Raw genomic sequence first — 44561 nt, forward strand, 5'->3', positions numbered from 1 at the left:
TCCTCGCGCGCGGGGTTGTCGGAGAAGGCGACCGAGGCGTCCCGCTCGGCCCGGCCGAGGGCCTTGACCAGCGCGTGCGCCCGCTCGTCGACGTCCTCCTGGCTGTCACCGGAGAACTGCACGAGCAGCCAGCTGTCGCCCTCGGGCAGGGCGCTCAGCGAGTCGAGATAGGCGTGCTCCTCGCGCATCAGCTGCGCCATCCGCCCGTCCAGCGCCTCCAGCTGGCTGGGGGAGCAGTGCTCCAGCACACGGGGCACGTCGTCGGCGGCACGGCAGATGTCGTCGTAGCCGAGGACCAGCAGCGACTGGTTGCGTGGCACGGGGACGAGTTCGAGTTCGGCCCGCAGCACGGTGACGAGGGTGCCCTCGCTGCCGACCAGGGCTCTGGCGACGTCGAAGCCGTTCTCCGGGAGCAGCGAGTCGAGGTTGTAGCCGGACACCCGGCGCGGGATCTTGGGATAGCCCCGCCGGATGTCCGCCAGGTAGGTGGAGGCTATGCGGTCCAGACCGTCGTAGATCTCGGCCCGCCGGCCGCCCTCGGCCGCGATGCGGGCCCGCTCCGCCGGGGAGGTGGGGCCCACCCACATGCGCAGACCGTCGTAGGTGAGCACCTCCAGGCGCCGTACGTTGTCCACGGTCTTGCCGTACGCCTGCGCGGACGCCCCGCACGAGTTGTTGCCGATCATGCCGCCCAGCGCGCAGTGGCTGTGGGTGGAGGGCTTCGGACCGAACTGCAGACGGTGGTCCGACAACCGCCGGTTGAGTTCGTCCAGGACGATGCCCGGCTCCACCACACAGGTACGAGCGTCGGGATCGACCGCGACCAGGGCATGACAGTACTTGGTCCAGTCGATCACCACGGCCGCGTTCGTCGTCTGACCGGCGAGGCTCGTGCCTCCTCCGCGCGACAGCACGGGCGCGTCGAAACGGGCACACACCGCCACCGCGCGGGCACCGGCCTCGACGGTGCGGGGTACGACCACGCCGAGGGGGACCTGGCGGTAGTTCGACCCGTCGGTGGAGTAGGCACCCCTGCTGCCGGAGTCGAAGCGGACCTCGGCATCGGCTTCCGTGCGCAGCGCCCTGACCAGGGCGTCGAGGGGCTCTCCGAGGACGGGTTTGCTCATGGTCGGCCTCCGGGCTGGTGCGGGCCTTCGTCCGGTACGGGCCACCGGGTACCCCTTCATCGCCGAGGCATTGGTCCTGAACGGACCTCGTCATTCGGCCGGACGGGTGAAATCGACCGGCTTCTCCGTGACGATGGGGGCGCCCATGGCGCGCTCCACCACTTCCAGCGCGGCGGCCTCCAGCCGGGGATGAAGGGAGGCGACGGCGTCCCTCGGCACCGTGACCTCCGGATGCCGGATGTGCATCGTGATCAGCCCGTCGCCGGTGCGCGCGGCGACCGCGGCCGCCTGCGGGCCGAAGGTGGAGACGCCGACGGGCACCGGAGCGTCGGGAGGCGTGTACGCGGGCGTTCTCCACCGTGCGGTGCCTGCCGTGGCGGTCGTTCCAGGGGTGGTGATGGTTCCAGATCCACAGGGAGCTGAAACCGGCCTGCTCGGCCATCCGGGCCTGCTCGACGAGCTCTGCCGGACTGTGCTCCTCGCATGACAGAAAGTATCCGGATCCGGCCGTTGCCCCTTCTGGCGTGCCACGTCTCCGGCGTGGGACCGCGTCCCGGGTATCCACGGGGAACCAGGACGTGCATGGCGCTGTAGGCGGGTGGTGGGGTTTGTGCGCGGCGCGGGCAGGGGGTGACCACGTGGAGGGGCGCCGCCGCCTCGGTCGGCTCTTCCCCGTTGTCACGCACGCGGGGCGACCGATCCCGGCCCGACTCGCCGCCGCCCGCACGGAGTTGCTCGCCACCCTGGAAGACCCGGTGAGCCGCGCCCAGCGGGTGCGAGCAATCCCGGGGTCACTCTCTTGACCCCTGATGTGGCCTCCGCGATGCTGAGTTGCGATACACGAGATGCGTACCGTATTAGGCAACATCTCGTCCCTCTGTCAGCCGAGGAGTGACCATGTCTCAGCAGGTCCGTGCCGTCGTCGCGAGGAGCAAGGGCGCCCCTGTCGGTCTGGAGACGATCGTCGTGCCCGACCCCGGCCCGGGTGAGGCGCTGGTCAAGGTCGAGGCCTGCGGCGTCTGCCACACCGATCTGCACTATCGCGAGGGCGGCATCAGCGAGGACTTCCCTTTCCTGCTGGGGCACGAGGCGGCGGGGGTGGTCGAGGCGGTCGGTGACGGCGTCACCGACGTGGCACCGGGCGACTTTGTCATCCTGAACTGGCGCGCCGTGTGCGGCCAGTGCCGGGCCTGTCTGCGAGGGCGGCCCTGGTACTGCTTCAACACCCACAACGCCCGGCAGAGGATGACGTCGACCGACGGCACGGAGCTCTCGCCCGCTCTGGGGATCGGCGCCTTCGCGGAGAAGACGCTCGTGGCGGCCGGTCAGTGCACCAAGGTGGACCGGGCCGCGTCGGCGGCGGCCGCCGGACTGCTGGGCTGCGGTGTGATGGCGGGCATCGGCGCGGCCATCAACACCGGCAACGTCGGACGCGGTGACACCGTCGCCGTGATCGGCTGCGGCGGAGTGGGGGACGCGGCCGTCGTCGGGGCGAAGCTCGCGGGCGCGGCGAAGATCATCGCCTTGGACATCGACGACCGGAAACTCGCCACGGCCAAGAGACTGGGCGCGACGCACACGGTCAACTCCCGGCGGACCGACGCGGTCGACGCGGTGCGCGAGCTGACCGGAGGGTTCGGCGCCGATGTGGTCATCGAGGCGGTGGGGCGCCCGGAGACGTACCGGCAGGCCTTCTACGCGCGCGATCTGGCCGGCACCGTGGTGCTGGTCGGCGTACCGACCCCGGAAATGCAGCTGGAGCTGCCGCTGCTCGACGTCTTCGGCCGGGGCGGGGCGTTGAAGTCGTCCTGGTACGGCGACTGTCTGCCCTCCCGTGACTTCCCGATGCTCATCGATCTCCATCTGCAGGGCCGCCTCGACCTGGACGCCTTCGTCACCGAGACCATCGCCCTGGACGAGGTGGAGAAGGCCTTCGAGCGCATGCACCACGGTGATGTCCTGCGGTCGGTGGTGGTCTTCTGACGGCCGCCGCCCGCATCGGCCGGCTCGTCACATCGGGCACGTTCTCGCCGGACGGCCGCACCGCCGGGGCGCCGCATCTCCAGGAGTGGATCGACCGCGGTTTCTGACCGCCCCGGCGACGCGGCGGCCCTGCCCGGCGAATGGCCCCGCAAGGGGTACCGGGCAGGGCCGCCGTCGCTTCTGTGAGGCTCCAGTTTCCCTTGTTCACCTGCGCTTTCGAGGTCGCTTCGACGTGTCCGGAAAACCGCCGTCGGACCTCGCGCACCCCGGCTTGTGGATGCCTTGACAAGGGTTCAGAACGGCCTCCAGACTGACGTTGCGCTAACCGCAATCCGTTTCGTTATACGCACCGAGGTGTCATGATGATTCCCGCGTGCCGTCTTGCGGATCTGCCGCGAGGCGAGGCCCATCGGCTCGACATCGACCCGCCCGTGTCGGTGTTCCACACCGACGACGGCGAGCTCTTCGCCATCGACGACACGTGCACCCACCAGGACGCCTCGCTCGCCGACGGCTGGCTGGAGGGCCGCGAGGTCGAATGCCCCTTGCACGCCTCCAAGTTCGACCTCAGGACCGGAGCCGTGGACGCGCCCCCGGCCAGGCTTCCGGTACGTACCCACGAGGTCGTCGTCGAGGACGGCATGGTCTACGTCCGGCTGTCCACCGAGGCGCCCAACCTGCCGCCGTGCGTCGCCGCCCGCCTGGCCGGAGGCGCGGCGTGAGGACCGTGGCCGTGGTGGGCGCCTCGCTGGCCGGTCTGTCGGCCGCGCGCTCGCTGCGGCGGCGGGGGTACGACGGCCGGCTGGTCGTCATCGGCGACGAGCCCCATCGCCCGTACGACAGGCCGCCGTTGTCCAAGGAGTTCCTGGCCGGCGCCATCGGTGAGGCGGAACTGGCACTGGAGCGGGACGACGAGGACCTCCAGGCGGAGTGGGTGCTCGGTGCCCGTGCCACCGGACTCGACCGCACCGAGCGAGCGGTCCGGCTCGCCGACGGCCGGGAGATACGTGCCGACGGTGTGGTCGTCGCGACCGGAGCCGCCGCCCGCACCCTGCCCGGCGCCGAGGGCCTCGCCGGGGTCCATGTGCTGCGCACCCTCGACGACGCCCGCGCTCTGCGGGACGACCTCGCCCGGGGTGGACGGCTGGTGGTGATCGGCGGCGGGTTCGTCGGCGCCGAGGTCGCCTCCACGGCGTACGCCCTCGGCCTCGACGTGACCGTGATCGAGGCGGCGCCGGCCCCGCTGGCCGGACCGCTCGGCGAGGCCATGGGCCGGATTGTCGCCGCCCTTCACACCGACCACGGTGTACCGCTGTTGTGCGGGGTGGGGGTCAAGGGGCTGGGCGGGAAACGCCGGGTCGATTCCGTACTGCTGGAGGACGGGCGTGGCGTTCCCGCCGACACGGTCGTCGTGGGTGTGGGTGCGCGTCCCTGCGTCGAGTGGCTCCAGGGGTCCGGCATCGCGCTCGACAACGGTGTGAAGTGCGGCGCCGACGGGCGCACCGGCGTGGCCGGGGTGGTCGCCGTGGGCGACTGCGCCAACTGGTACGACCCGCGCACCGGGACCCATCGCCGGGTCGAGCACTGGACCGGCGCGCTGGAACGGCCGGACGCCGCAGTCGCCGCGCTGCTCGCGGACGGTGCGACGGAACCGGGCGTGCCCCGGCCTCCGTACTTCTGGTCCGATCAGTACGGTGTGAAGATCCAGTTCGTGGGCCATGCCGCCGGGGCCGACAGTGTGACCGTCGAGGAGGGCGCGATCGACGACCGCAGCTTCCTCGCCGTCTACCGGCGGGGCGGCCGGCCGGTCGCCGTGCTCGGGATGAACCAGCCGCGGCTGTTCACCCGCCGGCGCAAGCAGTTCACCGCCACGGCGTCTTGACACCGTGCCGGCGGGCTCTCATGCTGCGTTGCACATGAGACGCAGGGTTGCTTCATATGCAACTGATGTGTGAAGTCGCCCCTCCCGGCACGTGATTGAACCTTCCACGGCGTTCCCCGAGGAGTGAAGCGTTGACCTCGACAAGCCTGCCGGACAGCCTGATCGCCACCCTTCCCGGCTCCGCCTACACGGACCCCGGAGTCTTCGCCCAGGAGCAGGAACGCATCTTCGAGACGATGTGGTTCTGTGTCGCCCGCGCCGCGGACCTGCCGAAGCCCGGCGCCTTCCGCACCGTCGACGTGGGACGCGAGAGCATCCTCGTCACCCGGGCCCGGGACCATTCGATCCGCGCCTACTTCAATGTCTGCCGGCACCGCGGGGCCAAGCTCTGCACCGATGAGACGGGCGAGGTCAAACGCGCCTTCCAGTGCCCGTACCACGCCTGGACCTACGGCCTCGACGGCACGCTGCTCGCGGCACCCAACCTCACCAAGATGCCCGATGTGGGCCGCACGGAGTACGGCCTGGTGAGTGTGGCCGTCCGTGAGTGGCTCGGCTATGTCTGGGTGTGCCTGGCGGAGAGCCCGCCCTCCTTCGAGCAGGACGTCATCGGTGAGGTGGTCACCCGCCTCGGCGACGTCGAGTCGATCGAGCGCTACGACGTCGCCCGCCTCGCGGTGGGCAGACGGATCGTCTACGACGTCAAGGCGAACTGGAAGCTCATCATCGAGAACTTCATGGAGTGCTACCACTGCGCCACGATTCATCCCGAACTCACCGAGGTGCTCCCCGAGTTCGCGGACGGCTACGCCGCCCAGTACTACGTGGGCCACGGCGCCGAGTTCGGTGAGGACGTCCAGGGCTTCACCGTCGACGGCTCCGAGGGCCTGGACCGCATCCCGGGGGTCTCCGCGGAACAGGACCGCCGGTACTACGCGATCACCGTCAAGCCGCAGGTGTTCATCAACCTCGTGCCCGACCATGTGATCTTCCATCGGATGTACCCGGTCGCCGTCGACCGCACGGTCGTAGAGTGCGACTGGCTCTACCTCCCGCACGTCGTGGAGAGCCAGAAGGACGTCAGCCGGTCCGTGGAGCTCTTCGACCGGGTCAACCGCCAGGACTTCGACGCCTGCGAGCGCACCCAGCCGGGGATGAGCTCACGGCTGTACGCCAAGGGCGGTGTGCTCGTGCCCAGTGAGCACCACATCGGCGCCTTCCACGACTGGGTTCAGGAGCGTCTCGGGGTGCGTCGGTCAGAGTGACCGGGAAGCGCGGCGCCCGTGGCCCGCGGGGAGGGCGCGGGCGGGCCGTGCGGCCGGTGTACGGTGTGCGGTCAGCCCAGGTGACCCATGCGACGGCTGATCTCCTCCGCGCCCTCGACCAGCACCGGAGCCAGCTCGTGCAGACGCTCCTCGGTGAACCGGTACGAGGGTCCGGAGGCGCTGATCGACGCGATGACCTCGCCCTCCCGGCCGCGGATCGGTGCCGCCATGGCGTGCAGCCCGATCTCCAGCTCCTCCAGGGTCCAGGCGTAACCGCGCTCCCGGGCCTCGGCGAGGTTCTTCTCCAGCTTCGCCTTCGAGGAGATCGTGCGCGGAGTCAGCTTTTTCAGGCCGGCGTCCGTCAGCAGCGCGGCGCGCTCCTCGGCGGACAGATGGGCCAGCATGATCTTGCCGCTGGAGGTGGCGTGCAGGGGGGTCAGCTGGCCGACCCAGTTGTGCGCGGTGACCGCGGCCTGGCCGCGCACCTGGTAGAGGTTGATCGCGTAGTGCTCCTGCATCACGGCGATGTTGACCGTCTCGCCGATGCTCTCGGCCAGGCGCTCGCACACCGGCCGGCCCTGCTGGGTGATGTCGATGCGTCCCGTCACGGCGCCCGCCAGACGGACGATGCCGAAGCCGAGGCTGTACTTGCCCCGCTCGCCCGACTGCTCGACGAGACCCCGCGCCTCCAGGGCGCCGAGCAGCCGGAACGCGGTCGACTTGTGCACCTCGATCTCGGCGGCCACTTCGCTCACGCCCGCCTCGCCACGCTGGGCGAGTATCTCCAGAACGCTGATGGCCCGGTCGACGGACTGCACCCCGCCGGACGACGACCCGCTTGTTTCGGTATCCGGACTGTAGTTGCTCATAACGGAACTATACGCGCAGTAAACAACGCCCTAGAAGTAACGCGGTGTGAACAAACACCGGATAAGTTGCGTGGTTCGCAACCTAGAGCGTATTGCGATACCCGTACTAGCATGCCCCGCATATCGACGGCGCGAGCGAGACGAGGCACCATGGCTCTCCTGCACTACGACTTCGTCATCGTCGGCGGTGGATCAGCCGGCAGCGCACTGGCCAACCGGCTCTCGGCCGACCCTGCGAACCGGGTGCTCGTACTGGAGGCGGGCCGCCCCGACTACCCGTGGGACGTGTTCATCCACATGCCCGCGGCGCTGACCTACCCCATCGGCAGCCGCTTCTACGACTGGAAGTACGAGTCCGAGCCCGAGCCCCATATGGGCGGCCGGCGCATCTACCACGCCCGCGGCAAGGTGCTCGGCGGCTCCAGCAGCATCAACGGCATGATCTTCCAGCGCGGCAACCCGATGGACTACGAGCGCTGGGCGTCCCGACCAGGGATGGAGACCTGGGACTACGCCCATTGTCTGCCGTACTTCCGCCGCATGGAGAACTGTCTGGCGGCCGACCCGGACGACGAGTTCCGGGGCCATGACGGTCCCCTTGTCCTGGAGCGCGGCCCGGCCACCAACCCGCTTTTCACCGCCTTCCTGGAAGCCACCCGGCAGGCGGGCTACGCACCCACGGACGACGTCAACGGCTACCGCCAGGAGGGCTTCGCCAAGTTCGACCGCAACGTCCACCGCGGTCGCCGTCTGTCGGCCTCGAAGGCGTACCTCAGGCCCGCGATGAAGCGGCCGAACCTCACCGTGAAGACGCGCGCCCTCGTCAGCCGGGTCCTCTTCGAGGACAGGCGCGCCGTCGGCGTCGAGTACCAGCAGGGTCGCCGTGCGCCGCAGCAGGTCCGGGCCCGCGAGGTCATCCTGTGCGGCGGCGCCGTCAACACCCCGCAGCTGCTTCAGCTCTCCGGCGTCGGCAACGCGCCCGAACTGTCCGCCCTCGGCATCGACGTCGTCCACGATCTGCCGGGCGTCGGCGAGAACCTCCAGGACCACCTGGAGGTGTACGTCCAGTACGCCTGCAGACAACCCGTCTCCGTGCAGCCGTACCTGGCGAAGTGGCGCGCCCCCTTCATCGGGCTGCAGTGGCTGTTCCGCAGGGGCCCCGCGGCCACCAACCACTTCGAGGCGGGCGGCTTCGCCCGCAGCAACGAGGACGTGGACTATCCCAACCTGATGTTCCACTTCCTGCCGGTCGCCGTCCGCTACGACGGCTCCTCGCCGGCCGGCGGCCATGGCTACCAGGTGCACGTGGGGCCCATGTACTCGAACGCCATCGGATCGGTGAAGATCAAGAGCAGGGACCCGCGGGAGCGCCCCGCGCTGCGCTTCAACTACCTCTCCACGGAGCAGGACCGCCGCGAGTGGGTCGAGGCTATCCGCGTCGCGCGCCGGATCCTCAACCAGCCCGCCCTCGCCCCCTACAACGGTGGCGAGACCTCGCCCGGACCCTCGGTCGAGTCCGACGAGGAGATCCTCGCCTGGGTCGCCGAGGAGGGCGAGACGGCCCTGCACCCCTCGTGCACCTGCAAGATGGGCACCGACGAGATGTCCGTCGTCGACCCGCTGAGCATGAGAGTGCACGGGCTGGACGGGCTACGGGTGGTGGACGCGTCGGTGATGCCGTACGTCACGAACGGCAACATCTACGCACCGGTGATGATGATCGCCGAGAAGGCGGCCGACCTCATCCTCGGCAAGGAGCCGCTCACGCCCTCCAAGGCCACCTACTACCGTCATCGCGACGCCCAGAAGCAGGGCGGGTGAGCGGTGGGCACGGAAGCCCTGCGGGCGCTGCTCACCCGCGTCCGCTACGAGGTGCTGCCGGCGAAGGCGACGGAGGACAAGCTCCTCGCCCATGTGCCGCGTGACGTCGTGGTCGCGGTCACGGCGTCGCCGGTCAGGGGCCTGGAGCCGACCCTCGGCCTCACCGAGCGGCTCGCGGCGCACGGTTACCGCGTGGTCCCTCATGTCCCCGCGCGGCTGCTGCGGGACGACGCGCACCTGAAGGACGTCGTGGAGCGGCTGTGCGCGGTCCGGGTCGACGACGTCTTCGTCCCGGCGGGTGACGCCGACCCGCCGGTCGGCCCGTACGACGGAGCACTGCCGGTGCTGCGTGCGCTCAGCGACATGGGCAGGCCCTTCGCGGACACGGGGATCACCGGCTATCCGGAGAGCCATCCGCTCATCCACGACGACATCACCGTCCGGTCGATGGGGGACAAACAGGCACACGCCACGTACATCGTCAGCAATCTGTGCTTCGACGCGCGCGTGCTCACCGACTGGATCGCCCGGATCCGGCGCCGCGGCGTGACACTGCCCCTGTACATGGGCGTCGCCGGGCCCGTCGAGCGGGCGAAGCTGCTGTCCATGGCGACGAAGATCGGAGTGGGGGAGTCGGGACGTTTTCTCACCCGGCACACGTCCTGGTTCCTGCGGCTCGCGGCACCCGGTGGATACGCCCCGGAGAGGCTGCTCGTCCGCGGCGCGGAGGGGTTCACCGAGCCGTCGGCGGGACTGGCCGGCCTGCACCTGTTCACCTTCAACCAGATCGCAGAGACGGAGCGTTGGCGCCGGGCCCTGCTGGACCGGCTGGGCGGCTGACACGCGCGCGAGAGCGCCGCTCCGGTGACCGAACCGGGACCCCCACCCTCTTGACGGGTGTCAGTCCCGTCGGACAGGGTGTTCCACCACAAACAATGCAGTGCACAATGCGCAACGACTTCGTTCGAAGGGCGCGGCCGTGGCAGATCTGTATGTGGACGGAGAGTGGCGCGCCCCGGTGGCGGGCGGCCACCGGGAGATCCGCTGTCCGGCGGACGGCGCGCTGGTCGCGACGGTCTCGGAGGCGACCCGACCCGACACCGAGGCGGCGATCGCCGCCGCCCGGCGCGCCTTCGACGACGGCCCCTGGCCCCGCACCCCCGAGCGTGAGCGCGGCGCACTGCTGCTGCGCACCGCCGACATCCTGGAACGCGACGCCAAGGACTTCGCCCGTGCGGAGTCGCTCGACACCGGCAAGCGCCTGGTGGAGAGCGAGTACGACATCGCCGACGTCGTGTCCTGCTTCCGCTACTACGGCGGTGTCGCCGGCACCAGCGCCGGCCGGGTGGTCGACACCGGCCGCGACGACGCGCTCAGCCGGATCACCTACGAGCCCGTCGGCGTCTGCGGACTGATCACCCCCTGGAACTACCCGCTGCTGCAGGCCTCGTGGAAGGTCGCCCCGGCCCTGCTCGCGGGCAACACCGTGGTCCTCAAGCCCAGCGAGCTGACGCCCTCCACCTCGATCCTGCTGATGAAGGCCCTCGAGGAGGCGGGCCTGCCGGCCGGCGCCGCCCAACTCGTGCTGGGCGCCGGAGCCGAGGCGGGCGCGCCGCTGGCCGAGCACCCGGACGTCGACATGGTCTCGTTCACCGGAGGCCTCGACACCGGGCGGCGCATCATGGCCGCCGCCGCGGTGACGGTGAAGAAGGTCGCGCTGGAACTCGGCGGCAAGAACCCGAACGTCGTCTTCGCCGACGCCGACTTCGAGACCGCAGTGGACTTCGCCCTCACCGCCGTCTTCCTGCACTCCGGGCAGGTCTGCTCGGCCGGCGCCCGCCTGATCGTCGAGGACTCGCTGCACGACGTCTTCGTCGACGAACTCGTGCGCCGCGCCCGGCTCATCCGCCTGGGCGGACCCTTCGACCCGGAGGCCGACACCGGGGCGCTGATCTCCGCACAGCACCGGGAGAAGGTCGAGGCGTACGTCGCCGCCGGCCTCGCCGAGGGCGCCGTACTGCGCTGCGGCGGCGCGCGCCCCGACGATCCCGCGCTGAGCGGCGGCTTCTACTACCCGCCCACCGTCCTCGACGCGTGCCGGCAGGACATGAGCGTGGTGCACGAGGAGTCCTTCGGACCCGTACTCACCGTCGAGCGCTTCCATGACGAGGACGACGCGGTCCGCATCGCCAACGACACGCAGTACGGCCTCGCCGGAGCCGTCTGGACACAGGACGCGGGCAAGGCCCAGCGGGTGGCGCGCAGGCTGCGCCACGGCACCGTGTGGATCAACGACTACCACCCCTATGTGCCGCAGGCGGAATGGGGTGGCTTCGGACACTCCGGCGTGGGCCGTGAGCTGGGGCCGACCGGCCTTGACGAGTACCGAGAGCCCAAACACGTCTGGCAGAACATCCAACCCCGGCCGCAGCACTGGTTCCGCGGCTGAACGCCGAAAAGAGACTGATCATGACCCCAGCCCAGACCGAGGTGTCGCAGCGGCGCGACACGTCCCAGGACCCCCCGGAGCGCACCCCGGTCATCTCGGTGCGCCGGCTGTGGAAGGTGTTCGGACCGAAGGCCGACGAGGTGCCGGGATCCGAGGAGTTGTGCAGCCTCACCCGCCGCGAGCTCCTGGACCGCACCGGATGCACCGCTGCCGTACGGGACGTGAGCTTCGAGGTGTCGCCCGGCGAGGTCTTCGTCGTCATGGGCCTGTCCGGCTCCGGCAAGTCCACCCTGGTGCGATGTCTGACCCGGCTGATCGAACCGACCGCCGGGGAGGTCGTCTTCGAGGGCGAGGACATCCGGGGCGCTGACGCCGGGCGGCTGCGCGAACTGCGGCGCAGCAAGTTCTCCATGGTCTTCCAGCACTTCGGACTGCTGCCGCACCGCAGGGTCGTCGACAACGTGGCGTTCGGCCTGGAGATCCGGGGCATGGGCAGGGCCGAGCGCACCAGGCGTGCGCTGGAGACCGTCGAACTGGTGGGCCTCGCCGGCTACGAGAACTCCTACCCCGACCAGCTCTCCGGCGGTATGCAGCAGCGCGTCGGTCTCGCCCGCGCGCTCGCCGGCGACCCCGACGTCCTCTTCTTCGACGAGCCGTTCTCGGCGCTCGACCCGCTGATCCGCCGCGACATGCAGAGCGAGGTCATCCGCCTGCACCACGAGGTCGGCAAGACCATGGTGTTCATCACCCACGACCTCTCCGAGGCGCTGAAGCTGGGCGACCGCATCCTGATCATGCGCGACGGCAGGACGGTCCAGTGCGGCACCGGTGACGAACTGGTCGGTGCCCCCGCCGACGACTACGTACGGGACTTCGTCCGGGACGTGCCGCGCGGCGACGTCCTCACCCTGCGCTGGATCATGCGCCCCGCCGATCCCGACGACTCCCTCGACGGGCCGGAGTTGGGACCGGACGTCGTGGTGCGCGAGGCCACCCGGGTGGTGCTCGCCGCCGAGAAGCCGGTCAAGGTCGTCGAGGACGGCAAGCTGCTCGGCATCGTCGGCGACGAGGAGATCCTCTCCGTCGTCGCCGGACAGGAAGGCGGTGCGTGATGGCCGTCGCCGCCGACGCGACCGCGCCGGTCGCGACCCTGCGCCGGAAGATGAGCCGCCGTACGGCGGTGGCGGCGACCCTGATCGTCTGGCTGGTGCTCTTCGCGGTGCTGCGCGGCCGGCAGACGCTGACCCTCGCGGCGGCCGATCTCACCGGTCTGCACCGCTGGCTGAACGACGTCAACGACAGCATCGGGGCCAACCGCAACTCCAACCCGCTCTTCCTGTACTTCTTCAACGAGATCCGCCTGGCCATCGACAACCTGGTGACCTTCGTCCAGTCCCTGATCTCCCAGCCCACCGGCAGCCGCCCGGTCCCGCAGATCGGCTGGCTCGGCGTCGTCGGACTCGCCGGCTATGTCTCCTGGGCCGTGGGCAACTGGCGGGTCGCCCTGCTGGCCGCGGCCGGCTTCACCTTCTTCGGGCTGCAGGGCCTGTGGCAGGAGAGCATGGACACGCTGGCGCTGACCCTGTCGGCGGTCCTCGTGGCCCTGCTCATCGGCATTCCGCTCGGTCTGTGGGCGGGTCTCTCCGACCGGTTCAACCGGATCATGACGCCCTTCCTGGACTTCATGCAGACGATGCCGACCTTCGTCTATCTCGCCCCGCTGACCCTGATCTTCCTCATCGGCGGTGCCTCCGCCGTGATCACCACGGTGATCTACGCGGCACCGCCCGCCATCCGTATCACCGCGCACGCCATCCGCTCCGTGCCCAAGACCACCGTCGAGGCGGCGGACTCGCTCGGCACGACACGGTCGCAGCAACTGCTGAAGGTGCTGCTGCCGATGTCGAGGCGCACGGTGGTCATGGGCGTCAACCAGACCATCATGGCCGCTCTGGCCATGGTGACCATCGCCGCCCTGATCGACGCGCCCGGCCTCGGCAAGACGGTCGTCCAGGCCCTGCAGTCGCTCGACGTCGGCACCGCCTTCAACGCGGGCCTCGCCATCGTCGTCATGGCCATCGTGCTCGACCGGGTCACCACGGCGGCGGCCGTTCGCACCGAGACGGCCCGCCGCACGGGCGGCACCCTCCGCGGCTGGCGCCGGCCGCTGCTGGTGGTGGGCGCGATCGCCGTGCTGGTCCTGGTGTATCTGTCCCACACCTATGTCTGGGCGGCCGAGTTCCCCGGCAACGGCAGCACCGGCACTCATATCGCGAGCGCGGCCGACACGGCGACCACCTGGTTGCAGGACCATCTCTCGGGCCTGACCAACGCCCTTCGTGACGCCCTCACCAACGGTCTGCTCGACCCGTTCCAGACGCTGCTCACCGACTCCCCGTGGTGGCTGGTCGGCGTCACCCTGGTCGCACTCGGCGCGGTGCTCGGCGGATGGCGCGCCGGGGTGACGGCCGCCGTGTGCGTCGGGCTGCTGGTCGGCACGGGCCTTTGGTCGGACAGCATGACCACCCTCGCCTCGACCGCCGTGGCCACGGTGCTGGTGATGCTGCTCGGCGCCGTGTTCGGAGTCTGGATGGGGCGCGGTCAGCTCGTGGACCGGCTGGTGCGCCCCACCCTGGACGCCGCGCAGGTGATGCCGCCGTTCGTCTATCTCGTGCCGTTCCTGGCCCTCTTCGGCGCCACCCGGTTCACCGCGATCGTCGCGGCCGTCGTCTACGCGGCGCCCGTCGCGATCAAGATCATCGCGGACGGCGTGCGGAACGTGCCGGAGGCCACGGTGGAGGCGGCCACCTCGGCCGGGTGCAGCACCTGGCAGATCATCACCAAGGTCCAACTGCCGATGGCGCGAGGAGCCCTGACGCTTGCGACCAACCAGGGTCTGATCTACGTGCTGTCGATGGTCGTGGTGGGCGGCCTGGTAGGGGCCGGCGCCCTCGGCTACGACGTCGTGGCCGGGTTCTCGCAGGGAGAGCTGTACGGCAAGGGGCTGGCGGCGGGAGTTGCCATCGTACTTCTCGGAGTCATGTTCGACCGGATCACTCAGGCTGCGGCACGACGCACCAGGGCATAAGGAGCACGACACCATGGCAAGACACTGGCGAACCGGCGCGGCCGGCCTGGCCGTCCTCGGCCTCACCCTCACGGCCTGCTCGGGCGCGAAGGTCGGCGACAGCACCTCCGCGGGCTCGAAGGCCTCGGGCGGCAAGTGCGGCACCTTCAACCTGGCCGTCAACCCGTGGATCGGCTACGAGGCGGACGCGGCGGTCGTCGCGTATGTGGCGCAGCACGATCTCGGCTGTACGGTCCAGAAGAAGGACCTGAAGGAGGAGATCGCCTGGCAGGGCTTCGGGACCGGTGAGGTCGACGCCGTCCTGGAGAACTGGGGTCACGACGATCTGAAGAAGAAGTACATCACCGAGCAGAAGACGGCCGTCGAGGCGGGCTCGACCGGCAACAAGGGCGTCATCGGCTGGTTCGTGCCGCCGTGGCTGGCCAAGGCGCATCCGGACATCACCGACTGGCGGAACCTCAACAAGTACGCCGACCGGTTCAAGACCTCCGAGTCCGGCGGCAAGGGCCAGTTGCTCGACGGGGACCCGTCCTATGTCACCAACGACGCGGCGCTGGTGAAGAACCTGAAGCTGAACTTCAAGGTGGTGTACGCGGGCAGCGAGACCGCGCTCATCCAGGCCTTCAGGACGGCCGAGAAGAACAAGCAGTGGATGGTCGGCTACTTCTACGAGCCCCAGTGGTTCATGTCGGAGGTCCCCCTGGTCAAGGTCAACCTGCCGAAGTACACGACGGGTTGCGACGCCGACGCGGCGAAGGTGGCCTGCGACTACCCCGTCTACGACCTGGACAAGATCGTCGGCGCCACGTTCGCCAAGTCGGGCAGTCCGGCGTACGACCTGGTGAAGAAGTTCCACTGGACGAACGACGACCAGAACACCGTCGCCAAGTACATCGCGGTGGACAAGATGTCGGACGACGCGGCGGCAAAGAAGTGGGTCGAGGCGAACCGCGACAAGGCCGACGCCTGGCTGAAGTAGCCGAGGCGGCCGACGTGACAGGAATCGGGTAGAAGCCGGTTGAGGACGCCCGGCGGGCGGTGTGCACAGCTGCGCACCGCCCGCCGGGCGTTGCCGTGTTCCGGGCTGTTCTCCGAGGTCACCGACCCCTTGACACCCTCCATGGCGACGGGCACATTGAGTTGCACAACCTGAATCATGTTGCGTAAAGAGCAACTGAACCGTTCTCGAGTTCGGAGGTTGGGCGATGGCGGGACCCCGAGTGGTCATCATCGGAGCGGGCGTCGTGGGAGCGGCCCTCGCGGACGAGATCTCCGCACGTGGCTGGACCGAAGTGACCGTGGTCGACCAAGGACCCCTGCCGGCCACCGGGGGATCCTCCTCGCACGCCCCGGGCCTGGTCTTCCAGACGAACCCCTCGAAGACCATGACGGAACTGGCGCGCTACACCGTCGAGAAGTTCTGCTCCCTCGACGTCGACGGCAAGCCCTGCTTCCTCCAGGTCGGCGGCCTCGAAGTGGCGACGAGCCCCGAGCGCCTAGCCGAGCTCCGGCGCCGCCACGGCTGGATCACCGCCTGGGGCATCGAGGCGCAACTGCTGACCCCCGACGAGTGCGTGGAGCGGCACCCGCTGGTCGACCGCGACAAGGTCCTCGGCGGACTCCTGGTCCCCACCGACGGCCTCGCCAAGGCCGTCCTGGCCGTCGAGGCCCAGATCCGCCGGGCCACCGAGCGCGGTGTGCGCTTCCTCGCCCGCCATGAGGTCCTCGACGTGCGGCAGAGCGAGGGCCGTGTCACCGGCGTGCTGACCGGCCGGGGCGAGATCCCCGCCGACATCGTCGTATGCTGCGCCGGCGTCTGGGGGCCGAAGATCGCCCGCATGGTCGGGATGAACCTGCCGCTCACCCCGCTCGCCCACCAACTCGCCTGGACCGGGCCGATCCCCGTCCTCGCCGGCCAGACGGAGGAGGCGGTCCGCCCGATCCTGCGCCACCAGGACGCCGACCTCTACTACCGCGACCGCTTCGACGGACTCGGCATCGGCTCCTACGGCCACCGCCCCATGCCGGTCTCCGCCGACGACATCCTCTCCGTGGACGAGGCCGAGGAGATGCCCTCGGTCCTGAAGTTCACCGAGGATGACTTCGAGGACGCCTGGACCGAGACCCGGTCACTGCTCCCCGCCACCCGCGAGGCCAAGATCGAGGAGGGCATCAACGGCCTGTTCTCCTTCACCACCGACGGCTATCCGCTGCTCGGCGAGTCCCCGGACGTCAAGGGCTTCTGGGTCGCCGAGGCCGTGTGGGTCACCCACTCCGCGGGCGTCGGCCGGGCCGTCGCCGAATGGCTGGTCGACGGCCACTGCTCCTCCTTCGACCTGCACGAGTGCGACGTCAACCGCTTCGAGCCGCACCAGCTCTCCCCGGAGTACGTCCTGGCCCGCGACTGCCAGAACTTCGTGGAGGTCTACGACATCCTGCACCCCCTCCAGCCGTCCGGAGAACCGCGCCCGATCCGCACCAGCCCCTTCTACGCCCGCCAGCAGCAACACGGCGGGTTCTTCCTTGAGGCGAACGGCTGGGAGCGGCCCCAGTGGTACGAGGCCAACGCGTCCCTTGCCGAGGGCCGTACGATCCCCACCCCCAACGACTGGGCCGCCCGCTACTGGTCGCCCGTCGTCGGCGCCGAGGCCCAGGTCACCCGCGAGACCGTCGCCCTGTACGACATGACGGCCCTCAAGCGCCTGGAGGTCAGCGGCCCCGGCGCCGCCGACTTCCTGGAGCGGCTGGTCACCGGCAAGGTCGCCAGGTCCGTGGGCTCGGTGACGTACACCCTGCTTCTCAACCACGACGGCGGCATCCGCAGCGACATCACCGTCGCCCGTCTGGCCCCCGACCTCTTCCAGATCGGCGCCAACGGCAATCTCGACCTCGACTGGCTCACCCGCCATCTACCCGCCTGGGAGCACCGCCCAGCGGTAGCTGGGGGAGGAACCGTCCAGGTCCGCGACATCACCGCCGGCACCTGCTGCATCGGCCTGTGGGGCCCGCTCGCCCGCGAGGTCCTCCAGCCCCTGACCGACCGCGACTTCTCCAACGACGGCCTCAAGTACTTCCGCGCCCAGCGCGCCCACATCGGCAGCGTCCCGGTGACCGCCATGCGCCTGAGCTACGTCGGCGAACTCGGCTGGGAGCTGTACACCACCGCCGACCTGGGCCGGAAGCTGTGGGACACCCTCTGGGCCGCGGCCGAGCCGCTGGGCGGCATCATCGCCGGTCGCGGCGCCTTCAACAGCCTCCGCCTGGAGAAGGGCTACCGCTCCTTCGGCACCGACATGACCTATGAGCACGACCCCTACGAGGCGGGCCTCGGCTTCGCCGTCAGGCTCGACAAGGGCGACTTCATCGGCAAGGCCGCGCTGGAGCGCCGCAAGGCCGACGTGCGCCGCAGGCTCAGCTGTCTGACCATCGACGACCCGCGCGCGACGGTCATGGGCAAGGAGCCGGTGTACGACGGCGACCGCGCCGTCGGCCATGTCACCAGCGGCGCCTACGGCTACACCATCGGCAAGGGCATCGCCTACGCCTGGCTCCCGGCGGAACTGGCCACCCCCGGAACCACCGTGCACATCGGCTACTTCGACCAGCGCATCGAGGCCGTCGTGGCCGAGGAGCCCCTGTTCGACCCGGCCATGTCCCGCCTCCGTGGTTAGCCTCGGAGAGGGAGAACCACCGCGTGACCAGGCTGTCCCGCCCGCCGCCGGTCAGGAGAGGGCTCAGCCCGGGTAGCCCATCCTGTGGCTGATCTCCTGAGCGCCCTTGACCAGCGCGGGCGCGAGTTCGTGGATACGTTCCTCGGTGAAGCGGTATGCCGGCCCCGATGCGCTGATGGCGGCGATGACCTCGCCGTCCCGGGAGCGGATCGGGGCCGCCATCGCGTGCAGCCCGATCTCCAGTTCCTCCAGCGTCACCGCGTACCCGCGCTCGCGCGCTTCGGCGAGGTTCTTCTCCAGCTTCGTCCTGGCGGTCAGGGTGTGCGGCGTCAGCTTCCGCAGCCCGGAGGCCGCGAGCACTCGGGCGCGCTCCTTCGCCGGCAGATGCGCCAGCAGGATCTTGCCGCTGGACGTGGCGTGTACGGGGGTGAGCTGCCCGACCCAGTTGTGTGAGCCGACCGCGCCGGGGCCGCGTACCTGGTAGAGGTTGACCGCGTAGTGTTCCTGCAGAACCGCGATGTTGACGGTCTCGCCGACCTCCTCTATCAGCCGCTCGCACACCGGCCGGCCCTGCTGGGTGAGGTCGAGGCGACCCGTGACCGCGCCCGCGAGACGCACGATCCCGAAGCCCAGCCGGTACTTGCCCCGATCGGCCGCCTGCTCGACCAGACCGCGTGCCTCGAGCGCCCCGAGCAGCCGGAACGCGGTCGACTTGTGGACGTCGATCTCGGCGGCGACCTCGCTGGCCCCCGCTTCGCCGCGCCGGGCGAGAATCTCCAGGACGCTGACGGCGCGATCGACGGACTGCACCCCGCCGACTCCGGGACCCGCTGCCTCGCCGTCTGCCCCATAGTTGCTCATGGCGCAACTATACGTATGGGCGTCCCGCATCTCGCCTATGCGACGGAGGTGCGGACAAGCCGGTGTACCACGGAAAATGGTTCGAGGGCTCCGCGGAGCCCTGGCACAGTGGCGCAGCATGGATGACTCCGAGCTCGTGACCGCTGCGGACGTTCAACTCATGCAAGGTCTGGCGCAACGGGTCACTGCCGTCCGTCCCGATCTGGTGAACAGTGACGCGACGTACGGCGAGCTGGCCTGGAACTGGGGTAAAGGGCACGCCGGCTACGGCGAGAGCTGGCGGCGTCGGCTGTGGTTCTCCGGTGCCGATCTGGTCGCGTGGGGCTGGGCCTGTCTGCCGCACCAGGTGCGGCGGAACGACGGGTCGGTGAAGGACGTCACCAGCGCCTATCTGGGATATCAAGTCCATCCCGAGCACAGCGAGCTGGTGGACGACGTGATCGACTGGTACGACGGTGCGACGGTCGGCATCGAGCGCACCGTGATGCCGAGCGCCGCCGACGCGTTCGCCCTGAGGCGATGGGCGGCGCACGGTTATGAGACCGATCCGGCTTCGCTCGGCGACACCGGCTCCTGGACCCAACTCAATGAGCGGGACCTCGATGATCTGGAACGGCCGGTGCTGCCGGACGGATTCCGTTTCCACACCGCCGACGAGGCCGGGCCGCAGGCCGCGGTCCAGGCCCATGTGGATGCCTGGGCCCCGTCAACATATACAGCCGAGGCCTACGAGGGCGTCCGGCGGACACCCCCGTACCGCGGGGACCTGCACGTCCTGGTGGAGGCGCCGGACGGAACGATGGCCGCATCGACGATCATGTGGCTCGACGAGGCGAACAAGACCGCCGAATTCGAGCCCGTCGGAACGCATCCGGACCACCGCCGGCTCGGGTTGGGCAGGGCGATGCTGCTGCACGGGATGCACTTGGCGCGGGATGCCGGGGCCAACCACATGACGGTCGCCTGTCTGGGTGCGCCAGGGCATCCTGAGGCGCGCGGTCTGTACTACAGCGTCGGGTTCAGAAAGTTCACCCGAGACGCGCCGCTCGTCAAGACCAGGGGCTAGGGAGACCGAGTCCACTCCCGGTTCGTCGTCTGGTGCGGCGAGCGAGCGCATCGGGGCGACGCGGGATGCGACCGCCGTGGTCAGCAGACTGTTCGTCGTCCCGCAGGCGAGGGGGCAGCGGATCGGTGCATGCTGATCGGGCAAGCAGTGCGGGAAGCGCGGCAGCGAAGCCTGCATCCGGTGCTCGACGTCGCCGCAGGCGAGGGGGCAGCGGATCGGTGCAAGCTGATCGGGCAAGCAGTGCGGGAAGCGCGGCAGCGGAACCTGCATCCGGTGCTCGACGTCGTCGCATCCAACACTGCCGCGGTAGCCCTGTAAGCGCGGCTGGGCCGGGAGCTGATGGCCACAGTCGAACAGCGGTGGGGCCCGCAGCAGACGATGGACATCCGCTGCTGTGCGGCGCCATCGTGAGGTAGCTCGCCCGCCGCGGTGCAAGCCCCGGCAGCTTCTCGCCGACCGGGGTTACTCCTGGGCATGATTGCGGGCCAGTCACCCGGCACGGCCGGAACGACGTCAAGATCAGGATGTCCACCAAGCCTAGCGGGGTGGCATCATGCAGCGATGATCGCTTCGACACCTGCCGTGGTCCCCGCAGGGCGGATGAGCCAGAGCGAACAACCGGTGTTCCGGCTCGCCGGGAACGTAGAACTGCGTCCGTGGCGGCAAGACGATGCCCAGGTCGTCGTGGACGCGTGCCTGGACCCGGATATTCAGCAGTGGAACCGTCCAGGGCGTGACGTGTCACTGGAGGATGCGCAGGAGAGGATCGCCCGCTGGCATGAGCGCTGGAAGTCGGAGCAATCGGCCATCTGGGCTGTCGCGCAGGTCGGTGAGCGACCCATGGGCCTGATCGGTTGGGGCGATATCGATCTCAAGGGCGGGAGCGCCGAGATCCTTTACTGGCTGCTGCCAACCGGTCGCGGTGGTGGCGTCATGGTCGATGCCACCCTTCGGGTGAGCCGGTGGGCGATGGACGACCTCGGTCTGCACCGGCTGCGCCTCACCCATTCCGTGGCCAACCCGGCCTCCTGCCGAGTTGCGACGAAGGCCGGGTTCGCTCTGGAAGGCACTATGCGAAGCGCCCTGCTGCATACGGACGGGTGGCACGATGAACATCTCCACGCCCGGATACGAGGCGACGAACGGCCCTCCTCGCAGGGAAGCCCTTCGTGTCCACCGCGACGTGTCTCTCCTGTTCCTCCTGCCCGTTGATCATCTCGGCAGGAGCGCGCTCGAGGACTACGGCAATCCTGCCGCGTTTCGCGCATCAAGGTCCGAGAAGTAGCGGTCCACGATGTCGCTTTCGTGGGCGACACCGTCGATCGGCTCGCCGACCACCCGGCCCGCCAGCTCCGTGGCCAGCGAAATGACGGCACCTCGAAGCTCTGTTGCCGCGATCACCCGGTCGGTCGCGAGCTGTGCCTGAGCTTCCGCGAGCATCTCCTCGCGTTCCCGCAGACCCTCGGCGCGAATCTCAGCGATCAGTTGTGCGCCCTGCTCCGAAGCCTCCTGGCGCAGGCGAGCCGCCTCATGCCGGGCCTCGGCCAGCTCCTCGCGGTACCTGGCGAGGACTTCAGCGGCCTCGAGGGCCGTCTGCTCGGCGTGTTCCCGCTGACCGTCGATAGCGTCCTGCCGTTCGGCAAGGGCCTTGTTGATCCGAGGCAGAAGGATCTTGGTGAAGGAAACGAAGATCACGGCGAAGGCCAGCAAGCACACGAGTGTCGGGGCGAGCCGGGGTATGAGTATGCCCATGCCAAGATCTTACGAAGTTATTGCAGTGTTGGGGAGCTTCAGATGTGAGTTCTTACCCAACTCGGTTGTCTGACAACGCTCCTGAAGGTTCTCACCGTGGGTGTCGGGACGGACGGAGTGCCCAGGCGTAGGGGTCGGGGGCCCGATCGGACTGGGTGTCACGCTGGGACAGGCACGGGAGAAGCGTCGGGTGGCAGGTTGAACGGGGTGACCACCGGGATCGCCGAGGGGAGCGGCGGACCGTCGTCCGGCAGCGCCTTGTTCGCCCGCATGATGGCCTGGCAGCCGCGGCGCATGTCCTGGCGCAGGTCGTGGTGAAGGACTGCGGAGAGTCGGCGCTCGCGGAGGAGGCCTGTGTTGTCGTGGTCGAGGTCATGGGCGATGAACACGGCACACGACCTGCCCAGGGCGTCGAACGCGTCCAGGGTGGCGAGGTTGCCACCGCCCATGGAGTAGACCGCGACGATGCCCTCGTCCCGCTCGAGCGCCTCGAGAACCAGTTCGCGCTGGGTGGCGTCCAGGCCGTCGCTGTCGGTGACCTCCACCAGGGAACGCTTGCGCTCCGCGAGGCGCATCGCACTGCGGAAGCCCATGTCGCGCTCTTCCTCGCCGCGGAAGGAGCCCCGACTGATGGTGGTGAGCACGTTGCCGGGCCGGTCGCCGAGCCACTGTTGGAGGAGGTACGCAGCGGTGGCGCCGGCCGCGCGGTTGTCGATGCCGACGTACGCGAGGCGCGCGCTGTGGGGCAGGTCGGCGCCGCCTACCGCGCCGAGCTCCTCGCGTTCACCGAGGTCGTCGCCGGTACCCGGGCGCCCCGCGGCTCGTCGCCGCACGTGGTGGGGAACGGGCCGGGGCTCCGGGCATCGACGAGTGGCTGCATGCCGACCTGGAGTTCCCGGGCGGGGCCACCGGTACCGCCCGCTGCCATATGGCGTACCGCACAGGGCAGATGAGCTGCCGCATCGTGGGCACTCGTGGGCAGGCCACGGCGGTGAACTTCGTGCAACCGCACCTGGACGACCGGGTGGTGGTGCGCACAGCCGCCGGTGAGCGCACCGAGGAACTCGGCCGGCGGACCTCGTACACCTACCAGCTCGATGCTCTCACCGCGCGTCTGCGCCACGGTGTACCGTCGGCGCTCGACACCGAGGACGCGCTGAGGACCATGAGGCTCATGGACGAGTGCTATCAGTTCGCCGGATTCTCCGTCCGGCCGCGAACGGTCCTTCCGACCAGGGCCTGAACCACGGCAGTGGGTCAGTTGGTGCCGGGGCGGTACCCCCCACTGCGCCCGTGGGTCAGTCGGTGCCGGCCATGAACTCGCTGTGGAGCCGGTTCGCCGCTACGACGACCTCAGCCGTGGCATCGGCGCCCTGAACGGCGTGCACTCGGTCGAAAGCGCTCTCGTGCTCCGCCACGTCAAGCAGCTGACCGGACCTCACGTTCCCCGCGGAACGCCGAGCGGCTCCATGAACGTCCACGCCGACGAGCCGCGCGGGTTCCGAACCGTTTCGACGCGGTGCCCGACGCGCCGGCAAACGGGCACGGATCGGGCACCGCGTTCATGGGAAACGGGCGCGGGTGGGGTACTTCGCGAGGTTCGGAGTCACCGGCCCGTTTGGGTGGGACAGTTGTCTGCGGGTCGGTCGGCGTTTCGTGATGCGAGATAGGTGAGGCCGGCGACGAACATCTCGACGGCGAGGTCGAATCGTTCAGGAGCGGTCTCGGCGCTGAACAGCTCGGACGTCTGGAGCATGTTGGGGAACTCGCCGGGGAATGCGTTCATATACTCCCGTATCTGCCGCTCGCGCTGGGACGGGACCTGGTCGCCGCGGTCGACGGTGCCGAAGGTCCACATGCTCATCGCGTAGGCGAAGGCACGGGTGTAGAGGCAGAGCATGTCGGTCGCCTGGGCCGCCTGCCGCACGGACAGTCCGCCCGCCCGCAGGATGGCGATCATCCGCTCGGCCTGCAGCAGATCGTTCGGCCCGACCGGGGTGATGGTCTGGCACCTCACCCGGGCGATGCCCGGATAAGCGGTCATGACTCGGACTTGGTTTCGCAGGACTTCGGAGATCTGCTCGGTCCACCGCTTCGGGTCGGGATCGGGTACCGGCGCCATCTCCAGGACTCGGTCCAGCATGAGCTCGCTCAGCTCGGTCTTGTTGGATACATGCGCGTAAAGCGAGGCGGCGCCCGTCTCGAGAGCCTGGGCAACGCGGCGCATGTTAACCGCTTCCATGCCTTCCGTTGCCAGAATTTCCAACGCGGTGTTGACAATGCGTTCCCGGGAGAGTCGCTTGACTGCACGCGGTTCGCGGTTCCAGGCAGACCTAGGTGTCTCCACTTGATCACCTCCGATCTGACTGAGTGTAACGAATTACATACTGGACACGAACGCCGTTCGTCGCTTAGAACTGTGTTCGTAAGACGGAATGGCGTTCGGGATGGGGTGTGGATCATGAACGACCGATGGAGAGCTCGTCCTGGACGTGCCGGAGAAGGCCAATGCCGTCTGGAGCCGGGGAGATTCAGCGGGCTGTACTGAGCGCCGCGCTCAGGGCGCCGAGCGGGCCACGCTCTTCGGGATGAGCTTGACCGGATGCCGTGCGTTCGAGCCCGCGCATCGCGAGCTGCCCGAAGATGTGCGCCGGCCTGGAGTGGGGGTCCCGGCCGCAAGGTGACCCTGTTGTGCAGGGGGTGTGCCGCCCGAAGGGCGGCACTGGTGCTGACAGCCCGCCGCCGGCCTCGGTGCGGTGGATGAGGCGGAGCCATCGAGCCCGAACGGGCACGCAGGCGCCGGCAAGTGACGTTTGTGGCAGACAGAGCCGTTTGCCCCACCGTCACGTCACCGACCGTTTCTCAACCAGACTTCGCTTGAATTCGCGGCGGACCGACCGGTCGCCGCACATCAGAAGTTCCGGACTTTCCCATCTTGCTCAGCAAGTCGATCTCACCTGCATATTGGTGCGCCTTACCCGAAGATCTCCCTTCCCCGGCGGCCGAAGCGTACCGGGTCGACCTCGGGCGGCTTGCCGGGGCAGAGCAGCGGAATTCAAGACGGGAAGTAATGCCGTGAAGTTCAATCTGCTTGGCCCATTAGAAGTAGTGCGCAACGGCGTCCCCTTACGGTTGGGTGGAGTGAATCAACGTGCGGCGTTGGGCTTTCTGCTGTTACACGCCAACACGCCGGTCTCCACGGGCAGACTCATCAGCGCGCTGTGGGCCTGGGACGAGCCCCCCACCGCGCGAAAGATCCTCCAGAACGCCGTGTCCGGTCTGCGCAGAATGCTGTCGACCGGGGAGCGCCCGTACGGCCCGTCGTGTTCGCTGACGACCAGTCGTGGCAGCTACATGCTGCAGGTGCCGTCGGAGCACGTGGACCTGTCCCGCCACGCCCGCCTCGTCAAGCACGGCCGGCAGGAACTGGCGGACGGACTGTATGAGCAAGCCGCTCGTACCCTGCGCGACGCCCTGGGGCTGTGGCGGGGAGAGGCGCTGGCCGATCTGATCGAGGTCGGCGTGACATGGCCCGAGTTGACTCCGCTGCGCGAGGCGAGGTGGGCTGCCCTCGAAGGCAGGTTCACCGCCGATCTGATGCTCGGGCGCCACCGGGAGGTGATCACCGAGCTGAACGTCGTCCTCTCCGACGTCGAACCCGCACGCGAGCGGCTTTTCGCGCTGCTCATGCTCGCGCTGTACCAAAGCGGCCGACAGGCCGAGGCGCTGGACGTGTACCGGCACGCGCAGGCCGCCATCGTCGATGGTTCAGGAGTCCTTCCCAGCCGGGTGCTGCGAAGGCTGGAGCAGGACATTCTCACGCATTCACCGGCGTTGAACTCGCCTGCCGCAGTGACCGGTTACCCGATGGGCTTCCTGGAGGTGCGATGAACGGGCGGATTCAGTTCAGGGTATTGGGGCCGCTCGAGGTCGTCCGGCGTGGCAGCCTGATCAACCTCGGCGGAACAAAGCAGCGGGCCGCTCTGGGATATCTGCTCCTCCATGCGAACGAGGCCGTGGCCACGAGCAAGCTGATCGCCGCGTTATGGGACGGACCCGCACCGGCCTCGGCCCGCAAGGTGGTCCAGAACGCGGTGTGGCGATTACGCCGGCTCCTGGAGGCGGACGAGGAGGAGCAGACGGCCGACGGTTCGGTGGCACTGCTCACGCGTACACCCGGCTACATGCTGCGGATCGAGCCGCAGACGGTGGATCTGTACCGGTTCCGGGCGCTGGTGGCGGAGGGGCGGGCGGAGATGGAAAGGGGCGCGCCGGATGCCGCATCGGCGCTGCGCCGCGACGCACTCGCCCTGTGGCGCGGCCCCGTGCTGGCCGACCTGGCGGAAACGGGTGTGTCCTGGCCGGAACTGAAGGTGATTCAGAACACGCGCCTCGACGTGCTGGAAGAATATTTCGAAGCCGAACTCGCGCTGGGTCACCACGATGTGGTGCTGCCCGAACTCCAGTCGACGGTCTGCGCCGAGCCACGGCGTGAACGACTGCTCGGGCAGCTCATGCTCGCGCTGTACCGGAGCGGACGACAGGCCGACGCGCTGAGCACCTACGCCAGGGCCAGGACGTCGCTGATCTCGGACCTCGGTCTGGAGCCGGGCCGCGACCTGAGGGATCTCCAGCAGGCGATCCTCACACATGACCCGGCGCTGCTGTATGTGCCGGCATCGGCACGTGCCCGGACGGCGGCGCCGACGGAGCCGCTGCCCGTAGGCCTCGAGGACGAGCCGATGTCCGCACCGATCACCGCGGCCGACCTCGCAGCCCCCGTGCGGGAACGCAGGGAGGTCAGTGTGGTGCTGCTCCGCGCCACGATCGACGCGGAGGGCGGGCGTCCCGACCCCGAGCATGTCGACACGGCGATGGAGACGGTGAACGAGGTGGTCACGGCCGAGGCGCACCGCTTCGGCGGGACCGTGGCGGCCAAGGTCGGATCGCTGTGGCTGCTGATCTTCGGGGCGCCGCGCAGCCGCGACAACGATGCCATGCGGGCCGTGCTGACCGCACTGGCGATCCGGCACCGCTTCAGCCGACCGCACCCCGCACTGCCCGGCGTCGGCGTGCGAACGGCGGTGGACACAGGGGAGGCACTCGTCCGGTACACCTCCGACGAGGGCAGCCCGCCGTCGGCGACCGGCACCGCACTGGACAGGTGTCACTCCATGCTGCCGCTGGTACCGGCCGACGAGGTGTGGGTCGGCGACGACGTCCGGAGGCACACCACATCGAGGATCGACTACCGGCGGGCGCGTGTCTCGTCCGCGCTGTGGACCGTGGCGGGGGTCCGTCCCGCGAGCTCGCAGAACCACGGCGTGCCGCTGCTCGACCGCGGGCAGGACCTCGACGTGCTGCTCAGCCTGCTGGACCGGGCGGGCCCGGAGGAGCGCCCCCGTATCGCGTTGGTGGTCGGTGAGCCCGGCCTGGGCAAGAGCCATCTGATCAGTGAGTTCGAGAAGGTGGTCCGCCGTCGCGACGGCGAGGCCGGACCCTTCGTCGCGCACCTCTTCCCCTGCCAGGTCGATGACAGCCCGTTGGCCGTCGTGGCGGAGGAGCTGTCACGCTGCTGCGGCATCGCCCCGCACGACCAGCCGGAGCAGGCGAGGGAGAAGCTGTGGGCGGCCGTCCGGCGGACGGCGGCCAGCGCGGAGGAGGCCGACTGGATGTTCTCCCAACTGCTGGTGCTCATCGCGGGCGTCCACGGTTTCGACTCCACGGCGCCGCCCGGTGAGGTTCTGGCGGCGTGGTTGCGGTTCCTGGAGCGGTTCGCCGCGCAGCGGCCCGTACTGATGGTCATCGACGATCTGCACGCCGCCGACGAGACGCTGCTGGACTTCGTCGACCGGCAGACCGATCCCTCCGTCCGATCCCGGCTGTTCGTGCTCGGCGGGGCGAGGCCGGAACTGTTCGAGCGCCGGCCTCGGTGGAACTCGTCGGGAGGCGCCGTGGTGACCGTCCCGCTGTCGCGCCTGCCCGACACCGTGGTTGCGCAACAGGTGCGGATGCTGCTCGACACTCACGGGATACGCATCGGGCCCGAGTCAGCGGTGGGGACCGTGGGGACGGAACTCATCCACGACCTCTCCAAGACCATGGTGTCGCTGGCGGACGGAAGCCCCTTGTTCGCAGCGGAGTTCGTACGGTCGCTCGCGGACCGGATCCGACCCGATTCCGCGGCGCCCGGCCAGGGCTCGGCCGACGCCACGGCAAGTCTCGTCCCGGCGGTGGTCCGGCGGGTGATCGCCGCCCGGCTGGACGAACTGCCCAGCGATGTCCGAGCGGTTCTGGAGGACATGGCCGTGGCGGGTGGCACCGTGAACGCGGACGCGGTGGCGGCGATGCGGCGGTGCGCCAGGGACACGGCCGCCGCAGTACTGGAGGACCTCGCGCAGCGCGGCGTGCTGGTCAGGGTGGAGCAGAGCGGGCATGAAGGCCCCGTCCAGTACGCCTTCTGGCACGAGCTGGTGGGACGCGTGGTGTACGCGCGCATTCCGCATGCCCGACGGGCCGCCCGACGGGTCGCGTTCGCGGCCTGGGCGGACCGCCAGAAGAAGCAGCACGGTAGAAGAGACCCCTGGGCCTTGGCGCCGGACGGGCCGGTGGCGCGGGGGCTCGCGCGGTTGGAACGGCTCGCGCGGAGGCTGGAGGTCCGGCTGAAGGGGGCCGCGGCTGCGGCCTGACACGGGCACGCGGTACCGCCCGGCAGAGCGATGCGATGCCGGGCGGACGCCCTACACCAGTGCGGGCCGAGGAAGTGGGCCAGGGCCGTCTGAGACCTGATATACCGTCAAGACAGCGCCGCACAAGGGATGTCGGTCCGAATCGGCCGGACAGGATGTGCCGGGAACCAGGTCACCGTGCGGTATCCGGCCGGACCAGACCGCCGAGGACAGCGGGTTCGGCGACACCGGGTGCCTCGTCGCCACCGGCGTACATCCGGGCGAACTCCACCACCTGCCGTGCCATCGTCTCCATTTGCTCCTGCAGCCGGGGATCGGCGCAGCGGCCGTCCGGCGTGAAGCCCGTCGCGGAGGTGTTCACGACCACCCCCATCGGTGTCGGCCAGCCCCGTAGCGCGTGCACGATCGTCCGCAGGGCACCCAGGGTGGACACACCGCTCTGCCAGCCCTGTGCCACGGTCACACAGCCGACGGCGCGCCCGCTGAGGTACGGGCGTTCGTCGGTGCGCAGTTCCTCGATGTGGTCCAAGGCGTTCTTCAGCAGTCCGGACGTGCTGCCGTGATAGGCGGGACTCGCGATCACCACGCCGTCCGCCCGGGCCAGCGCGGCCAGGAGCCGCCGGGCGGGCGGTGACACCGTCTCTGCCTGGTCGTAGAGCGGCATCATCAGCTCGGTGCCGGCGATGATCGTGACGGTCGCGCCATGGCGCTCCGCGGCGGCCAGGGTCGCGCGCAGGGCCCGCTCGGCGGTCGAGCCCGGCCGGGTGGAACCACCGATACCGAGTACGTTGACAGGTCGCTGCATGGTTCTCCCTCGGTCCACGCGCACACCCTACTGACGCGTCTCCATTACCCGTTCTTTTGCAGGTAACGGCGAATTCCAGCGGAGCGGGACGCGTGATTACAGCGTCGTGGGCGGATTCCCGAAACCGCTCGCTAACGTTTGCCGCCGTGGGCATGTCGCGCAAGGTCAGGCAGGCCATCGCCGATCGCCTGGTGGCCATTTCGCGGAACTGCCCACAGGCGTGGGACGAAGCCATCCCGCGAAGGGCCCCCGAGGAGGAATCGCGATGTCCTTGATCACCGTCGAACGGGTACCCACCCGCGAGGAGCTGATCGACCGGGCGCGGGAGCTCATCCCGCTGCTGCGGCGCAACGCCGAGCAGACCGAGAAGGAATCGAAGGTCCCGGACGAGAACATGTCCGCCCTGCGCGACGCGGGCCTGCTGCGCCTGAGCACGCCGCGCCAGTGGGGCGGCTGGGAGCTGTCGATGCGTCACCAGGTGGAAGTCCTGTGTGAGTTGGGACGAGGCTGCCCGTCCACGGGCTGGATCGCCGCCAACCACGCGGCCTCCGTTGACCTCGTGATGCTGATGCCCGAAGCCGGTCTGCAGGAGATCTACGGCGACAACCCGGACACGGTCATGCTCTCGGCCGCCAGCCTCGACCCGGCGCTGCGCGCCGACCGGGTGGACGGCGGACTGAGGGTCAACGGCCGCTTCCCGTACGCCTCGGGCTGCGAGCTGTCCGACTGGGCGTTCCTCGCCTGGGTGCCGGTGTACGACAACGGCGAACAGACCGGCGTGGCAAACATGATGGCGCCGCCCACCGACCTGCGCATCGAGCACACCTGGAAGGTGGCCGGGCTGCTCGGCACGGGCACCCACGCGATGGTGGCCGAGGGCCTGTTCGTCCCGGACCGCTTCGTGCAGTTCGCGCCGCTCAAGGCGGACGGAGAGGCCGAGTCGCCGGTGCCGGCGACCGTTCTCATCAAGGGCAATCTGCACTCGCTGTCCTCGCTGGTGGGCGGCGCCCGTGGGGCGCTGGACGTGGTCCGCGAGAAACTGGAGGAGCACAAGCCGCTGGCCTTCTCCACCTACTCCCGGGCGATCGACTCGCTGTCGGTGCAGCAGGAGTTCGCCGAGGCGACGCATCTGATCGACACCGGCATGCTGCACATGCTCGCGGTGGCCGACGGATTCGACGCGGTGCCGGAGGGCGAGGAGGCGACGCCGGCGGAGCGGGCCCGGCTGCGGATGCACATGGTCACCTCGCTGGAGCGCTGCCGCGAGGCGATGCAGCGCCTGCTCGACCTGGCGGGCACGAGCGGCTTCGCGCAGACCAACCCGGTCCAGCGGTACTGGCGGGACCTGGAGATCGGCAGTCGGCACACCGCGCTGAACCGGCCGATGATCTTCGAGGACTACGCGCGGTCGCTGCTCGGCATCGGCGCCCCCGTGTCGCTGCTGTTCTGACCCGGGCCGGCAGCAGAAGGGCCCCGCCCGATGCGCCGGGCGGGGCCGTTCGTCGTTCGCTTCTCAGGACCGCAGGGCCTCGGCCAGTTCCGTCGGCAGCAGGGCGGGCTCCGCGTCGACACCGAAGCCCGGGGGCAGCTCGAAGCCGTTCGGAGCGCGCACCCCTGTCGTCGGCGCGTCCGTGCCCGTCAGCCGCCGTAGCGCCGGGCTGACCACCACCGTCGTGTGCCCCGCGGCGTGTGCCGCACCGATCTGCCCCGCGACATCGGCCGCGAGGGTGCCCGCGCCGTCGCCGACCGTCTCGTCGACCAGGAGCGGGAAGACGGTGACCTCCACGGTGGTGCCCTCCGTGGTCCGGCACCGTACGGGCGGCAACGGGGCCATGGCGCGCACCGGGGCCGAGCGGGCCACGAAGGCGCGTAGCGTGGTGTCGTCCAGGCCGGTCAGGGAGGAATCGAATCGCCGTAGCGCATGCGGAGTGCCCAACTCGGCGACGAACGCGACCCGGGCAGCGGCCGGCTCGGCCTCGGGGCCGGGCGGCGCCGGGGATCGGAAGTCCCACACATCGTCGCGCGGCGCCGGGGCCTCCACAGCGGTCAGCGGGTGCACGAGCTGCAGCGCGTCCTGGTGCCGCAGCACCGCGCAGATGTCACGGAGACCCGCCGCCAACCGGTCGATCGCCGCGTCGTCGATCCCGTACGACGGCTGGATCCGCAGCGTGTTCGGCGCGCTGCCGGTCGGCATCAGCCGCAGACCGTACTTGCGCAGCAGGAAGCCCGAGACGGCGAAGCCGAAGAATCCGCTGCGCGCGTAGTTGCGGATCACCGGAGAGCCGGACGCCGACTGGTCGGCGAACTCGAACCCGAGCAGCAGCCCCCGCCCCCGCACCCTGCGCACCACATCGCCGAACTCGGCACGGACCTCCTCCAGGGCGCTCCGCAGCCGCGTCCCACGCTCGGCCGCCTGCCGGTAGGCCGCCCCGTCGTCGCGCTCCAGCATCTCCAGCACCTTCTCGGTGACCGCACACGAGAAGCTGTCCTTGGCATACGTCGAACTGTGCAGCAGCTCGAACTCCTTGACGTACGACGACTGCCGCACCAGGAGCACCGACGTCTTGGCCAGGCCACCGCCGATGCTCTTCGCCAGCGTGTAGTAGTCGCCGGTCAGGCCGATCCGCGCGCTCGCGAAGAAGGACCCGGTGCGCCCCGCGCCGGTCTGGATCTCGTCGACGATGAGCGGGCAGCCCACCGCGCGGCACACATCGCTGATCCGTTCCGCCTGCTGCGCGGTGAGCTCGTTGATACCACCCTCGCCCTGGATCGGCTCCACGACGAAACCCGCGACGAACGGCACGGCCAGCCGCCGCACCTCCACGACGCCGTTCTCAGCGACGATGTCGAGCACGTACGGCTGCTCGGCCTCGACATGCTTCAGCACGTCCTCCGGCTGGTCCGCGGGGACGAAGCGGGCGCGCGCCCCCAGCGCCTGGAAGGGCAGACGGAACGTCGGATTGTGCGTGAGCTGCAGGCTGCCGACCAACTTGCCGTGGAAGCCGCCCTCGAGCGCGAAGAACTCCGGCGCCCGGCTCAACGCCTCCGCGTTGCGCCGCCCCGCCTCCTCCAGCACCGCGTCGATGTCCGCGTCCGGACCGGCCAGTTCGGCGGCCGCAGGCGACAACTCGGCGTCACCGGCCCACACCTGGGCGCGCGCGACCCGAGCGTGTTCGGCCAACTCGCCGGTGAGCGCGCCGAGCCGGAACACCCGGGCCAGCTCGGCGTGCTTCATGGCCGCCTCCACCGCCTCGGCGCCGCTGTTGGCGAAGACCACCTCGTACGGTTCACCGGCGTCCAACTCCCGCCGGGTGATGGTGTTGAGCGCCGACGCCACCCGCTGCGCCTCGGTGCGTTCGGACAGCTGAGCATGGCTGGGTGTGCCCGCGTCCAGCAGGGACCTGGCGTGAGCCACCAGCTCCGGGTGGTTGTGGCCGAAGAACAGCGAGCCGAAGCCGCCGACGAAGTCGGTGACCGCCGTCTGCCCGTCGTCGTCGGCCAGGTACATCAGGTCGCCCTCGGCACGGACGTACTCCACGTCCAGCCCCCACGCGGAGAGGGCCCTGCCCAGATAGCGTTCCGCCAGCTCGTCCATCACGATGCTCCTCTCACAGGGAGGACGCGGGCGCGAACGCCCGCAGAGGATTGATGCGGTCGGAGCCGATCCGCTCGCGCAGCTCCGGCGCGGTGACACCCAGGCCCGGTTCCGGCGCCAGGCACAGCACGCCGACCTTGCCGACGTGCTCGTTCTTCTGCACCAGTCGCGTCGCCTCGGCCGCCTCCGAGAGCGGGTACAGAGCGGACAGCGTGGGCGCGATCGCGCCCGTCGCGACCAGGCGGGTGGTCTCCACCTGCTCCTGCAGGTTGGCGCCGTGGCTGCCGATCACCCGCTTGAGCCGCATCCACAGATAGCGGTTGTCGAACTCATGGTGGTATCCGGTGCTGGAACCGCAGGTGACCACCGCCCCGCCACGGCCCACGACGAACATCGAGATGCCGAAGGTGGCGCGCCCGACGTGCTCGAACACGATGTGCGGGTCGCTGCCGGTCTCCCGGCGGATGATGTTGCCCAGCCGCTTCCCGGCGGCCACGGTGTCCTCGGGAGACGGGTCGGGGTCGTCACTCAGCCCGATCTCCGACCGGTTGATCACCACGTCGCAGCCCAGCGCTCGGACCGCTTCGGCCTTGCGCTCCGAGCCGACCACGGCGACGGGGATCCCGCCGCCGTTCTTCACGAACTGCACCGCGTACGCGCCCAGGCCGCCGGCGGCGCCCCAGACCAGCACCACGTCGCCCTGCTTCATCCGGGCGCCGTTGGACCCGACGAGCATGCGATACGCGGTGCTGCCGCACATCGGGGTGACGGCCGCTTCCTCCCAGGTCAGGTGGGCCGGTTTGGGCACCAGCATGCTGGCACGCGCGATCGCGAACTCACCGAGGCCGCCGTAGTTCGTCTCGTAGCCCCAAGCGCGCATCTCTGCGCCCAGCATGGCGTCGGCGTGGGTCACCGGCTCCTGCTCGTCGACATGCACCGGGTGCACGACGACATGGTCGCCCACCTTCCAGCGACGCACCCCGGAGCCGATCCGCACGACCACTCCCGCGGCATCCGAACCGACCACTTGGAACGGGCGGTCGTGCCGGGCCGCCCAGCCGCCCTGCGCCGCGTACCTGCGCAGGAAGGTGAAGGTCGGGATCGGCTCGAACGTCGCCGACCACACCGTGTTGTAGTTGATCGAGCTGGCCATCACCGCGACTACCACTTCGTCCGGGGCCAGTTCCGGCATGCTCACCGGACCGACCCGCAGCGACTTGCGCACGTCCTTGTGTGCGACATCGCGGAACATGCCGGTGTCCTCGGCGCGCAAATGAGCCGCGACGAATTCGTCGGGCAATTCCATGCGCTCGATCGCATCCGGTGGTCGGTTCTCGAGAATCGCTTCCAGAAATGGATTCACGGCAGCTCCCGGCATCGTCTGGTCTCCTGCGGAACCTAGTACCGGCCGGGTAATCATCCGTTCTTCGCGGCAAAATCCGGGCTGGATTCCCGCGAGTTCCCGGTCAGTGGCTCGCCGCACCTAACGTCGGTGTCGTGGCCGTAGACATGCATGAGGAACACCGTCCCCCGGAGCCCGTGGCCGTTGTCGGAATGGCGTGCCGGTTGCCCGGTGCGGCCGGCCCCGACGCTTTCTGGCAGCTGCTGCGCGCCGGCCGGAGCTCGATCACCGAGGCGCCCGCCGACCGGTGGCGCGACGCCTCCGTGCGTCTGCGCCGGGGCGGCTTCCTCGACCAGGTCGAGGAGTTCGACGCCGACTTCTTCGGCGTCACGCCGCGCGAGGCAGCCGCCATGGACCCCCAGCAGCGCCTTGCGCTCGAACTGGGCTGGGAGTCACTGGAGAACGCGGGCATCGTGCCGGACCGCGTACGCGGCACCCGGCTGGGCGTCTTCCTCGGTGCGATCGCCGACGACTACGCCCGGCTCACGGCGAACGCCGGGCCGGACGCCGTCTCGCCACATACCCTGGCCGGTCTCAACCGTGGCCTGATCGCCAACCGGCTGTCCTATCTGCTCGGTGCGCGCGGCGCCAGCATGACCGTCGACACCGGCCAGTCGTCGTCCCTGGTCGCCGTTCATCTGGCCTGCGAGAGCCTGCGGTCGGGGGAGTCCGACGTCGCGCTCGCGGGCGGTGTGCAGCTCAACCTCACCGGCGCGGCGACCGTCGGTGTCGAACGGTTCGGCGGCCTGTCCCCGGACGGCGAGTGCTGGACCTTCGACGCCCGCGCCAACGGCTACGTCCGCGGTGAGGGCGGTGCGGTGGTGGTGCTCAAGCCACTGCGCCGGGCCCTGCTCGACGGCGACGAGATCCGCTGCGTGATCCGCGGTGGCGCGGTCAACAACGACGGCGGGGGCCCGGATCTGACCACCCCGGACCCGGACGCGCAGCGCGAGGTGATCGAGGCGGCGTACCACCGGGCGGGCGTCGACCCGGCCGCCGTCCAGTACGTCGAGTTGCACGGCACCGGCACCCGGGTGGGCGACCCGGTCGAGGCGGAGGCGCTCGGGGCGGCCCTCGGCCGGTCACGGCCCGTCGACCGGCCCCTGCTCGTCGGCTCGGTGAAGACCAATGTGGGCCATCTGGAGGCCGCCGCCGGTATCACCGGCCTGCTCAAGGTGGTGCTCGCGCTGCGGGCCGGCGAACTCCCCGCGAGCCTCAACTACCGTAGCCCGAACCCGCGTATCCGGATGGACGAGTGGCGACTGCGGGTGCAGGACCGGCTGGGCCCGTGGCCCCGGACGGACGCGCCTCTCGTCGCCGGGGTCAGCTCGTTCGGCATGGGGGGCACCAACTGCCACCTGGTCCTGGAGAGCGCCCCCGCACCGGTCGTCGAGGATGCCGTCCAGGTTTCTACGCCGGCCGGTCATACGCTGCCGCTGCTCTACACGGTGTCCGGCCACGACAAGGCAGCTCTGCATGCCCAGGCCCGCCGCCTCGCCCGGTGGCTGCGCGACCGGCCGCAGGAGCGACCGGCCGACCTCGCGGCATCCCTCCTGGCCTCCCGCACCGCGTTTCCCGCGCGTGCCGTGGTGGTGGCCGACGACCAAGACACCCTGCTCACCCGCCTCGAGGCGCTGGGCGAGGGGGCCCCGGGAGCCGGGACCGTCGAGGGCGAGCCCGGTACCGGCGACGTCGCGGTCCTGTTCACCGGCCAGGGCGCGCAACGGCTCGGCATGGGGCGCGAGTTGTATGCCGCTCACCCTGCCTTCGCGGCCGCTTTCGACGACGTGTGCGCGCACTTCGACGCCGTACTGGACCGGCCCCTGCGTGATGTGCTGTGGGCCGAACCCGGCTCGCCCGGGGCCGACTTGGTGCATCGCACCGAGTACGCCCAGCCCGGTCTGTTCGCCGTCGAGGTCGCGCTCCACCGGTTCGTCACCGGCCTCGGTGTGCGCCCGGCTCTGCTGCTCGGTCACTCGATCGGCGAGCTGTCGGCCGCCCATGTCGCCGGGGTGCTGACGCTGCCGGACGCCTGCGCCCTGGTCACCGCGCGAGGCAGGCTGATGCAGGCACTGCCCGAGGGCGGTGCGATGGCGGCCGTCGAGGCGAGCGAGGACGAGGTCCGGGAGTTGCTCGCCGGTCTGGAGGACCGGGTGGGCGTCGCCGCGGTCAACGGACCGCGCGCCGTGGTGATCTCCGGCGACGCCGAAGTCGTCGACGAGCTTGCCGACCGGTGGCGAGCCGCGGGCCGCCGAACCCGCCGACTGCGGGTCAGCCATGCGTTCCACTCGCACCGGATGGCCGGGATGCTGGACGAGTTCAGGGCGGTCGCCCGGTCCTTGTCCTACGCGCCTCCCCGACTGGCGGTCGTCTCCGACCTCACCGGTGACATCGCCACCGCGGCCGAGCTGTGCGATCCGGAGTACTGGGTGCGGCACGTGCGTGACTGCGTCCGGTTCCTCGACGGCGTACGGCGCCTGGACGCGGCGGGGGTCACCACATACCTGGAGCTCGGTCCGGACGCGGTACTCGCCGCCGCGGCCAGGTCCGGTGTTCCCGACGGCCGCCGCTTCCTCAGCACCATGCGCTCCGACCGTCCGGAGCCCACGACGGTGGTGGAGGCCCTGGCGGCCCTGTACGTGGCCGGCGCCGACGTGGACATGGCGGCGGTGATCGGCGGCGGAGGCCGTGTCGCCCTGCCCACCTACGCGTTCCGACGCCGTAGGCACTGGCTGCCCGACGGGTCCGCCGCCACGCCGCCGCCCACACCGGTCGCGACGGGCCCCGCGGCGGCCACCCCCGCCGTAGACCCCCGGGCCGGGGCCCCGGCGGACGTGGACCCGCTGGATCTGGTGCGGCGGCACACCGCCGCCGTCCTCGGTTCCGACACGCCCGGCGAGATCCCGGTCGATCGGGCATTCCGTGATCTCGGCCTCACCTCGGCCACCGCCGTGGAGCTGTGCGCCCGACTGGCCACCGAGACCGGCCGCAGTCTGCCGGACACCCTGGTCTTCGACCACCCCACCCCCGGTCGGCTCGCCGAGTATCTGCGGTCCGGCTCGGACGCGGGCGACGAGGTGCCCGAGGCCGCGCCCGATGCCGCCGACGACCCCATCGCGATCGTCGGCATGGCCTGCCGCTACCCCGGCGGAGTGCGCTCCCCGGAGGACCTGTGGCGGATCGTGGCCGACGGCGTCGACGCGATCGGTGAGTTCCCCTCCGACCGAGGCTGGGACGTCGACCGGCTCTACGATCCCGATCCGGAGCGCCGCGGCTCCTCGTACGTCCGCGAGGGCGGCTTCCTGACCGATGTGGCCGGTTTCGACGCCGGGTTCTTCGGCATCAGCCCACGCGAGGCCGCCGCGCTGGACCCGCAGCAGCGGCTGCTGCTGGAGACGTCGTGGGAGTGCCTGGAACGCTCGGGCATCGACCCGGGCTCGGTCCGCGACAGCGACACCGGTGTGTTCGTCGGCGCCACGTTCCAGGAGTACGGGCCGCGGATGGGCGAACCGAGCGACGGCTCGGACGGCTACCTCTACACCGGCACCACTCCGAGCGTCGCCTCCGGGCGTATCGCCTACGTCCTGGGTCTGCGCGGCCCGGCCGTCACCGTGGACACCGCCTGCTCGGCATCGCTCGTGGCCATGCACTCGGCGGCGCGAGCACTGCGCGGCGGCGAATGCTCGCTCGCGCTCGCGGGCGGAGTGACCGTCATGCCGACCCCTGGTGTGTTCGCCGAACTGAGCCGGCTCGGCGGGCTGTCCCCCAACGGCCGGTCGAAGGCGTTCGCCGCGGCCGCCGACGGCACCGGCTGGGCCGAGGGCGCCGGCATGCTGCTGCTGGAACGGCTCTCCGACGCGCGCCGCCACGGCCACCCGGTGCTCGCCGTGATCCGCGGTTCGGCGATGAACTCCGACGGCGCCTCCAACGGGCTCACCGCACCCAGCGGTTCGGCACAGCGCCGGGTCATCCGCCGGGCCCTGCACGCGGCCGGGCTGACCGGCGCCGATGTCGACGCGGTCGAGGCGCACGGCACCGGCACCCGGCTGGGCGACCCGATCGAGGCACGGGCGCTGCTCGCGACGTACGGCGAGGACCGCCCCGGCGACCGGCCGCTGTGGCTCGGCTCGGTCAAGTCGAACATCGGGCACACCCAGTCCGCCGCCGGTGTGGCCGGCGTGATCAAGATGGTCATGGCGATGCGGTACGACGTGCTGCCGCGCACCCTGCACATCGACGAGCCGACCCCCAGCGTCGACTGGAGCTCGGGCAAGGTCCGCCTGCTCAGCGAGGCGGTCGACTGGCCGCGCACCGACGGCAGGCCGCGACGAGCGGGTGTGTCCTCGTTCGGCATCAGCGGTACCAACGCCCATCTGATCCTGGAGGAGGCGCCGCCGGAGACGGACGCGGAGCCGCCCCGGGCGGCCCCGGCCGGTCCGGTGGCCTGGCCACTGTCGGCGAAGACCCCGGACGCGCTGGGCGAACAGGCCGCACGACTGCGGGAGCACCTGGACGCGCATCCGGAACTCGCCCCCGCCGACGTGGCGTTCTCCCTGGTCCACGGGCGTGCCGCGCTGCGACAGCGCGCCGTCGTCGTGGCCGCCGACCGCGCGGGCTCGGCCGACGCCCTCGGCGCGCTGGCCGCCGGCACCCCGGCGGCGGCCGCGGTGCAGGGCACCGCCGAGGACCCCGGCCGCATCGCCTTCGTCTTCCCCGGACACGGCGCACAGTGGCCCGGCATGGTCACCGCCCTGTACGAGCAGGCCCCGGCCTTCGCCGCCCGGCTGCACGAGTGCGCGGAGGCGATCGACCCGCTGGTCGACTGGTCCCTGCTCGACACCGTGCTCGGCCGTCCGGGCGCCGCCGACTGGGAACGCACCGATGTGGCCCAGCCGGTGAACTTCTCCGTCATGGTGTCCCTCGCCGCACTGTGGCAGGCGCACGGGGTGCGGCCCGCGGCGGTCATCGGACACTCGCAGGGTGAACTGGCCGCCGCCTGCGTCGCCGAGGCGGTGACACTGCGGGACGCGGCGACGATCGTGGTGCGTCGCAGCCGTCTGTTCGCCGACGCGTTGCCCGGCCGCGGGATGATGGCCGCGGTCGAACTCTCCGCCGACGACGTGCGTCGCCGTATCGCCGAGCGGAATGCCCCCATCGACCTCGCCGTCGTCAACGGGCCCGTCGCGGTCACCGTCGCCGGGGAACCGGACGAGATCGAACGTTTCGTCGCCGACTGCAAGACCGACGGCATACGCGCCCGCGTCGTGGTGCGCGCCGGCGCCTCGCACTGCGCCCTCGTCGATCCGCTGCGCGAACCCCTGCACGATCTGCTCTCCGGGATCGTCCACCACCAGCCGCGGATCCCCCTCTACTCCACGGTGACCCGGCGAGTGCTCGACGCAAGCGACCTCGACGACGGCTACTGGTTCCGCAACGCCCGTGAGCCGGTGGACTTCCAGGGCGCCGTGCTCGCGCTGCTCGGCGACGGCCACGGCGCGTTCGTCGAGTGCAGCTCGCATCCGCTGCTCCTGTCAGCGCTGCTGGACACCGCGGACGAGGCCGGCCACCACCCGGCGGCGGTGGGCACGTTGCGCCGCGACGAGGGCGGCCGGGAACGCTTCCTCCGCTCGCTCGCCGAAGCCCATGTCCGAGGCGTCCCCGTGGACTGGGACGCGACGCTCGACGGCACCGGCGCCCGCCGCGTCGACCTGCCCACGTACCCGTTCCAGCGGCGCCGGCACTGGCTGGCGTCCCGGACCGGTCCGGCCGACGTCGCGGCGGCGGGGCTCGCCCCGGCCGACCACCCGCTGCTCGGTGCGGTGCTCACCGCGGTCGACGACGACCAGGTCGTGCTGACGGGCCGGCTGTCGCCGCGCGCACCCGCCTGGCTCGTGGACCACGCGGTCGGCGGCACCGCGCTGCTGCCCGGCACCGGCTTCGTCGAGCTGGCGCTCCGGGCCGGCGACGAGGTCGGCTGCGCCCGCATCGAGGAGCTGACCGTCGAACGGCCGCTCCTGCTGCCCGAGGGCACCGCGGCACAACTGCGGGTCACCGTCGACGCGCCCGACGCCGACGGCACCCGGCAGGTCGCCGTGTTCGCCCGTCCCGCGACCGACGGAGACGCGCCCTGGACACGGCACGCTTCCGGATCGCTGTCGAGGGACACCACCACCGTCACGGCGGCCCCCGCCGCCTGGCCGCCGCCCGGCGCCGAACCGGTCGACGTGAGCGCGTTCTACGCGGACCGGGAGGCCGACGGGTACGGGTACGGTCCCGCGTTCCGGGGTCTGCGCGCCGCCTGGCGCCGAGGCGACGAGATGTACGCCGAGGTGGCCCTCGACGAGGTCCACCACGCCGACGCCCGCCACTACGCCGTGCACCCCGCACTGCTGGACGCGGCGCTCCACGCCGAGCTGCTGCGCACCCCCGGTGCCGGGGCGGGACGGCTGCGGTTGCCGTTCGCCTGGTCCGGCGTGTCCGTGTGGGCGGCCGGGGCCACCACCTTGCGGGTGCACGTCGCCCCGGCGGGAGGCGACGCGGTGAGCGTTACCGCGACCGACCCAGCCGGCGCCCCCGTGGCGAGCGTGGCGTCCCTGCTGCTGCGGCCGGTCTCCGCGGCGGACCTGGCGGCCGGACCGACGGGCGGTGGCGAGCTGTTCCGACTGGACTGGCAGCGGCTGCCGGCCGGGACGGCCGCCGACACCGAACTCACGCTGCTGACCGTGGCATCGGCCGACGGAGACACGGCGGCGCTCGCCCGCGCCACGGCGGCCCGGGTCCTGGCATCCCTGCACACCTGGCTCGCCGAGGAGCACTCCCCGTCGGCCCGGCTGGTCGTGCTCACCCGCGGCGCCGTCGCGGTCCGCGACGACAGCGACGTCATGGACGTGGCCCAGGGCGCCGTCTGGGGCCTGGTGCGGTCCGCGCAGGCGGAACACCCGGACCGGTTCCTGCTGCTGGACGCCGACGCCACCGCCGACGAGGCCGCCGTCCGCCGCACAGCCGCGCGCGCCGCGGCGGCCGGCGAGGGGCAGGCCGCGATCCGCGACGGCGACCTCCTCGTACCGCGGTTGGTCCGGGCGGCCGGCTCCGCCCCGACCGTCATCGACCCGGACGGCACGGTCCTGGTCACCGGCGGCCTCGGCGCCCTCGGCGGCGATCTGGCCCGCCACCTCGTCGCCACCGGGACCCGGCATCTGATCCTCACCGGGCGGCGGGGCGCGGACACCCCCGGCGCCGCCGAGCTGACCGCCGAACTCGCCGCGGCGGGCGCCGACGTCCGCGTCCGTGCCTGCGACGTGGCCGACCGCACCGAAGTCGCCACGCTGCTCACCGACATCGCGCCCGAGCACCCGCTGACGGCCGTCTTCCACTTGGCGGGCGCGATCGACGACGGCCCGCTGGAGGAGATGACCCCCGAGCGCCTGGACGCGGTACTGCGCCCCAAGGTCGACGGCGCGGTCCACCTGGACGAGCTGACCCGCGATCTGCCGCTGTCGGCGTTCGTGCTCTTCTCCTCCGCCGTGGGCGTGCTCGGCACCCCGGCCCAGTCGGCGTACGCCGCCGCGAACACCTTCCTGGACGCCCTCGCGTACCGCCGCCGTGCCCAGGGACTGCCGGGTCTGTCACTGGCGTGGGGGCTGTGGGAGCGCACCAGCGGACTGGGCAGCCTTGCCGAGGCCGACATCGCGCGGCTGCGCCGCACCGGCCTGGCCCCGATGTCCACCACGGACGGCCTCGCACTGTTGACCGCGGCACTCGGCGGCGAGCGGTCCCTGCTGCTGCCCGCCCACCTCGACCTCACGGCGCTGCGCCGCCGGGCACGGGAGAACGACCTTCCCCCGCTGCTGCGCGGACTCGTCCGCACACCGGTCCGTGCCGTCGCAGGCGCGGCCGTCGCGGAGAACGGGCTGGCCGCACGACTGGCCGGGCTGTCCCGGCCGGACCAGGACCGTCATCTGCTGGACCTGATCCTCGCGCACGCGGCAACCGCCCTCGGCCACGACGCGGCCGAGCGGGACTCGATCCCCACCGACCGCGCGTTCCGCGAGTCGGGCTTCGACTCGCTCACCGTTGTGGAACTGCGCAACCGGCTGCGGGCCGCGACCGGCCTGGCCCTGCCCGCCACCGTACTGTTCGACTACCCGACCCCCGCGGCCCTCGCCGCCCATCTGCGCGACCGTGTCCTCGGTGGCGCTTCCGCCGCGGTGGCCGAGACACCGATGGCCGGGGAACCCCAAGCCGTCGGCGACGACCCGATCGCCATCGTCGCGATGGCCGGCCGCTTCCCCGGTGAGGTGGCCGACCCCGAGGGCCTCTGGCGTCTCGTCGCCGACGAGGCCGACGCGATCGGTGACTTCCCCGACGACCGCGGCTGGGACACCGCCCGACTCTTCGACCCGGACCCGTCCGCGACCGGCCGCTCGGCCACTCGCCGCGGCGGATTCCTGTACGACGCGGGGAAGTTCGACGCCGCCCTGTTCGGCATCAGCCCCCGCGAGGCTCTCGCCATGGATCCCCAGCAGCGGCTGCTTCTCGAAGTGGCGTGGGAGACATGGGAACGCGCCGGCATCCCGATCTCCGACGTCCGGGAGAGCCGCACCGGTGTGTTCATGGGCGTCGCCTACCACGACTACGCCGCCCGCGCCCAGTCCCTTCCGGAAGGGGTGGAGGGCTATCTGATGACCGGCGCCGCGGGCAGTGTGGCCTCAGGCCGCATCGCGTACACATTCGGTCTTCACGGTCCGGCGATCACCGTGGACACCGCGTGCTCCTCGTCGCTGGTCGCCCTGCATCTGGCGGTCCGTGCGCTGCGGAACGGTGAATGCGCGATGGCACTCGCCGGTGGGGTCAGCGTGATGGCCACCCCGACCACGTTCGTCGAGTTCTCCCGACAGCAGGGCCTGGCGGCGGACGGGCGGTGCAAGTCGTTCGGCGCGGGCGCGGACGGCACCGGCTGGTCGGAGGGCGTCGGGATGCTGCTGGTGGAGCGGTTGTCGGACGCCCGCCGACTGGGGCACACGGTGCTGGGTCTCGTGCGGGGCTCGGCCGTGAACTCGGACGGTGCTTCCAACGGGCTGACGGCGCCCTCGGGGTTGGCGCAGGAGCGGGTGATCCGCGCGGCGTGGGCCGACGCAGGCCTGTCGGGCTCGGATGTGGACGTGGTGGAGGGACACGGGACCGGCACCCGGCTCGGTGACCCCATCGAGGCACAGGCACTGCTGGCGACCTACGGCCAGGAGCGGGCAGAGAACGGCCCGGTGTGGCTCGGCTCCCTGAAGTCCAACATCGGCCACACCCAGGCCGCCGCCGGCGTCGCGGGCATCATCAAGACCGTACAGGCCATGCGCTATGAGCGGATGCCCCGCTCACTGCACGCCGACGAGCCGACACCCGAGGTCGACTGGGACTCCGGTGGCGTACGGCTGCTCGACCGCTCCCGGCCGTGGCCGCGTACTCCCGGTCGGGTGCGTCGGGCGGGTGTGTCGTCGTTCGGCATCAGCGGAACGAACGCCCATGTGATTCTCGAGGAGGCGCCCGCGTCCACGCCCGAGCCTCAGCCCGCGCCTGCGCCGGAGCGGGCCGTCCCGCCCGTCCTGCCGTTCGTCGTGTCCGCCGACTCGGCCACCGCCCTGCACGGCCAGGTCGAACGCCTGTCGGCCCTACTGCGCGACGGCACCGCGGACCCGCTGGACGTCGCGTACTCCCTCACCACGTCCCGGTCACCGTTGCCGTACCGGACGGCGATCGCCGCTCGCACATCCGCCGACGCCGTCGAGCAACTCGCGCGCCTCACCCCTGAACTCGCCTCCGCCGACCGTCGGTTGGGGATGGTGTTTTCGGGTCAGGGGGCGCAGTGGGCGGGGATGGGTGGTGGTTTGGCGGCGGTGTTTCCGGTGTTCGGGGAGGTGTTCCGGGATGTGTGTGGGCGGTTTTCGTCGGGGTTGGCGGGGGTGATTGCTTCGGGGCGGGGGTTGGAGCGTACGGAGTTTGCGCAGCCGGCTTTGTTTGCGTTCGAGTTGGCGTTGTTCCGGTTGTTGGAGTCGTGGGGTGTGCGGCCGTCGGTGGTGGCGGGGCATTCGGTGGGGGAGATCACGGCGGCGCATGTGGCTGGGGTGATGGGTTTGTCGGATGCGGTGGCGTTGGTGTCGGCGCGGGCGGGGTTGATGCAGGGGTTGCCGTCGGGTGGGGCGATGGTGGCGGTGCAGGCGTCGGCGGAGCGTGTGGGGGCGTTGT

The 44561-nt window shown here is 70.6% G+C and carries 25 protein-coding genes and 4 pseudogenes (1 of these 29 running past the window's edge); 19 read left to right on the top strand and 10 right to left on the bottom strand.

Annotated elements, in window-relative coordinates:
* Together ACFY2Z_RS33520 and ACFY2Z_RS33525 are read right to left on the bottom strand one after the other, a co-directional pair.
* Positions 1–1127, bottom strand: the 5' end (the start) of a protein-coding gene (locus ACFY2Z_RS33520) for an FAD-binding and (Fe-S)-binding domain-containing protein (RefSeq protein ID WP_390747818.1). The gene continues 1927 nt to the left of window position 1, outside the view; 1127 of the gene's 3054 nt are visible here — the first part of the coding sequence; the start codon lies at positions 1125–1127; its stop codon lies beyond the left edge, outside the window.
* A 243-nt stretch (positions 1128–1370) separates the two neighbouring features.
* Positions 1371–1617: pseudogene (locus tag ACFY2Z_RS33525) on the bottom strand (LLM class F420-dependent oxidoreductase); the annotation flags it as partial.
* A gap of 407 nt (positions 1618–2024) precedes the next feature.
* Between ACFY2Z_RS33525 and ACFY2Z_RS33530 the strand changes: the two are divergent.
* The 4 genes from ACFY2Z_RS33530 to ACFY2Z_RS33545 all read left to right on the top strand — a co-directional run bounded on the left by ACFY2Z_RS33530 (position 2025) and on the right by ACFY2Z_RS33545 (position 6257).
* Entirely contained in the window at positions 2025–3110 is a 1086-nt protein-coding gene (locus tag ACFY2Z_RS33530) for an S-(hydroxymethyl)mycothiol dehydrogenase (RefSeq protein WP_390747819.1), read from the top strand.
* A gap of 359 nt (positions 3111–3469) precedes the next feature.
* Positions 3470–3832 (top strand): bifunctional 3-phenylpropionate/cinnamic acid dioxygenase ferredoxin subunit, encoded by a 363-nt coding sequence (locus tag ACFY2Z_RS33535; protein WP_390747820.1) that lies wholly within the window; start codon positions 3470–3472, stop codon positions 3830–3832.
* The gene (locus ACFY2Z_RS33540; RefSeq protein ID WP_390747821.1) at positions 3829–4992 is read left to right on the top strand and encodes an NAD(P)/FAD-dependent oxidoreductase; all 1164 of its coding nucleotides are present in this window, start codon (positions 3829–3831) and stop codon (positions 4990–4992) included. The genes ACFY2Z_RS33535 and ACFY2Z_RS33540 overlap by 4 nt, the downstream gene beginning before the upstream one ends.
* 131 nt (positions 4993–5123) lie before the next feature.
* Positions 5124–6257, top strand: coding sequence for an aromatic ring-hydroxylating dioxygenase subunit alpha (locus tag ACFY2Z_RS33545; RefSeq protein WP_390747822.1), 1134 nt, complete (start codon positions 5124–5126; stop codon positions 6255–6257).
* 71 nt (positions 6258–6328) lie between these two features.
* Here ACFY2Z_RS33545 and ACFY2Z_RS33550 read toward each other — a convergent pair whose 3' ends face one another.
* The gene (locus tag ACFY2Z_RS33550) at positions 6329–7126 is read right to left on the bottom strand and encodes an IclR family transcriptional regulator (RefSeq protein ID WP_390747823.1); all 798 of its coding nucleotides are present in this window, start codon (positions 7124–7126) and stop codon (positions 6329–6331) included.
* 150 nt (positions 7127–7276) lie between these two features.
* Here ACFY2Z_RS33550 and betA point away from each other — a divergent pair, with 150 nt between their 5' ends.
* The 7 genes from betA to ACFY2Z_RS33585 all read left to right on the top strand — a co-directional run bounded on the left by betA (position 7277) and on the right by ACFY2Z_RS33585 (position 18155).
* A complete protein-coding gene (betA, locus tag ACFY2Z_RS33555; RefSeq protein ID WP_390747824.1) occupies positions 7277–8947 on the top strand; it encodes a choline dehydrogenase in 1671 nt (556 codons plus the stop codon).
* A 3-nt stretch (positions 8948–8950) separates the two neighbouring features.
* Positions 8951–9787, top strand: coding sequence for a 5,10-methylenetetrahydrofolate reductase (locus ACFY2Z_RS33560; protein ID WP_390747825.1), 837 nt, complete (start codon positions 8951–8953; stop codon positions 9785–9787).
* 139 nt (positions 9788–9926) lie between these two features.
* Positions 9927–11396, top strand: a complete 1470-nt coding sequence (locus tag ACFY2Z_RS33565; protein ID WP_390747826.1) for an aldehyde dehydrogenase family protein — start codon at positions 9927–9929, stop codon at positions 11394–11396.
* A gap of 20 nt (positions 11397–11416) precedes the next feature.
* Positions 11417–12508, top strand: a complete 1092-nt coding sequence (locus ACFY2Z_RS33570; RefSeq protein ID WP_390747827.1) for a glycine betaine/L-proline ABC transporter ATP-binding protein — start codon at positions 11417–11419, stop codon at positions 12506–12508.
* Positions 12509–12558: 50 nt separating this feature from the next.
* Positions 12559–14484: an ABC transporter permease subunit gene (locus ACFY2Z_RS33575; protein ID WP_390747843.1), complete on the top strand. Its 1926-nt coding sequence runs from the start codon at positions 12559–12561 to the stop codon at positions 14482–14484.
* A 13-nt stretch (positions 14485–14497) separates the two neighbouring features.
* Complete coding sequence (locus ACFY2Z_RS33580) at positions 14498–15463, top strand: ABC transporter substrate-binding protein (RefSeq protein WP_390747828.1); 966 nt, start codon at positions 14498–14500, stop codon at positions 15461–15463.
* 226 nt (positions 15464–15689) lie between these two features.
* On the top strand, positions 15690–18155 hold the full coding sequence (locus tag ACFY2Z_RS33585) for an FAD-dependent oxidoreductase (protein ID WP_390747829.1): 2466 nt from the start codon (positions 15690–15692) through the stop codon (positions 18153–18155).
* Positions 18156–18218: 63 nt separating this feature from the next.
* On the opposite strand, the gene ACFY2Z_RS33590 is transcribed toward ACFY2Z_RS33585, so the two are convergent.
* Complete coding sequence (locus ACFY2Z_RS33590) at positions 18219–19016, bottom strand: IclR family transcriptional regulator (protein ID WP_390747830.1); 798 nt, start codon at positions 19014–19016, stop codon at positions 18219–18221.
* Between the two features lie 118 nt (positions 19017–19134).
* Here ACFY2Z_RS33590 and ACFY2Z_RS33595 point away from each other — a divergent pair, with 118 nt between their 5' ends.
* From ACFY2Z_RS33595 to ACFY2Z_RS33605, 3 genes and pseudogenes are all read left to right on the top strand, one after another.
* A complete protein-coding gene (locus ACFY2Z_RS33595) occupies positions 19135–20082 on the top strand; it encodes a GNAT family N-acetyltransferase (RefSeq protein WP_390747831.1) in 948 nt (315 codons plus the stop codon).
* Between the two features lie 31 nt (positions 20083–20113).
* Positions 20114–20493: pseudogene (locus ACFY2Z_RS33600) on the top strand (hypothetical protein); the annotation flags it as partial.
* A 150-nt stretch (positions 20494–20643) separates the two neighbouring features.
* On the top strand, positions 20644–21294 hold the full coding sequence (locus ACFY2Z_RS33605; protein WP_390747832.1) for a GNAT family N-acetyltransferase: 651 nt from the start codon (positions 20644–20646) through the stop codon (positions 21292–21294).
* 27 nt (positions 21295–21321) lie between these two features.
* On the opposite strand, the gene atpF is transcribed toward ACFY2Z_RS33605, so the two are convergent.
* Positions 21322–21834 carry a F0F1 ATP synthase subunit B gene (atpF, locus tag ACFY2Z_RS33610; protein WP_390747833.1) on the bottom strand — a complete coding sequence of 171 codons (513 nt, stop codon included), beginning with the start codon at positions 21832–21834 and terminating at the stop codon, positions 21322–21324.
* 158 nt (positions 21835–21992) lie between these two features.
* Positions 21993–22586 (bottom strand): annotated as a pseudogene (locus ACFY2Z_RS33615) (substrate-binding domain-containing protein); the annotation flags it as partial.
* 56 nt (positions 22587–22642) lie between these two features.
* Between ACFY2Z_RS33615 and ACFY2Z_RS33620 the strand changes: the two are divergent.
* Positions 22643–23077, top strand: a pseudogene (locus ACFY2Z_RS33620) (Gfo/Idh/MocA family oxidoreductase); the annotation flags it as partial.
* 363 nt (positions 23078–23440) lie between these two features.
* Here ACFY2Z_RS33620 and ACFY2Z_RS33625 read toward each other — a convergent pair.
* A complete protein-coding gene (locus ACFY2Z_RS33625) occupies positions 23441–24181 on the bottom strand; it encodes a TetR/AcrR family transcriptional regulator (RefSeq protein ID WP_390747834.1) in 741 nt (246 codons plus the stop codon).
* Between the two features lie 728 nt (positions 24182–24909).
* Between ACFY2Z_RS33625 and ACFY2Z_RS33630 the strand changes: the two genes are divergently transcribed.
* Positions 24910–25725, top strand: coding sequence for a BTAD domain-containing putative transcriptional regulator (locus ACFY2Z_RS33630; protein ID WP_390747835.1), 816 nt, complete (start codon positions 24910–24912; stop codon positions 25723–25725).
* Complete coding sequence (locus ACFY2Z_RS33635; protein ID WP_390747836.1) at positions 25722–28523, top strand: BTAD domain-containing putative transcriptional regulator; 2802 nt, start codon at positions 25722–25724, stop codon at positions 28521–28523. The genes ACFY2Z_RS33630 and ACFY2Z_RS33635 overlap by 4 nt, the downstream gene beginning before the upstream one ends.
* A gap of 172 nt (positions 28524–28695) precedes the next feature.
* Here the strand turns inward: ACFY2Z_RS33635 and ACFY2Z_RS33640 are convergent, their stop codons facing one another.
* Positions 28696–29328: an NADPH-dependent FMN reductase gene (locus ACFY2Z_RS33640; protein ID WP_390747837.1), complete on the bottom strand. Its 633-nt coding sequence runs from the start codon at positions 29326–29328 to the stop codon at positions 28696–28698.
* Positions 29329–29593: 265 nt separating this feature from the next.
* Here ACFY2Z_RS33640 and ACFY2Z_RS33645 point away from each other — a divergent pair, with 265 nt between their 5' ends.
* Positions 29594–30778: an acyl-CoA dehydrogenase family protein gene (locus tag ACFY2Z_RS33645; RefSeq protein ID WP_390747838.1), complete on the top strand. Its 1185-nt coding sequence runs from the start codon at positions 29594–29596 to the stop codon at positions 30776–30778.
* 63 nt (positions 30779–30841) lie between these two features.
* Here ACFY2Z_RS33645 and ACFY2Z_RS33650 read toward each other — a convergent pair whose 3' ends face one another.
* On the bottom strand, positions 30842–32923 hold the full coding sequence (locus ACFY2Z_RS33650) for an aspartate aminotransferase family protein (RefSeq protein WP_390747839.1): 2082 nt from the start codon (positions 32921–32923) through the stop codon (positions 30842–30844).
* Positions 32924–32936: 13 nt separating this feature from the next.
* On the bottom strand, positions 32937–34229 hold the full coding sequence (gene ccrA, locus ACFY2Z_RS33655; protein WP_390747840.1) for a crotonyl-CoA carboxylase/reductase: 1293 nt from the start codon (positions 34227–34229) through the stop codon (positions 32937–32939).
* A 203-nt stretch (positions 34230–34432) separates the two neighbouring features.
* On the opposite strand from ccrA, the gene ACFY2Z_RS33660 reads away from it, so the two are divergent.
* On the top strand, positions 34433–44561 hold a 10129-nt coding region (locus ACFY2Z_RS33660; protein WP_390747844.1), incomplete at its 3' end, for an SDR family NAD(P)-dependent oxidoreductase.

Origin of the sequence: Streptomyces sp. NPDC001222 (assembly GCF_042896945.1) — a bacterium.
In the GTDB taxonomy this organism is placed as follows: domain Bacteria; phylum Actinomycetota; class Actinomycetes; order Streptomycetales; family Streptomycetaceae; genus Streptomyces; species Streptomyces gibsoniae.

Coding starts and splice junctions, on each gene's coding strand:
- ACFY2Z_RS33530 (WP_390747819.1), top strand. CDS start 2,025: ATGTCTCAGCAGGTCCGTGCCGTCGTCGCGAGGAGCAAGGGCGCCCCT.
- ACFY2Z_RS33535 (WP_390747820.1), top strand. CDS start 3,470: ATGATGATTCCCGCGTGCCGTCTTGCGGATCTGCCGCGAGGCGAGGCC.
- ACFY2Z_RS33550 (WP_390747823.1), bottom strand. CDS start 7,126: ATGAGCAACTACAGTCCGGATACCGAAACAAGCGGGTCGTCGTCCGGC.
- betA (WP_390747824.1), top strand. CDS start 7,277: ATGGCTCTCCTGCACTACGACTTCGTCATCGTCGGCGGTGGATCAGCC.
- ACFY2Z_RS33570 (WP_390747827.1), top strand. CDS start 11,417: ATGACCCCAGCCCAGACCGAGGTGTCGCAGCGGCGCGACACGTCCCAG.
- ACFY2Z_RS33575 (WP_390747843.1), top strand. CDS start 12,559: ATGAGCCGCCGTACGGCGGTGGCGGCGACCCTGATCGTCTGGCTGGTG.
- ACFY2Z_RS33580 (WP_390747828.1), top strand. CDS start 14,498: ATGGCAAGACACTGGCGAACCGGCGCGGCCGGCCTGGCCGTCCTCGGC.
- ACFY2Z_RS33585 (WP_390747829.1), top strand. CDS start 15,690: ATGGCGGGACCCCGAGTGGTCATCATCGGAGCGGGCGTCGTGGGAGCG.
- ACFY2Z_RS33590 (WP_390747830.1), bottom strand. CDS start 19,016: ATGAGCAACTATGGGGCAGACGGCGAGGCAGCGGGTCCCGGAGTCGGC.
- ACFY2Z_RS33595 (WP_390747831.1), top strand. CDS start 19,135: ATGGATGACTCCGAGCTCGTGACCGCTGCGGACGTTCAACTCATGCAA.
- ACFY2Z_RS33605 (WP_390747832.1), top strand. CDS start 20,644: ATGATCGCTTCGACACCTGCCGTGGTCCCCGCAGGGCGGATGAGCCAG.
- atpF (WP_390747833.1), bottom strand. CDS start 21,834: ATGGGCATACTCATACCCCGGCTCGCCCCGACACTCGTGTGCTTGCTG.
- ACFY2Z_RS33635 (WP_390747836.1), top strand. CDS start 25,722: ATGAACGGGCGGATTCAGTTCAGGGTATTGGGGCCGCTCGAGGTCGTC.
- ACFY2Z_RS33640 (WP_390747837.1), bottom strand. CDS start 29,328: ATGCAGCGACCTGTCAACGTACTCGGTATCGGTGGTTCCACCCGGCCG.
- ACFY2Z_RS33645 (WP_390747838.1), top strand. CDS start 29,594: ATGTCCTTGATCACCGTCGAACGGGTACCCACCCGCGAGGAGCTGATC.
- ACFY2Z_RS33650 (WP_390747839.1), bottom strand. CDS start 32,923: ATGGACGAGCTGGCGGAACGCTATCTGGGCAGGGCCCTCTCCGCGTGG.
- ccrA (WP_390747840.1), bottom strand. CDS start 34,229: ATGGAATTGCCCGACGAATTCGTCGCGGCTCATTTGCGCGCCGAGGAC.